The sequence below is a fragment of the Paenibacillus sp. VMFN-D1 genome, assembly GCF_003386155.1.
In the GTDB taxonomy this organism is placed as follows: domain Bacteria; phylum Bacillota; class Bacilli; order Paenibacillales; family Paenibacillaceae; genus Paenibacillus_AQ; species Paenibacillus_AQ favisporus.
The window spans coordinates 288,216-345,296 of record NZ_QRDU01000003.1; the positions used below are offsets into that span (position 1 = coordinate 288,216).

The following is a 57,081-nucleotide window of genomic DNA, read 5'->3' on the forward strand; positions in this document are numbered from 1 at the left end:
CAAGGGTCTGGAAGCCATGCGCGCGCTTCAGCAATGTTCCAATCCCGTCGAAGCACTCGGAGTCATGGTGAATCCGGAAACCTTTTTGAAAGCCTGGCAGGAGGGAGCAACACTCACGGAGTTACACGAACGTTCCTACGCGGGCGAATTTGCCGAAGGTGCACCTTCTATCCCAATATAAAGGCTGAGTTGTCGGAGAAAAAGTGCACTGTAAACACAGAGGAGGATAAAAGCAATGAGCAGCATTGAGAGTATTGTTGATCGCTTCGAGATCGAAGCACTGCGCGGCGAGTTCACCGACTCGGTGATGATGCGCGACCCCGACCGTCTAGCGTCATTGTTCACAGAGGATGGCGTGTGGCGGATTCCGGGTGCGGGCGTTGAACTCACCGGCCGGGAGCAGATTCGCGACGGAAGCAAGCGGCTGCAAAGCCAGTGGGATTTTTTCGTGCAAACCACACACCCGGGCACGATCCAGATCGATGGCGATGCCGCGGCCGGCCGTGCCTACATCTCTGAGCTCGCCCGCCTGCAAGACGGCAGGAGCGGACTGAACTACGCCGTGTACCATGACCGCTACCAGCGCACAGAGGACGGCTGGAAGTTCGCCGAGCGCGTCTACGAGGTCAGATACCTCGACACCACACCGCTTTCGGGATCGGCGCAAATCGAATCACATGAGTAGAAATCGATGTTCCCGGCGCCCCGCTGCGGGGCGCCAGCTTTTAAAGTGCAAGTATCCATTCGGGGCGGATTAACTGATCAAGGGTTGAAGGTGATGCCTCGTCTTAATACAGCTTCTGCTTGTTTTCAATCCGCTTGGTATCCAGATTCAGTTCCTGATAGTAGATCATGTTTTTGTCCACCTTGGTCACGTTGAAGATAACGCCGGTCTTCCGGGACGTTTCGGGACCCTTCACCACGGTGACGGTCTCAGCGAACACCTCGTCCGGTTCCGGCACGGCTTTCAAGGAATCCACACTGATCTGGCTTCGGTACGTATTCGGATGCTTATCGAAATACTCCGTAGACCGGATCAGCCTGCCATCCTCGTCCCATCTGGGCTCGCCAAAGGTGTTCAGCACCGCGTAGGGCTTCAAATCTCCGGTATAGTAAAGTTCCGATTTATAGCGGTCGGGATTGCGGCTCGTTACCCGGTTGACGATAAAGTAAGGCCCGGTGGGGCTTAGGGATACACTTGACTCCTTGGCGCTGTATGTATGCTTGATGACGAGCTTTTCCGTTTTCGCCTGATAGTCTCCGAAATAGACCTCAAAGCTGTTGCTGGCCGTCGATTTAATGTATACGTATTTTTGGGTGAGCCGGGAATAGCTCAAGCTTTTCACCGTCCCCGTGTTCGTCAGGGCCTTCATCTGATCGGCAAAAGAGGCGTTACTCCTCTGCGCACCCTGCTCCGTCACTCCGGCTGCCCCACCTGATGAATGCCCGTTCTCCACGCTGCCAGGCTTACCTGCCTCCTCGCCGGCGCTGATGGGAGCTGGAGTCCTTCCGAGGCCGTCATTCAAGCCGCCCGGTTCCGTGCAACCCGCCAAAGCCAGAAGCATACAGCATCCCGGCAGTACCATTTTGAATCTTGTCCGCATGTATGGCTGCTCCTTTTCCATAAAATGATCATTTCTATATCTTTCAATCTGGGATATGCGATTATAAGCATTATAGTGACCCCTGCTTGTCTATAAAAGGGCGGCTCCGTTACTTTTGGATGAAGGTTTTGTCACCATTCCTAAGTTATTTACCCAGGAAAAGGAAAATCGGCACAACAATCGCACAAAAAAAGAGACTTGCGTCCAAGGACGTAAGCCTCCTTTTCATCAGGATCGATTCGGGAGATATATCATCAGGTTTGTTGAAAAATAAAGGACCCGTCTGTTGCTCCTTTTAAGCGGATCGATACTTTCGTCGAAAAACCACCACTTAGCGTACCGATTCGGGCAATGCTAAAAGGCTTGACGGCAATGGTCACGGTATCGTTCAAAAGCAGCACGAATGATTTGGCGCTGTTGTTGGATATCGCCAACGTGCCGTCCACGCCTTTCGGGACCGTGAACAGCGTCTTCGTGCCCGAAGTTGTATAGTGAAACGAGCCGGAGCGGGCGTATTTTGCCATGATCCAACCACCTCCATTCTACTTTTCTACTTTGTTATATGCAGAATCGTAGAAGGCGTGTGGGTTGAAGAAAAAACCTATGGAATCGATCGAATTCCATCGGAGTGTGCCCTCACCGGATGTCCCGAAAATGAAGGTTTAACGCTGTATGCCGCTATTTTCCCATAAAGCCTTTGCCGCTCAAAAACTCCCGCATATGCAGCCGGATCGGCTCGGCCAAACGATCGGCCATAATCTGCGACCATGGCGTATCCCGCTTGCCGCCGGTACGCTCGGACAGGTAGCGCTGCATCGTTTGGTCATATGCCTGCACCGGCTCCTGAATCCGCTCCTCGTTGTAACCGTTGCGGTGCAGAACCGCCTCCACCGGCAGCCGCGGACGAATGCCCGGCTCCTGATCCGGCACACCCAGGCACATGCCGAATACCGGGTAGACAAGCTCCGGCAGGTTCAGCAGCTTGGACAATTCGGCGATCCGGTTACGGACGCCGCCGATATAGACGATGCCAAGCCCGAGCGATTCCGCGGCGACCGCCGCCGTCTGTGCCGCCAAGGCCGCATCGACCGTGGCCACGATAAAGTTCTCCGTCGAATCCACGTACGACTCCCGGCCGGCCATGTGCCCGGCGGTGACCTGATCCAAACGGTGCAAATCCGCGCACCAGATCAGAAACACCGGGCATTCCTCGATATAGGCCTGATTGCCGGCTAATTCAGCCAGCTGCTTCTTTAGGGCCGGGTCTGTGGCAGCGATAACGCTGTAGGCCTGAACATTGCTGGAAGTGGAAGCGCACTGTGCCGCAGAAATGATCTCGTTCAGCTGCTCCTCCGTGACCGGTTCATTCTTGAACTTGCGGATGGAGCGGTGGTTTTTTATTAAGGATATAACCTCGTTCATCAGTCATACATCTCCTAACGCGAGTGGTTATTGTCTAGCCGCCTCATGACTTGTATCGCACCTGCAATCGCGTGAATACAGGCAAACATGGACCCTTTTATTATAAACCAATCCTCGTCCTTTCAAAAAATGGATGCGCTGTAGCTTCCCCTGTTTCTATTTTTCATAGAAATCCATTAGAATTCATTTAGATGATTATCTAATTTCACTTACGTTAAATCAAATATTGTTTGTTAATCACGTTAACGATTGAAACGCAACACTAACGGTCTATGCCAAGGAGGTCCCTTCATGAATCCGATTGCCACCAGCACCACCTTTTATCTCGTCCGGCACGGCACCAAGGTCCGCGCCATAGGCGATGTCCCGCTATCCCCCGAGGGAGTACTGGAAGCCCGTCAGACCGCCCGGCATTTAGGCCGGCTGCCCCTGGCCGCGATTGTGTCCAGCCCGCTCCGGCGGGCGGCGGACACGGCCGGATATATCGCTGAAGCGTCCGGCCTTCCCGTGCACACCGATGTGCGCCTCAGGGAGCGCGCCAACTGGGGCGACCTTCCCGGCCAAACCTTCGAAGCGTTTGTGCGCATGTGGGAACGATGCACGAACGACCGGGATTACGTCCCACCCGTCGGCGACTCCGCGCGGCAGGCCGGCGACCGGCTGTCATCGCTGCTGTCGGAGCAGGCTTTGCAGCATCCGGGCCAACATCTCGCCTTGGTCACCCACGGCGGACTGATCACGGATTTTCTGCTCAATACCTTTCCCGAGAGCGAGCTGAACCGCTGGCACCCCTCCTTCGTCTCCAGGCAGAGCGAGCTGGTGCCGGAGTGCTCGATCACGACCGTCCTGTCCGGCGGGCACGGCGGGTTCGTTCTGGCCGGGTTCGCCTCCATCCAGCATCTTCAGAAGTAAGCGGCAGCACAAAACCCCGGCAGGGAATTGTGGCAAAGTCCCTGCCAGGGCTCGGATGGATCTGTCCATGAAGCACATGGCGATCCGTTATCTGTTGAGCGAGTTCCACATCGAAATATGGCTTCATTACAGTGTAGCCATATCAATGACGAACCGGTACCGCACGTCGCTGCGAAGGACGCGTTCATAAGCCTCGTCGACCTGGTCGGCGCGGATCACCTCAATTTTAGGGGCAATGCCGTGCTCCGCTGAGAATTCAAGCATCTCCTGCGTTTCCCGAATGCCGCCTACGAGCGATCCGGCAATGCTGCGGCGGCCCATAATTAAGGAGAACACGTTGTACTGATCCGGCGTGCCCGGTGCACCGACATTCACAAGCGTACCGTCGACGCGAAGGAGTGATAGATACGCGTCAACGTCAAGATTCGCGGATACGGTGTTCAGGATGAGATCGAAACGGCCGGCCAGCGTTTTGAACGTATCCGGATCGCTGGTGGAAAAGTAATCGTCTGCGCCGAAGCTCCGGGCTTCGTCTTTTTTACCCATGGAGCGGCTAAAAACCGTGACTTCCGCACCCAGGGCATGCGCATATTGGATCGCCAGGTGGCCGAGTCCGCCCATCCCCACAATGGCTACTTTTTTGCCGGGACCAGCGTTCCAATGCTTCAATGGGGAATAGGTGGTGATGCCGGCGCAGAGCAGCGGGCTTGCCTCGCTCAACTCCAGACCTTCCGGGATCCGGACTACGAATCTTTCCGTAACGACGATCTTTTGGCTGTACCCGCCATAGGTCGGATTGCCGTCATAATCCAGCGAATTATAGGTCTGAACGACGCCCTTCGTGCAATACTGTTCTTCCCCCATGAGGCAGTATTCGCACGCTCCGCACGAGTCTACAAAGCAGCCCACGCCAACGCGGTCACCTACCGCAAATCGGGTTACTTCCGAGCCTACGGCCGCTACGATGCCGGCAATTTCATGACCGGGAACCATAGGGAATATCCCCCCGCCCCACTCATCGTAGGCACTATGTATATCCGAATGGCAAATCCCGCTGTAATGAATATCGATTAAAACGTCGTCCGGCCGCAGCTCTCTCCGCTCAATCGTTGTTTTTTCAAAAGGCTTTTTGGCGCCTGGGGCGCTGAGCACGCGTGTTTTACACATGTTTTCTCACTACTCCTTTACTCATGGAATTGGATTGCCTTATTGGATTGCATGTTTAGCATAAATCTTAAAGTTCACTTTAAGTCAAGGGTATTTTTTCATCACTTCAGAGACCACGATCCTTTGGCATAAACACTTCCTATTCCTGAGTTCTTTACGCAGATTCCGCTTAATATCCTCTGTTTTTCATATTGTGTTTCCGTTTTCTCCAACAACCTGCTGCCTGCCCCATCGGCCTTCGATCTATCCAGCCGCTCATTTCAGTTACTTCCGAACATCACTTATGCTAAAGTTAACTTTAATAAAAAAATACAGAGGGGTGTATCCATGAACAGTATAAAAGAGGTCACGCAGATGACTGGAATATCGGCTTCCACGCTCCGGTACTATGAAAATGAAGGCTTGCTCCCTCATGTCAAACGTGATGAGAACGGAAAACGCCAATACGATGATGAGGACCTGGAATGGGTCCATTTCATTACCGCACTTCGGGCAACGGGCATGCCAATCGTGCAGATACAGAGATATGTCCAGTTGTATCAAGCGGGCGACTTCACCATTTCGGAACGTAAAGCGATGATGCTCCAGCATAAAAAAGATATTGAAAACAAAATAGCCGATCTCTACCGCAATTTGGATAAAATCAATTATAAATTGGCACTGTACGACGTGCTCGAAGCTCAAAGGAATCATGCGGACATTAAAATTTGACCGACCGGGCCATATTGCCAGGCATCAGTCCTGTTCTCAGGAGACGGGGGAGATGATTTACACGCAAAAAGCCCAAGGGGCCGGCTTTCATCCGGTTCCCTTGGGCGTATTTGATATGCGGCATATGCAGTTAAACTAGCGGCCGGCATAACCCTTGCCACCGCTGCCGTTTAAGTCTAATCGGCGGCAGAGTCACAGCTTCACCCGCTGCAGGCGCAGCGCGTTCAGCACGACCGACACGGAGCTGAACGCCATCGCGGCGCCGGCCAGCCATGGCGCCAGGAAGCCCGCTGCGGCAATCGGGATGCCGACCGTGTTGTAGGCGAGCGCCCAGAATAGGTTCTGCTTGATGTTGCCCATCGTCCGGCGGCTCATCAGAATCGCGTCGGCGATGGCGTTCAGGTCGCCCCGCATCAAGGTGACGTCGGCGGCCTCCATCGCCACGTCCGTCCCTGTGCCGATCGCCATGCCGATATCGGCTGTGGCCAGGGCAGGGGCGTCGTTGATGCCGTCCCCGACCATCGCGACCTTGCGGCCGGCCTGCTGCAGCTTCTTCACTTCCTCGGCCTTGCCTTCCGGCAGCACCTCCGCCAGCACGCGGCGGATACCGGCCTGGGCCGCAATCGCCTGCGCCGTCCGCTCGTTGTCGCCGGTGATCATGACGACCTCGATGCCCATCTCCTGCAGGCGGGACACCGCCTCTCGCGACGTCTCCTTGATCGTATCGGCGACGGCTACGAGCCCGGCATATCTGCCGTCCACCGCCACCAGCATCGCCGTCTTCCCGGCCTCCTCCAGCCGATTCATGACCGGAATGGCGCTGTCCAGCGCTACTCCTCGTTCGGCCATCAGCTTCCGGGTGCCGATCAGCACGAAGCGGCCGTCGACCCGGGCGGAGACGCCGTAGCCCGGCAGATTGGCAAAATCCTTCGCTTCCGGCAGCGGCAGCCCTTTGCTCCGCTCCTGCGCGCCCGTCACGATGGCTTCCGCCAGCGGATGCTCGGAATGCTTCTCGACCGCCGCGGTCATCCGCAGCAGCGACTGCTCGGTCATGAGCGGCGCAGGCACCACGTCCGTCAGCTGCGGCTTGCCGCTCGTCACGGTGCCGGTTTTGTCCAGCACCACCACCTGGACGTCCTGCGCCGACTCCAGATGCTCCCCGCCCTTGAACAGGATGCCGAACTCCGCGGCCCGGCCGGAGCCGGCCATGATGGAGGTCGGCGTCGCCAGCCCGAGCGCGCACGGGCAGGCGATGACGAGCACCGCGATGGCCTTCTCCAAGGCAGGGGCAAAGTGGCCCGGGTCCACAAGGAAGTACCAGGCCAGCCCGGTTACAATCGCTATGCCGACCACGATCGGTACAAAGATGCCGGAAATGACGTCGGCGATCCGCTGGATCGGTGCCTTGGAGCCCTGTGCCTCCTCCACTACTTTGATGATCTGGGCCAGCGCCGTTTCGCTGCCGACCTTCGTCGCCCGGATGCGCAGCACGCCGTTCTTGTTCAGCGTGGCGCCCACGACGTTGTCCCCGGCCCGTTTCTCGACCGGGAGGCTTTCGCCGGTAAGCATCGACTCATCTACAGAGGACGATCCTTCGAGTACACGCCCGTCCACCGGGATCTTCTCCCCGGGACGGACGATCACGGTATCGCCGGCGGCCACGTCCGCGACCGGGATGCTGACCTCCTTCCCGTCCCTCAGAACGAGCGCCGTTTTGGCCTGCAGCCCCATCAAGCTTTTGATCGCCTCCGAGGACCGGCCTTTGGCCAGCGCCTCAAACCACTTGCCCACCAGAATCAGCGTGATCAGAATGCTGCTCGTCTCATAATACATTTCCACCGAATGGTTCATTCCCATCGCGGCGGAGGCAATCGTCAGATACAGACTGTAAAAATAAGCGGCCGATGTACCCAGAGCGACCAGCACGTCCATGTTGGCGCTCCAATTGCGCAGCGCTTTATAGGCGCCGACATAGAACTGCCCTCCGATGATGAACTGTACCGGCGTAGCCACAATCAGCTGGAACCAAGGGTTCATGAACAGCGAAGGCACAGGGATCCATGCCGTAAAGGAAAAGTGGCCAACCATCGCCCATAGAAGCGGCAGGGAGAGAATGGCTGACATCATCCATTTCCATCGTTTGTGCTGGATCTCCTGACGGCGGAGCTCGGCGGTATCCTTGGCTTCCTGCTTCGGAATCGCCTTGTACCCGAGCTGCTCGACCTTATGCATCATGTCTTGCACGGTCACTGTTCCCGGCATATATTCCACCCGGGCCGTTTCCAGCGCCAGATTGACATTCGCCTCCGTCACGCCGGACAGCCGGCTGAGCCCCTTCTCGATCCGGGTCGCGCAGGCCGCGCAGGTCATTCCCGTAATGTCAAAATCCATCGTTTCCTTCATCGTGCCGTAACCGAGCGATACGATTTTGTCTTCCAGCTGCTTCAGATTTGTCTGCTTCGGATCATAGGTAACGGAGGCCTTCTCCAATGCCAGGTTCACGTTCGCCCGGCTGACGCCCTCCAACCGGCCTAGCCCCTTCTCGATCCGGGCTGCGCATGCCGCACAGGTCATTCCCGTAATGGGCAGGGTCGTATGCTTCTCCGATTGATCCGGCGTATGCTGTTCCATAGCCGCGTCCTCTCCTTTCCCTAAGTCTATGGCATACCCCAGCGGGGTATAAACTAGAGTCAAAAAAGGCAGCGCCCGCAAATCACGTAAATTCGCATCGCTGCCTGGTATAAGCGGAGGATCCTCGCCTCCGCTATCTTCTGAAACTCGTATTCAAGGCGTAACATCCGCCTGATCTAGTGTTTAAACAACATCGTAGCCTTGATCCTCAATCGCTGCCTTAATGGTGTCCAGGCTTACTTTGTTCTCGTCGTAGTCCACAGTCACCGTATTGGACGGCAAGTCAACCTTGCCTGCGGCGCCGGCATTCTTCACCGCACCTTCTACCGCATTGACGCAGTGGTTGCACGACATGCCTTCAACGTTAAGCGTAACCTGTTTCATCATATATTCCTCCTTAAGTTGGATAATCCCTGCTCTCATGCAGGTATTATTTCATTAATTTCTTCACCGTAACCAGCAGTTCGTCAATCACTTCATGGTCCCCGGCTTCGATCCGCTCGACCACGCAGCTCTTCATATGACCCTCCAGGAGCAGCTTGCCTACGCCGTTCAGGGCCGATTGGATCGCCGCGATCTGGTTCAGCACATCATCGCAATAGGTATCCTTCTCGATCAGGCCTTTCACGCCGCGGATCTGTCCTTCAATCCGGTTCAAACGGGTAATCAAATTGTTCTTGGTTTGTTCCGAATGGTGGCTGTGCCGCTCGCTGCATCCCCCTTCGCAGGAGCTGTCAGGACCGGCAGCGGAGAGCAGGGCATCGCCCGTCATTCCTTCGACCTTCATTTCGACCTTCGCCATAAGGACACCTCCTATGCCGCTTTGATACCATTATTATACGATACCCCCCAATAGTATGCAAGCACAGAACCGTCAGATGGTGATTCGTTTTCCATTCCGCCTTGAAAATTAAAGGAATTAAGATTTAACGAGGCGAAATAAACATCTGATTCGAATATCCATTTTTTTGCTGCAGGGAGATAAATCTTATGTTCAAAAAACGTCTAATTACGCAGCAGCAAATTCCCGGGTTGGTCGGCACGATGGTGTTCTGCCTGCTTGGCACCCTTCTGTTCCTGCTCCACATGCGCAGCCTGTCCCTCGCATATACTTCGGCGGACTGGATTCTTCTCGGCTCCATGCTTGCCGCGTCACTGGTCCTGTATATGTATACCTTCCAGGTTCCCCCGGACGGGAGCAAGCAGTCGATGGACTCGGTCGTGTATCTGGCGTGCATCTTTACTTACGGGAGCGCGGCTTCTCTGGTCATGCTGCTGGTCAGCGCGGTCATCTTCGCCTGCATCGAACGGAAATTGGCATGGTGGAAGCACCTTCTCAACTTCTCCATCTATTCCATTATGATTTCCGGTGCAGGCGGCATGTTTCATCTGATGGGCGGCCGTCAGGGCTACCTTCAGAACGTTCATTTGCCGGCATACTTCGGCGCCCTTGTTGCTTATTTTATACTGAACCTGATATGTATCGGCTTGTACTACTGCTTGATGTACCGCAACCGGGACAACCTGTACGCCCTGCTGAAGGGGTTGCTGCGGGAATCCATGCTTGTCTACTTATGCATCCTGATCCTCTCTCTCGTGCTCACGATCATGGTCGTTCATAACGGCGTGACGGGACTGGGGCTGTTTCTCGGCATCAGCCTGCTGCTGTCCCACCTGTTCCGGATGCAGTTCGGCATGTATCAGCAGGTGCAGGAGCGCGCCAATACGGATCAGCGGACGGGGTTGTACAATCACACCTACTTCGAGCAAATACTTGACGTGCAGCTGCAGCAGGCGAGAAATACCGGCAAGCCGCTCTCCCTGGCCATGGTCGATATCGACGATTTCAAAAAGTACAACGACCACTTCGGTCATCTGAAGGGCGACCGGCTGCTGGGCCTCATGGGCCAAATTTTAAAAGAAGAATCGGAAACGGCCGGCATTTCTGCCTCCAGGTACGGCGGCGAGGAGTTTTCCCTGCTGATGCCCGGTTACGATACGCAGCAAGCCCTCGAGTTTATCAACCGTCTGCGCAAACGGATCAACGACACCCCTTACGAAGGCGTAGAAATTTTTCCGCATGGGTGCTTGTCCTTCTCAGCCGGCATTTCCGGATACAAGCCCGACATTCATGACAAATCGCTATTGGTGGATCAGGCGGACCAGGCCCTCTACGGTGCCAAAAAACAGGGTAAAAACACCGTACAAATTTTCGGGGAATCCCAGCCTGTTCAGGATGAGCAGGACATCGCCCAGGACGTCAAAAACATCGAGCAGCTGCTCAGCCTGTTTCTGTACAAGGATATCGATACGTTCAAGCATTCCAAGCGGGTGTTTCGCTACGCCATGGATATGAGCAAAGTACTCGGACTGGACCCGGTCAGCCGGAAGCAGTTCGTGCTCGGGGCACTCATCCACGATATCGGCAAGCTCGAAATACCGCGTGACATTATCCGGAAGCAGGGCAAACTGAGCCCTTCGGAATGGGAAACGGTGAAAAAGCATGTCGTTTGGGGCAAGGAAATCGCGCTCATTCAGGAGCCGTTCAAAGCGCTGGTGCCTTATATCGAGCTGCATCATGAACGGTACGACGGCAAGGGGTATCCGCACGGGTATCAGAGGGAGGAAATCCCACTGCTGTGCCGGATGCTCACCGTGATCGATTCCTTTGACGCCATGACCTCGGAGCGCCCATATCAGAACACCAAATCGGTCGAAGATGCAATCCGCGAGCTGCGCGCCTGTGCCGGAACCCAGTTTGACCCGGACCTGACCGAGCTGTTCATCCGGTATATCGAAGCCAGACAGAAGGGCAAAGCCCTCCCTGCTGCGGATGTGAACCTTCTCTATGCGGGTTCGCCAACAACGTCTTGATCTCACACGTATTCTATTTATATGAACGAAAAACCCGGCGCATGTCTGCGAGCATGATCCGGGTTTCTTCAACTTGATTTAATTGCTTCTTTAAATAAAAAGATACCCTTCCGGGTACCTTTTTTCTGTCCGTCCGGATCAGCCCAGCCGGCTTACCCGCGCTCCGTGTTTAACTCGTATGATGTTTGGTGTAATTCCTTAATCATGTGCTGCAGGAACATGTTCTGTTGACGGCTGATTCCGTACTGGTTATCCTTGATGATCAATTGTTGAATCCGTTTCTTCAGCAGCTCACTCCGACGTTCCAATACAGCCAAACTCATGAATAACATCACTCCTGATTTCAATTTTTTCGTTCATTGGGAACTCCCTTTTTATTATATCGAGACCTGAAACTTATTGAAAATGTGCTGAAAATGGCTGATCCCGGCCCTCGCGGGCTGAACCGCGATGACCGGGGCTCAGGGCCCCCAGCCGGAGAAATCCTGCCGTATCCTCCGGTATCCGGCAAGTCAGCCGCCAAATATCCCATTTCATGGAAAAATTTAGCTTCCGAAAAAGAAGAATCGCCTAGATCCATCCAGCTTCATGGCGAAAGTTCACGAAATCGATGAATCCTGCGGTCGGCTATAGCCCATTAGGGTCATTTTCATCTCGGAACGATGGCTATACAATTACCAATGTGCCGGCCGCAAGCGGCGGTAACGGCACCGAAATCAAAGTAGGTGAATCCTTGATATGTTCAAACGTAATATGAAACCGCTATGGGTGTGGATGCTGGTGATCTTCATCGGCGTGCTCATTCATCCTGCCGCCAGTTCGGCCCATGCTTATCTGACCAAGTCCAGCCCGTCCGATAATGAAGTGATGACACAGGCGCCAGCCAAAGTGACGCTTCAGTTCAACGAGGCGCTGCAGCCGGCCTTTCACTCCATCATCGTGATGGATTCGTCCGGAGCAGAGGTTAACCAGGGCAACAGCAGAGTTCCGGCCGGACAGCCGGCCGTCCTGGAAGTGGACCTGAAGACCGGTCTTCCGGACGGCATTTATACAGTGCAGTGGAAAGCCGTGTCCGGCGACGGCCATCCGGTGAACGGAACGTTTCCGTTCCAAATCGGCACAGGCAGCCAGGGTGCGGCCAGCCACATTGTGTACGCTGGTTATACGCCGGGCGCCGATCTAATCCTGATCCGCTGGGTCTTTTATGTAAGCTTGGCTTTTCTGCTTGGCGTTTTATGCTTTTATCTATATTTGCTGCCTGCGGGCGGAGGATCCCGGCATCCGGAGTTATCTCCTCGGAGCCGTAAGCTTCTGGGCATATCCTATGCCGCTCTGATCCTCGGTGTGCTCCTGAGCCTGCCGATGCAAACGGCGATCGAAGCCGGAGTCGGCTGGGGCGAGGTGTGGAACGCCGAGCTCCTCGGCAAAATGCTGCGCATTACGAGCTTCGGCCATATTTGGCTGGTGCAGGTGATCCTTGTACTGCTTCTGGGTGCGCTACTCTACGCTGCAACCCAGAGCACCGAGCAAAAAGGGCTCCGTGCGTTGTATGCGGGCACGCTGCTCACCGGCGTGGGGCTGCTGCTGTCCAAGGCATTCATTGGGCACGCCGCTTCGGCTGAGTCGATATGGATGCCTGTATTTATGGATTTCCTTCATCTCGTGTCGGTTTCCATCTGGCTCGGCTGTCTGCTCGCACTCGGCTTGATTCTGCCTAGGGAGGCATCGCTGCCAGACGAACCGGATCTTCGCAAAAAGAGCTACTTCGCGGTCATCGAGCGCTTCTCTCTTTGGGGTACCACCTTGGTGGCGGCTGTGCTGATCAGCGGCGTATACGCCTCGCTGACGTATGTACCGACCTGGTATTCGCTCCTTCACACCGCCTACGGACGCATCCTGCTGCTGAAATGCGTGCTGCTGCTGGTGATGCTCGGCTTCGCTGCCGTGCACCTTATCCGCGGGCAGCGCCGCAGCAAGCCGCTCGGCGCCGGCGTATGGATCGAATTCGCGGCCGGTATTGCGGCCCTGGTGCTCGCCGCCGCCCTCTCGAACCTGCCCCCGGCATCCTCCAATCCGGGGCCGGTGAATGTGCAGCAGACGCTGGATAACCGCACCGTCGTCACGCTGCAGATCAGCCCGAATATCGCGGGCGAGAATACCTTCGAGGTAGGCGTGAAGGATGCCAGCGGCAAGCCGGTGCAGGGCATTCAGCAGATCAAGCTGACGCTGACCTCGCTGGACATGGAGATGGGCAAATACGAAATCGAGATTCCCGGCGCCGGCAAGACGTATAAAGCCCAGGACCTGATCAGCATGGCAGGCCGCTGGAACGTCCATGTCCATATTTTGACCGAGTCCCTCGACGCCTGGGATACCGACTTCCAGATTACCGTCGGAAGCAGCTGAAGCATGCGGGGCAAGTGATATCGGCCTCGTCACCAAATACAATATAAAGGGGTATTGAGCATGAAAAAATTGTTGAGCAAACGCATCCCGTTCTTGATCACGGCAGCCGCCGGCCTGCTTCTGTTTTCCGGCATCGCCAGCGCCCATGTGACGGTCAAGCCGGCCACATCGGCTCCGGGAGCCTGGGAAACGTACACGATCAAGATTCCGTCTGAGAAAGAAGTCGCCACTACCAAGGTAACGTTAAAAGTGCCGGAGAACGTGGACCTTAAACAGTACCAGCCGGTGCCGGAGTGGAAAGTCACGACCGAAAAGGATGCCTCGGGTAAAATCAAAACCATTACATGGAGCGCTACCGGGGCCGGCATTAATGCCGGAGAATTCCAGCAGTTCAACTTCGTTGCGCAGAACCCGGACCAGGATGCCGATGTCGCCTGGGACGCCTACCAATATTACAAAGACGGCAGCATCGTGGAATGGACGGGTGACGAAGGCGCGGATTCGCCTCACTCCATCACCAAAATCACCACCGCGGAATCCACGGAGCCTGCCGATCACGGCCATGACGACACAGCCTCCACGGATAACGGAGCCGGGGCTGACACGTCCGCTCAGGACCAGGCTGCCGCATCGACTCCTGTCCCGGCCACGACGGATTCCGGAAGCAGCGGCGTTCAGACCGCGACACTGGTCGCCTCGATTGCCGCCCTGCTGCTGGCCATCGTGTCCTTGATCACTTCGTTTACGAAAAGACGGCAATAAACGACCGGTAAAAAAGGTTGATCAGAGGAGCTGCCCATGACAGCTCGACAAAGCGATGTTTAAGACAAAAGAAGCTGCCCCGCATCAAAGCGGAGCAGCTTCTTTTTCGTTACCGGCGGGCGGGTATCAAGCGTTGCCGCCTGGGCACCCTATATGCTAATTCCTATTTCTTACCACTGTGTTCGAGGATCATATCCACGAACAAATCGATTTGGCCCATAATAGCAATCGGATCATAGCGGTAGAACGTGTCAAAGTCGTTATAGAAGATGCGGTCGTTCTTCGCGGCCGCCAGGCTGTTCCATACCGGGGAAGCCTTCAGTTCCTTCAGCTTGTCGCCTTTCTTCTCCGGATCGTAGGTCGTCAGGAACATGTAATCTGCCGCATACTCCGGCAGAAGTTCCATGGACAGCTGCAGCGTCTGGTTTTCCTTGCTGTTCTTCGCAGGGCGTTTCAGCTGAAGCGCATTGTACAGCACCTGGCCGCCGCGGCCGGCATTGTCGCCGAACGTCCACAGCTCGCCCTTGTCCGTCAACTCATAGATGCCGAAGGTGGCGTTCTCGTCCACGACGCCTTTGAGCTTCTCACGGGCAGCTGCTGCTTTTTCGTCGAACGCTTTGATGAATTCCTCCGCCTTTTCCTTTTCGCCGGCAATGTCGCCGAACAGGCGCACCGTATCGTCAACGTTAGTTGCTGTGCCGTAAGGAATGTAGATGGTTGGTGCGATTTTGGACAACGCCTCATAATTGTCGTCATACATGACGACGATCAGGTCGGGCTTGAGTGAGAGCGCCTTCTCGGTATTGATTGGATAGCCTACATCCTCTACTCCGTTCAGCTTATCCTTCAGGAACGGGTTTTGGAAAATGCTCGGTTCCGCGCCCACCACAGGGGCGCCAACGGACAGCAGCTCGCCGCCATAATAATCGGTTACGATGCGCTTCGGCTTTACGGGAATCTCCACGTCGCCTTTTTCTGTCTTGTACGTACGCGTTCCTCCGTCCGAAGCCGTTTCCTTCGAATCCGATGCGGCTGTCTCCTTGCCTGAAGTTTCGGCTGCCGTCCCGCCGGATGCCGCTGACCCGCTGCCGCCGCTATTGCCGCCGCAGGCCGTCACCAGCATGGAGAGCATGACCACCAGGATCATGACCGTAAACGATGATTTGGACCTTGTAAACATAATAACCCCCCATAGGTATGTAATTCATCAGTAATGATAATGATTATCAATTGAAAACCTATCAGCTCGCCGGCCCCTTGTCAATCTTTATTTTCTTGCCGGGAATTCGGCACCGTCCACAGATTTATCCGATACCTGTAGGGTTTCACCTGCGCACTTCCTTATGGAGAATGGCCTTCTTCCAGTGCATTGCAGAACCAACGCTCAATTGTGCCAGATTTATGCCGATTTCATATTTCTCATTGCCAAGAGGCCTGCTGTTCATATAAAATGAGTAATTGAGAATGAAGTGAGAATGAGAATCAATTTCATGGAAATAGGTGACAATATATGAATCAGCAGGCAGCAGCGAATACGACCCCGGACTCCAAGGAACGCCTCCGTTCCCGTCCGAAGACCGCCAGCCTGATCCTAATCGGCGGCCTTGCCGCGCTTGTTCTGAGCATGGGATTATCGATCTCCTTCGGAGCGGCCAATATCCGGCTGTCTGAAGTATGGTCGGCCGTATTTAATTTCCATGCGGATGTGGTCAATCATCAAATTATTCGGGATTTGCGCCTGCCGCGGGTCCTTGCCAGCGCGATGATTGGTGCAGGCTTTGCGGTAGCCGGAGCCCTGATGCAGGGGATGACCCGCAATCCGCTCGCTGACTCGGGACTCCTTGGCATTAATGCGGGTGCAGGCTTCGCCCTTGCGCTGTGCTTTGCCTTCTTCCCCGGTCTGTCCTTTATGTACCTGATCCTGTACGCCTTTCTCGGCGCGGGGGTCGGTGCCGGACTCGTCTACGGCGTCGGATCGCTCGCTCCGGGAGGGCTTACCCCGGTACGTCTCGTTCTGGCCGGTGCGGCGCTCAGCTTGCTGCTGACCGCGCTCAGCGAAGGCGTGGCGCTGTACTTTCACATCGGCCAGGATCTGGCCTTCTGGTATGCCGGCGGCGTAGCCGGCACGAAGTGGGTGCAGCTCAAGATCATGTTCCCATGGATCGCCGGCGCCCTGATCGGCTCGCTGTTCATTTCGCGGTCGATCACGATGCTGAGTCTCGGCGATGAAGTCGCCAAGGGGCTCGGGCAGCGCACCGCCCTAATCAAGCTGGCCGCCGTACTCATCGTGCTCGTCCTGGCGGGTTCCTCGGTAGCCGTGGTCGGATCGGTGGGCTTCATCGGGCTCATTATCCCACATGTCACCCGCTATCTCGTCGGCGTCGATTACCGCTGGATCGTCCCTTGCTCGGCGGTGCTGGGCAGCCTGCTGGCGGTCCTCGCCGACTTGGCGGCAAGAATGATCAATCCGCCGCATGAAACCCCGATCGGGGCGATCATCTCGCTGATCGGCGTTCCGTTCTTCCTCTATCTTGCACGAAGAGAGGTAGGGGATCTGTAATGTCCGAACGACAAGCGGTTTCTACTTACGAACAGCGAAGAAAGCTTCGCGGCATGACCGTCATGCTGATTCTCGCCATGCTCATTGTTGCGGTCTTTATTATCAGCATGAACACCGGCTACATACGGTTAAGCCCGCTCGACCTGATCCGGACGCTGTTCGGTCAGGGATCGGATCAGGAGAACCTGATTCTCTTCGAATTCCGGCTCCCGCGGATCGTCATTTCGGTGCTGATCGGCGCGGGACTGGCGGTGTCCGGAGCGGTCATGCAGGGGATTTTCCGCAATCCGCTGGCCGACCCCGGCATCCTCGGCATTAACTCGGGGGCGGGGCTGATGGTCATGCTGCTCGTCTCGTTCTATCCGACGACGCAGGCGATGCCGGTATTCCTGCTCCCTCTCTTAGCCTTTGTAGGCGCGGGATTGACGGCTGCACTGATTTACTCCCTGTCCTACACGCGGAACAAGGGAATCCGCCCGATCCGGCTGATGCTGACAGGCATTGCCGTCGCCGCCGGCATTCAGGCGGCCATGATCGTGCTGACGCTCCGGCTGAAGCCCGAGCAGTATCAATTCGTCGCGACATGGCTCGCGGGAAGCATCTGGGGAACGAACTGGAAGTTTGTCCTCTCCCTTCTCCCCTGGATCGTCGTCCTGGTGCCGTACATTATTTATCGGGCACGGGTGATGAACGTGCTGCAGATGGGAGAGCAGATGGCGACCAGCCTTGGTGAAAATGTACGCAAAGAGCAGTTCCGCCTGCTCGCCGCTGCCGTCGCCCTGGCTGCGGCAAGCGTAGCCGTCAGCGGCGGGATCGCCTTCGTCGGGCTCGTCGGTCCGCATTTGGCCAGGCGCCTCGTCGGTCCGAAGCATCAGATGCTGCTTCCGGTCTCGGCGCTCATCGGGGCGCTGCTCGTTATCGCGGCCGACACGATCGGCCGCTGGATTCTGCAGCCTTCCGGCGTACCGACGGGCATCGTGGTCGCCGTCATCGGCGCACCTTATTTTCTGTATCTGCTCGCCAGAGCGAAAAGTTAAACGCCAGTGCTTGATATAGATCGTATTTTCCGACTTTTGGATCGGATCATACCTGAATGGACTTGGAGGGAAAACCATGAGTGAATCATTGGAGCTGTACGACGTAACCATCATCGGGGGGGGCCCTGCCGGCATGTATGCGGCTTTTTACAGCGGGATGCGCGACCTGAAGACCAAGCTGATCGAAGCGAAGGACGAACTGGGCGGACGGATGCTGATTTATCCGGAGAAGATGATCTGGGACGTCGGCGGCACGGGACCGATTCTATGCCGCAACCTGATCGAGCAGTTGAAGCAGCAGGCGCTGACCTTTGACCCAACCGTCGTGCTGGGCCAGCAGATCGTCGGCCAGGAGCGCCTGGAAGACGGCACCATTTTGCTTACTTCCTCAACCGGAGAAAAGCACTGGACCCGCACGGTCATCATGGCGATCGGTTACGGCATCCTGGAGATGGCGAAGCTCGACATCGAAGGTGCCGACAGGTTCGAAGTGAGCAACCTTCACTATACGGTGCAGGAGCTCGAGCCCTTCCGCGGCAAGCGCGTGCTCATCTCCGGCGGCGGCGATTCCGCCGTGGACTGGGCCAATGAGCTCGAGCCGATCGCAGCCAGCGTCTGCGTGGTACACCGGCGCGAACAGTTTGGCGGCCACGAGCGCAACGTGGTTCGCATGAAGCAGTCTTCCGTCCAGATCCATGTTCCCTATACCGTCCGCCAGCTGCACAGCAGCGACGGGTGCGCGATCAACCAGGTTTCGATCTGCCATGAAGAGAGCGGCGATACCCTTCGCGTGGACGTTGATGCGGTCATCGTCAACCACGGCATGCGGTATAACTTTGGGGCAATCCGCGACTGGGGCATCGATATGGGCGAATGGACTGCGAACGTCAGCGACAAGCTGGAAACGAATGTGCCGGGAATTTTTGCCGCAGGAGACTTTGTGGACTACAGCAGCAAAGTGAGACTGATTGCAGGCACATTCACCGATGCCGTGCTTGCCACGAACAGCGCCAAGCTCTACATGGATCCCGAAGCACCCAAGGTTGCTTATGTTTCTTCGCACAATGAGCGGTTCAAAGAGAAAAACCGGGCGCTTGGCGTCATCGACGAAGACCACTAACACCGGATACCGGCCGGGAAAGACTCTCTAGGGTTCAGGACATGAACCATTAACAAGATAAATTAACCGAACCAGAACCTTCAATGGGGATAACTTCGATCCGAATCCCATAGAAAAAAGGCCTGCATGATCGTGCAGACCTTTTTGCCGTTTATATCGGATTATTCTATGATTTCACACGGGTTCATTGCTTAGGAGTCGATCTTGACGCCCTTCTTGGCCGATTTCTGATCGGCACTCGAATTGTTCAGAACAGGAAGCATTTTCGTATCCCGCACCATCGGGGAATTACACAACCTGCAGGTCGGCTCATGCTCAAAGGCGAAATTATCGCGCATCCACCCTTTGCACCCTTCCTTCGTACAGGACCAGATCGCTGTATTTTCCTCAGGTATTTCCTCCATCGACTTTTTGCGGTAGTTCATGCTCAAGTCCCCCTTTTATGAAGTATAAAACCAAACTGTATAAACGGACGCCCTGCAGCAGTCAACCTCCGCCAAGAACGGATCTTGGACAAGCCTGCTTGGTCTATATGAAAAAACTGCCCTTAACGAATCTGTTAAGGGCAGCCGCTTGTTGATGTTACAGTTTCACTACGTTCTCAGCTTGTGGTCCACGGTTGCCTTCAACCACGTTGAATTGGACGCGTTGTCCTTCGTCCAACGTTTTGAAACCATCGCCAGTGATTGCACTGTAGTGTACGAAAACATCGTTTCCGCCTTCAACTTCGATGAATCCGAAGCCTTTATCGGCGTTAAACCATTTAACTGTACCTGTTTGCATGGGGCTGTACCTCCAAAATTGAAATTTAATATGATCCTTCTTTTAAATAATGCTAAAAAAAATTCACACATTGAAAAAAGTTCCATCGTAAACATGATACCCTTTTCAATATGTGAATTGGTTTCAAATTTTAGAACTGAATACAGTGTACCACGAAAATCACCAAAATGCAAGGATTTGGGAAATGTTGATATGCCATGCCAAGATATGACTTCGAGGTGACGGCATTTGGGCAGGTTAATCATTTTATCGGACTTACAGCAATATAGTGTTACGAGCACGTCGGGCCGACATGCTCCTTAAAGAGGTTGTTCAAAAAGTCCGCTTTTGATCACGAAATAAATCGGGAAGCTGATTCGGCATCGAATCTTGAATTCAGCCGGGCCTAAGTGGATGCTTGCGTAGTATGTTTCCTTCGGAAACATTTCAGGTGCTCACGTACCCACTACGTACGCTCTGCTCCTCAGTCCCTTGCTTCATTCAATCTTCTCGGTGCTGAAAACCGAACTTTTTGAACACGCACTTAGAGGTTACATAGGAAGGGAGGTATATTTCTGATCGAATTCAAGAACGTCAGTAAATTTTACGGCAGCTTCCATGTCCTCCAGAATATCGACCTTCGGATCGAAGAGGGCGAAGTGGTCGTGATTATCGGACCGTCCGGTTCCGGCAAGAGCACTCTGCTCCGCTGTATCAATCGGCTGGAAAAAATCTCGTCGGGCGAGCTCTACGTAAACGGAACGGCGCTGCATGACAAAAAGATCGACATTAACCGGTTCCGCCGCGAGATCGGCATCGTCTTTCAGCATTTTAATCTGTATCCCCATAAAACGGTGATCGACAACATTGTGCTTGCACCGGTTAAGGTGCTTGGCCTCTCCAAAGAAGAAGCGGCCGAGCGTGCGACCTCCTATCTGTCCCGCGTCGGCATTGCGGATAAGGCATCCAGCTACCCTTCCCAGCTCTCGGGGGGACAGCAGCAGCGGGTCGCGATCGCCCGGGGCCTGGCCATGCATCCGAAGATCATGCTGTTCGACGAACCCACATCGGCTCTCGATCCCGAAATGATCGGCGAAGTGCTGGACGTAATGCGCTCTCTCGCCTACGACGGGATGACGATGGTCATCGTTACGCATGAGATGGGATTCGCCCGCGAGGTTGCCGACCGTGTCGTTTTTATGGACAACGGTCAGATCATCGAGGAAGGCCCGGCGGCAAGCTTCTTTGACCATCCGCAGGAAGAGCGCGCGCGGACGTTTCTCAGCCGGCTGATTCATCATTAAATTCAGCGGAAAGCATATGGAAAGGGGTTATTGAATTCATGAAAAAACCTTTGAGGTGGAGTGTTGCGTTTGTCCTGTTGGCGATGTGCCTGGTGTTCACGGCCTGCGGAGGCTCGAAGAGCGAGCCCACGGCTGCGACTGGCGGCGGTTCGACCGACACGACCGCAAGCGGAAACAAGGACGAAGGCGGGGACACGGCCGCCAAGGGTGGTACGCTGGAAGCGATCAAGGCCCGTGGCAAGCTTATCGCCGGCGTGAAATACGACACCAAGCTGTTCGGGCTGAAGGACCCGACTTCCGGAAAGGTAGAGGGCTTTGACATCGACATCGCCAAGGCGCTGGCCAAAAAAATACTCGGTGATGAAACCAAGATCGAGCTGAAGGAAGTAACGTCCAAAACCCGCATTCCGCTGCTGCAGAACGGGGACATCGACCTCATCGTCGCCACGATGACCATCACCGAGGAGCGCAAGCAGCAGGTCGATTTCAGCGACGTCTATTTTAAAGCGGGTCAATCCCTGCTTGTGAAGAAAGGCAGCGCCATCCAAGGCCTGGAGGACTTGAAGAAAGGCGTGAAGGTGCTGACCGTCAAAGGCTCCACCTCGGCTAAAAACATCCGCGAAAAGGCGCCGGACGCCACCGTGCTGGAGTTTGAAAACTATCAGGACGCATTTACCGCGCTGAAAGCCGGCCAAGGGGAAGCCCTGACGACCGACAACGCCATCCTGCTCGGCATGCAAAAACAGGATCCGAACTACGTGCTGGTCGGCGGCACCTTCACCGACGAGCCTTACGGAATCGCCATCAAAAAAGGCGACGCCGAGTTCGTGAAGACCGTCAACGATCTGCTCAAGGAAATGAAGGACAGCGGCGAATACGACAAGCTGTATGAGCAGTGGATGGGTGTCAAACCCGAGTAGGGCCTTGGCTTTCGCTGCCTTTCCCGGCACGCTGCGGGGAGCCCTGAAAACCTTTAAGAAAGGACGAAGGCCATGCCGGGCAAATTTGACATTCACGTCTTGTTTAACCACTGGGACCGTTTTGCCGAAGGCTTTATCCACACGATCGAAGCCAGCGTCCTGGCCTTGATCGGGAGCTTCGTGCTCGGCGTTATCATCGCCGTGATGCGGATCTCCCCGATCCGGGCCCTGAATGTGATCGGAACGGTGTATGTTGAGTTTATCCGCAACATTCCGCTCCTGCTCGTCGTGTTTTTCTTTTTCCTGGGAATCCCGTCGCTCGGACTGCCGCTGGACGGCTTTACCTCGGGGACGCTCGGGCTGATGGTCTACACCGCCTCTTTTATCGCGGAAGCCATCCGTGCCGGCATCCAGTCCGTACCGGCCGGTCAGACCGAGGCCGCCCGCGCAACGGGACTGTCGTACATCCAGACGATGCTTCACATCGTGCTGCCCCAGGCGATCAAGATCGTGCTTCCAGCCATCGGCAACCAGTTTATTAATCTCGTTAAAAATTCGTCCATTCTGGCCGTCGTGACCGGGATGGACCTGATGTATTACGCCGACCTGATCAACTCCGACACCTTCCTGCCCCTGACCGTGTATACGATCGTCGCCGTCTTTTACCTGGTGCTTACGCTTCCGCTCAGCTTTGCGGTCCATTACATGGAACGCCGGTTCCGCTCGGCTGACCGATAAAGGGGCTTTATTCTGGCAAGAGGAGAAGATGCCGCCATGGATTTTATAGGTGCCTATTCCCTACCCAACGTCAAGTTTCTGCTTGAGGGGTTTCTCGTTACGATCGAGGTCGCAGTGTTGTCCATTGTGTTCAGCTTCGTGCTGGGAACCGTTCTCGGGACGCTGCGTTACGCCAAAATCCCCGTATTGTCCCGGATTGTCGCAGCCATCGTCGATATTATCCGGAACCTGCCGCTGCTGCTGATCATCTTCTTCATGTACATCGTGCTTCCCCAGCTCGGCATCAAGATGTCCCCCTTCTGGGCGACGGTCGTCGGCCTGACCTTGTTTGAGGGGGCCATGATTTCGGAGATCGTCCGCGGCGGGCTCAATTCCGTTGACCGGGGACAGATCGAGGCGGCCCGCTCTTCGGGGCTGAGCTACATGCAGACGCTCCGGCATATCATTCTGCCGCAGGCGCTGCGCCGCATGGTTCCGCCCTTGGTCAGCCAGTTTATTTCGCTCCTCAAGGATACGTCGCTCGCCGTCATCATTTCGCTTCCCGAGCTCATGCACAACGTGCAGATCCTGCAGGGACACAGCCCGAACTACGTCATCCCGGCCCTCATCTTCGCCGCCGCCCTGTACTTCATCGTGAACTACATTCTCTCGATCATCGCCCGGCGGCTGGAGGCCAAGACGCTCTGACACGGCTGCTCGGCCCGGACAAAGAAAACAAGCCCAGCTCTCCCCCTTCATGGGTGAGGCTGGGCTTGCTTAGGTTTGAGGCGTATAGACTCAAGTAGCAAGCAGCTTGCTCCGCCCCCGACTCCATTGCTTCAGGAAGCCGGGTTTGCCGCCAATGCAAACAAAGCGATGGTGATCACATCTTCGAGATCTTCACGGCTGGCCCCGTTCACAGCTTGAATCGACATGCCGGCTACAAGGGTTGCGACATACCGGGCCAGGGCGGCAGGATCGGCATGCTCGGACAAATCCCCATCCTGCTTGGCTTGTTCCAACCGGGTGCTTAGCGCTTTTTCGATTTGAACACGTAGATTGGTCAACAATTGTTTGATTGGATCAGATTCCTCGCTGCAAGCAAGGGCTCCTTTGACCGTTAAACAGCCCGGAGAATAATCGGGATTGACAACCGAATCCGCCGTTGCACGAAGAAGTTTCTCGATGACTAATCGAGCTGTCGGTTCGTTCAGTGCAGCCAATGAGGCTTGAATCGGCCCTTCTTTCATATATAAATCAAACGCCATGTGAAACAGTTTCTCTTTGCTGCCGAAGGTCGCATAAAAGCTTGATCGGTTGATCTTCATGGCTTCGGTCAGGTCGGACAACGAAGTCCCTTCATATCCCTTTTGCCGAAAAATCTCCAGAGCACTCTCAAGCGCTCGTTTAATATCAAAAGCCCGAGGACGTCCGACTGCCATAACCATCCCACCTTTTTCTTAAATCAGATAAGTGATATTTTACTACACGGCTTGGAATTTGCAATGTCTCGGAAAATATAAAAAAGATCCAAACTGCCCGGGAAGATCGACGGCAACTCCATCTTCAGACAGTTTGAATCTATTTGCTCACATAACTAATTCCACGTTCATCCGGCCACTTTTGGGAAACCGCTGGTGGTTAGACGCTTCCGCCTCCGTCGACATTCAGGCTTGCCCCGGTAATATAACCCGCTTCAGGCGAAGAAATATAAGCCACCATGCTTGCAATTTCTGATGCCCTTCCGTGTCTTCCCAGCGGAATCTCTTTTACGGCTGAGGCATAGGGGCCGTTTGCAGGATTCATATCCGTATCGATCATCCCCGGTTGAATGTTATTGACTGTAACGCCTTGTGGCGCCAGATCGCGCGCCAGCCCCCGTGTCAATCCGGCTATCGCGGCTTTTGTCGAGACATACAGGCTGTTTCCAGGGAATGGATTGCGTTCGGCGGCAACACTACCAATGTTGATGACGCGGCCACCTTCTTTCATTTGCGGAGCGGCCGCTTGAACGGCAGCGAATACTGCCTTCAGATTAACCGCCACCATTTGATCAAACTCTTCAAAGGTAAACTGGTCGTAAGGCTTTAACATTGTAACGCCGGCATTATTTACAAGAATATCAATACCATCGAATGCTTGGATCGCCTCTTCGACCGCTCCTTTTACTGCCCTGACATCGGCGCTGTCCGCGTGAATCGCCAAAGCTTGACCACCAGCGCTTTTAATTTCTTGTACCAGTTCCTCTGCCTTGCTTTGCGCACTGACATAAGTAAAAGCAACCGATGCACCGTCTCCTGCGAGCCTTTTCACGATTGCTGCGCCAATACCGCGAGCTCCTCCGGTAACCAATGCCTTTTTGCCGGCCAAGGGTTTATTCATTGTGCTTGTCGTATTCAAATATAAAACTCCTCTCATTTTTATTTTGAACCTTTCGGTCCATAATTAAGTATGAGGTGATTTTAAACCATTCGGTTCAAAATTACAAGCAGCAATTTTATATGCATTAGCGGTGAGCAGGAATGCCTTTTGAGCGGATGATCCTGGATCATTTTGCGGTTAGACTAAAAAGGGGGCCCCACCGGGTCCCCCTCTTTCATTAACGCGCCAGCGATACCACCAGCGTTTTGATTTCGTACGGCTTGAAGCGCAGCTCCGTACCGTTGCCCGATACGCTCAACGGCTCGCCGCCTTCTTCCATTAAATTTGTCTCGGCCGCCGCGCTGACCGCACCGGCCTGCGGGTCCAGCTCGACCCGGGCGCGGGTGCGGATGCCGCCGTATTCGTACATGCGGATGACGATATCGTCGCTGTCTTCGGCCTTTTTGACCGTGTCGATCATAATATTCGGCTGATTCACCTTGACCAGGCCAAGCGCCTCCGGCAGAATGCCTTCCTGTACCGGTACGGCCAGCAGTGGCGTGTTCAGGCCGCAGGCCGCCTGGTGGGTTCCGCCTTCATACCAGCCGCCGCGGTGCGGATACAGCGAATACGTAAATTCATGCTCACCCTGATCGGCGGTTCCGTCCGGATAGACAGCGGATTTGATCAGGCTGAGGCGGATGACATGGTTGCGGATGTCATGCCCGTATTTGCAGTCGTTCAGCAGGCTGACACCGTAACCGCCCTCGGAGAGGTCCACCCAGCGCTGTGCCACGGATTCGAACCGGGCGTAATCCCAGCTCGTGTTCCAGTGAGTCGGACGCTCCACGTTGCCGAACTGGATCTCGTAGGTGGCTTTGGTAGAGCGGATGTCGACCGGAAAGGCGGCCTTGAGCAGCTGCTGGTGCTCGTGCCAATCCACTTTGGTCACAAAATCGATCCGCGGGTCGTCCCGGTACACCGTGAACCGCTGCTCGATGGTGGAGTTGTGATACGCATACACCAGCTTGATCACGCCGCGCAGGGGTCCTTCCTCCAGGACCGTCAGTTCCTTCAGGTCCTCGACCGTCCGCATTTTTTCCTGGTAGAAAATATCGATGTCCCAGGCGTCGTGTGCCATCGGCTTATCCTCGAACACCTGCAGCACGTTCGCCGGCTCGCCCGGCTTCAGCACTTCGCGGTCCGCCTGCTTGTCGTACAGCGATACCAGCTGACCGGCTTCGTTCAGGCGGATGCTGTAGAACGGCGTTTCCACGACGTCTCCCGTGATCTGCCAATCGGCTGCTGCGACTGCAGCGGAAGCTGAACCTTGGGTGCCCGCCCCCTCGCTGCGGCCGTAAATGGTCGTGTAGCCGTAGGCCGGCACATCCTTCACGGTGACCAGCACGCGGGCGGTTTCACCCTCCTGCGCTGGAATGATCTGGGCCGACAGCGCTTCTCCGGCTGCGGAATACCATGCCATCTCTGCAGCTCCTGCCGCGGAAACTTCGCTGACGAAAGTGCGTTCCCAGCCAAGCGGATTGAAAATCCGGACAGGGAAGCCTTTGCTTTCCGCCTTGGCGGAGTCCGGCTGTGCGCCCGCTTCTCCGCGGCCCTCGGCGGTAAACTGCGACAGCCCCTGTTCCAGCACCTGCACGGCCAGCTGCTCGGCTTCGGCGTACTCGACCCGGCTGTCCTCATACACTTCGTGAATAGACGAGCCCGGGATGATGTCGTGGAACTGGTTGCGCAGCACGATTTCCCAGCTGTCCGCGAGACCCGCGGCCGGATAGGCATAGCCCGGATTCAGCATCAGCGCCAGCGCGTTCACGAATTCCGCGTTGTGAAGCAGCTGCTCCATCCGGCGGTTCATCCGCTTGTTATAAGCCTGGGACGTATAGGTACCGCGATGGTATTCTAGATACAGTTCCCCGTCCCACAAGTGAAGCTGCGGATCATCCTTGACCCGCTCCTCCAGCTGTTCGAAGAATGCTTCGGCTCCGCCCTGCTTCACCTGCGGCGCCGCCGGCATGTCTTCATAACGGCGGGCCGCTTCGAGCATATCCCGGGTCGGACCGCCGCCGCCGTCGCCCCAGCCGTAGGCGAGCAGCAGGTTCTCGTTGATGTCCTTCTGCCGGTAGTTATCCCACAGTCCCTGAATCGAGGAACCGGTGATGTTGCCGTTGTACGTATAAAACCAGCTGCCGTCGTTGTCCGGGGTCGTGATGTAATGCGTCAGCATTTCGGTTCCGTCGATGCCGCGCCACATGAACGTGTCATACGGGAAGCGGTTGTACTGGCTCCAGCTGATTTTGGTCGTCATGAAGTAGTCGATGCCGCTCTTCTTCAAAATTTGCGGCAGTGCCCAGCTGTATCCGAACACGTCCGGCAGCCATAAGACACGGTTGTCGACGCCGAATTCCCTCTTGAAGAAGCGCTTGCCCGTCAGCAGCTGCCGGACCAGCGACTCCCCGGAAGGAATGTTGCAGTCCGACTCCAGCCACATCGCCCCGGTCGCTTCCCAGTTGCCTTCCTTCACGCGATCCTTGATTTTCTCGTACAGCGTCGGAAAATCCTTCTTCAAATAAGCGTACAGCTGCGGCTGAGACTGAAGGAAGACATACTCCGGAAAGCGGTCCATGAGCGTCAGCACCGTCGAGAACGAGCGCCCGGACTTCTCACGGGTATGCTTCAGCCTCCACAGCCAGGCGACGTCGATATGGCAGTGGCCGACCGCGGTGATCTGCGGCCGCGGGCCGCGCGGAATCGCCTCAAGCCGCTCCTTCAGCACGTACAGCGCCTGCTCGGTGGAGGCGTAGAAGCGGTCCGATCCCGGCGCGCTCCAGTCCAGCAGCCGGAACGCCTCCTCCAGCGCAGACGTCATCGCCTGCTTCTCCAAGGCGCGTTCGTCCAGCAGCTTCACCGTCTGCAGCATGTGCAGCGCCGTGTAGTACAGGTCATCGGTTGCCGCGTCCAGTACTGCAAGTTCCAGCACATCAACCCGATGATCAAACGGCATATGGCTGCCGTTCGGGGGCGTCAGCCCGCTCCATGCGCGGATGGCCAGCTCCACGCGGCCTTCGTCCACAGCCTGCGCCGGGAAGAACAGCTCGGCATGGTTGCGGTCCACGGCCTGCGCCGGCTCCCCGTTCAGATACACCTGGCCTTCATACCCGCTGCAGTTGCCCCCGCCGGTTTCCCCAAGCTTGATCAGTCCTATGACGTCCTGCGCCCGCCACGATGCGGGAAACGTCACGTCGGCGATGAACCAGGCGTAGCGGTCCCTTCCTCCCCAGCGGTCCCCTACCTTCACGACCGGCTGGCTGCCTGCGGCGGCCTTCGCTTCCGCCAAACTCTCCACATCCGGTACGATATGCATGTTCTCCAGCGGCTTGCGGTTCCGGTATCTCAGCCCGGCCAGCTCCTGAATGCGCCGCTCCAGCTTTTCAATCATAAATCTCATGGATGATCACCTTTTCCCCTTCTGCATCCTTCCGTCTCCGGCCATGCATGCTCCCGGAATTTCCGGAGTAATAAATTGCTGCTTCGTCGGTTACAGCACATCAGCAATAAGTTTTGCTCGTATTAATATATATAATATAGCATTTATGTTTAATATAAAACAAAAAAAACAGCATCTCTTGTTTCAAGAAATGCCGTTTCTCGATTCCTCTGGTTATACCGGGCCTGTCGTATGGTGAATGACGAGACGGGGTTTAAAAATCCGCTTCGTGTACTTGACGTCCTTGATGTTCCCTTCCAAAATGTCCAGCAGCAGGCTAGCCGCCTCGCGCCCCATTTCTTCCTCGCTTTGATCGATATACGTAAATACGCTGAGCTCTTCGAGCATGGGACTCGGGTTATCGAAGGTGACGATAGACAGGTCACCCGGGACATCCAGCCCCAATTCCTTGGCCATGGACCACAGGTTGACCCCAAGCTTGCAGTTCAGCGCGATAAACGCCGTCGCCATCCGGCTTTTGAGGAAGCGGTACAGCGGGTGATCCGTACGGGAACGCCCCGTTGGGATGCTGAAGTCGGTAAGAATCAAAGCAGGATTGATCATCGCGCCCTTGTTCTTCAGCGCTTCGTTATATCCTTGAATCCGTTCATCGACCGTCACCGTCGGTATTGGAGAATCCGAGCATATCGCAATGTTCCGGTGTCCCAGCTCCCACAGATGATCCACCGCCAGAATGGAACCCAGAGCCGGATCGGACAGGACCACGTTCGTCTCTACGCCGGGCAGATGCCGATCCAGGAGGACGAACGGGTAATTCTGCATCTTCAGCGCGATAATTTCTTCACTGTACACCTCGGCATCCACCGGAAAAATAATCAGCCCGTCCGTCGTGCTGCGGAGCTCGCGGATCGCTTCCTTCTCCAGTTCCTTGGAATTGTAAGTGAACATGACGACCAGCGAGTATTTGCTCCCCGACAGCGCGCTGCGGATCCCCCGTACCATTTGGATGGCAAAATAATCTTCAATGGAAGGAAACACGAGCCCGATCTTGGGAGCCGACGACGATTTGGCCTCAGAGACGAGGGAGACCGGATTACCCGATATGTACTTCTCAGGCACGCCCTTGACGTAACTTCCCCGGCCCGGAATCCGGTAGATCCAGCCTTCGCCCGCCAGCTCGGCCAGCGCATTGGCCACGGTGATCCGGCTCACCTGAAACTGGTCGATCAGCTCCTTCTCCGTCGGAATCCGGTCGTCTTCCTTCAGCTGCCTGGAAGCAATCAACTGCTTGAAATGGTTTTGTATTTGAATGTACAGCGGCTCCCTGTCCTGGCTCATGACAATAATCCTCCAATACCTGATCTTTCGGTCATCTTCCTTTTAGCATTATATCCCATGGGACATACATGTCAACGCCGCTGCCCAGCCGCGGGCTCATCCGGACCGCTGAATATCGTACCGGATATCCAGGAAACGGAGTCCGAAAATCCACATCCGATGGCGGGCCGTCAGCCGCTGACCGGACTCCCCTTCCCGGATCCAGAAGGTTTCCTTCAGGGGCAAACGCATCGTGAACCATGAGGCATGCAGGTAAATGCCCTCATCGCCCCGGTGAGCCGGGCTGTGGGCGCTGGTCAAGACGAGCCCGGAGCCTTCATTATACAGGCGCAGCATCCCGGTCATATTGGCGCCCGGCAGCGGCAGGGCGATATTCATGTAGGGCTCGTCTCCGAACCAATGCAGGGAATAGAGCGCAATGAAAATCGCCTCCCCCTGCCCGTTCAAACGCTGCCAGGCGCGAACCCGCTGCCTGCCGTCCCTTCCCGACGCCACCGGAAGAACCCGGCCGTACATCCCCTGCCACCCTTTATATGTGCCAAGATGGATCTGCCCGATCCGGCGGCTGATGACTTGATAGACCACAGCCAGCGGCCTAAACCACCCGGCCCAGCGGATGTCGGCCCGCATCGCGTACTGATCGGTATGCTCGTAAAAATCCCGAATGACGGGCGACAGCCTCCGGGCGCGAAACGAGGCGGAGTCAAACCCGTCGATCCGGTCGACCAGCCCTGAATAGGATGCCGTTTCGTCAAGGAGTCCTTCCCTGCTTAAGAAGTGGCGCCCGATATGCCTTCCGCCGGTAATGGAGCTTACCGGTTTGCCATAATAGCTCTCCTTCGGGAAGTTTCCCTCCAGCAGCCAGCCCGCAAGCGACGGAAGAGCTACGCCTACCGCATTCGTGAAGCCGTGGATCCAGATCATCCGGTTGATCGAGAGACTCCCGAACTCCATCGCCCTTCCGGCTGCGTAAATCAGGGAGAACAGAATTGTCACCATCAATACGAGCGCCGAAAAAGATATGAGGTATTTGGCCTCCCGCCGGGTAAAGGAAGCTTTGAAAACAAGCAGTCCGTAGCTGTACAGGGCAGCAAGGTACGCCGCCACCAGAATGAACTCAAGGGCGGTGGAAAAAGCAATGCCCAGCGCAATGCCGGCCGGGGCCAGCATGATGATGACGGTCGAGGTTAAGTACAGCTTACGTCCAACCGTTATTTTTCGCCCCAGCAGCCCGGCCAGGATCGGGATAATAAATGAAGAGTAATGAAAATGAACGGCTGTCAGCATGATGAGCACGTCCGAAAAATCCATTATACGCCAATGCAGCGACGCAGCCAGGAACCAGAAACCGCCCCCGGCCAAGTACATCAGTCCGAAATCCACCGCGGTTTCAGCAAGCGGATGCAGCCCCCTCTCCAGCAGCCGTCTCAGCCCATACAGCGCCGTAATCACCGTAAAAGCCACCCAGGGAAGGCATAACAGCGGGATATCTCCCATGAAGGAAAGTGCCGCACAGACAGCAGCCGGAGGGTAAAGGATCGTCATGATTTTGTACAAAGCCATCGTTTTCCCGTTTCGCAGACGGGCATCGACGAGCATCAGGAAACCCGGTACCAGCACCAGCACCGCCAGCATCAGCACCGCTTCAAGCACTTGAAGCTGCCGCCCGCTGACGCCGAGAAACATCACATACAGCAGCAATCCGAACCATGCGTTACGCTTCATTCCGGCTTCCTCCGCTCCCGTCTTTCCTTGTTCCCGTAAAGCTCCCCTTATAGGCGAAAAGGGTGCCGAACAGCGGATTGCGCACATGCACCCGAATCCGGAAGCACTGCCGCTCCTCGTCGTAGGACTCCACGATCTGGGCCGCCCCGTGAAAAACCCGGGGAAGCGGGATCCGCATGCCGAACAGGGGCAGCCACTGGCTTCTGGAGGAGATGTGCATAGCTCCTTTGTCGTCCACGTGGAGGGACAGGGAGGAGCCGAGCAGCGCCGGCTTGCCGAACAAGTCCAGGATCTGCTCCTCCTCACTGTCCCATTTCATCACGGCATCGAAATGGCGCTTTTTGCCCCGGAAATCAAACGTCCGATCCCAATGTACCGTCTCCTGGCCCTTTGCATCCCGGGATACTTTGTTGTGGATAACAAAAGGGATGTTCCGGCCCCGCTCGGGAAAGAACAGACGGGCCCGAATGCCCAGCACCATCATGGCCCGTACGGCGAACGAACCGCCGCTGATTTCCTCCATCCGGCCGGCCCCGTTAAACACCGCATCTCCCGTCAGCCGGTAACGCTCCTGCAGCTTGGGATGCAGCAGCTGATAGGTATCGCCGAGCGCCTGTTCATAGATCGATTTCATAGGTCACCTGCCTTCTTTCGGCGGCAGCGGGCGGCGCTGGGCAGATGTCGGCTGTTCCCGTAGCCGATCAGCGACAGGACGATCAGCATACCGTTTAGCGTCACGGGATTAAACGGGGCAACAAAACTGTCGATGTCCCCGATCCCCGCAGAGGCGGTCAGACCGCAGATGGCAACGATCTGGAGAATAAACAGCGGGCGCTTCAGCTTATACAGCGGCAGCAGCCACACGAGTCCAAAGAGTATCTCCAGTATGCCGACCATCCGGATCATCGCCACGCCGCTGCCCATGCTCCCGGTTACGGCTTCCATCATGCGAATTTCGTCCGGATGGGCCATGATTAGCTTGGGAACGAGGCCGTGGTACAGCCATACAAAGGCGATCACCCCGCACACGGTCCAGTACGTGAGAAAGCGCTGGAGCAGCAGCTTCGGATGAAATCCCTGCTCCAGCCACATTTTTAACGCGTCAAAGCTCCAAGCCGTCGCCCATCCGAGCAGCGGCCTGAACAGGTAGGCATCGGCAAGACGCCCCGCCGCGCCGAAAGCCGACTCATATTGGTACAGCGTCTCGAAGCCGATACCGCCGTCTTTCTTCGTATACTTCCAATACCCGCTGCCCTTTCGGATGAGCGACAGTCGGTCATGCGTCCAAAACTTCAGCGAGGAGACCCGGTCCCCGGATTCCTTCTCCACTTGTCCCGCCGATTCTCCCTCGCCTGCAATATCGATGCCCATGCCGATCCGGGTTCGGTACCGAAAACGTTGAGGCTCATCCTGTGCCCGCGGCAAATACGAAATTTCCGTAAACCGGGCATCCCATGCGGTATGCAAATCCGGGTTCTGGGTATATTCCCATAGCTTATCCATCGTTGTGTCGATATCGGTTTGCACATAGATGGGCCGTTGCTTTTTCATGGCGTCTCCCCCTTGCTTTGCTCCCTTCCTAATTCGCGGAAAAAGCCCGATGTCCTTCTAAATTCCTTCCTGTTTAGACAAGATCATACACCGATGGCATTTGTTCGGAGGCCTCCGGCGGCGCGAAATCTGGAAGGAACTGGCGAAGAAAGGGCGAATCCTTAATAGATTGTTATAATCTGCCGATGTTGGGGAGGAAAAAGTCCATGAGTTTTTTAGACCGTTTGGAAAAATACGCCGAGCTCGCCGTCCATGTTGCGGTTCATATTCAGCCGGGGCAGTCCTTGTGGATCAGCGCTCCGATCCATGTGCCGGAATTCGTGCGCATGATCGCCAAGCAAGCGTATCAAGCCGGGGCAAAGCTGGTTCATATTGAGTGGCAGGACGAGATCAGCACACAGCTGAAGTATCATCTCGCTCCTGACGAGGCTTTTGAGGAGTACCCGGTGTGGAGAGCAAAGTGGGTTCAGGAATTCGCCGAGAACGACGGGGCATTTCTTTTTATCGAATCGGCCAATCCCGAGCTGCTGAAGGGCGTGGACCCCAAGCGGATCTCAGCCCATTCCAAAGCGGCCAGCGCCGCACTCTCCAAATGGCGGGAGTATATGTCCGCAAGCAAAATGACCTGGTCCATTATCGGCGTCCCGTCCGAGGCCTGGGCGAAGCTGGTCTTCCCGGACCTGACACCGGAAGCCGCGGTCGAGGCGCTGTGGGAGGCGATTTTCCAAACCGCCCGCGTGAGCGGCGGCGATCCCATCCAGGCTTGGAACGAGCATAATGCGAATTTGCGCAGTAAGCGCGAATATTTGAACCGTAAGCAGTACAAGCAGCTTCATTATAAAGCTCCAGGCACCGACCTGCTTATCGAGCTTCCGGAGCATCATGTCTGGAACGGCGGTACCGCCCGAAATGAAGCGGGCAATGAGTTCAACCCGAACGTTCCGACGGAAGAAGTGTTCACTTCGCCCCGCAGGGAAGGGACCCGGGGAACTGTCCGCAGCACCAAACCGCTCAGCTACCAGGGAAACTTGATCGAGAATTTCAGCCTGACGTTTGAGGACGGAAAAGTCGTCGATTTTACGGCAGAGAAAGGTTACGAATTTTTAAAAGGCATGCTCGACATGGACGCGTCAGCCCGCTATTTAGGCGAAGCCGCGCTTGTTCCGCACCACTCGCCCATTTCGGAGACCGGGCTCATTTTCTTCAATACGCTATTTGACGAAAATGCATCGAACCATCTGGCCCTGGGCGAAGCCTTCCCGACCTGCATCGAGAACGGAACCTCGCTCACCCGGGAAGAGCTCGACCGTGCCGGGCTGAATCACAGCATGATCCACGTGGATTTCATGATCGGCTCTGCGGACATGGACATCGACGGCATCACGGCGGACGGCCAAAGGGAACCTGTATTCCGTAAGGGCAACTGGGCGTTCTGATCCACCATACTAGCTAAGCAAAGCCCTCCACCCGCCTCACATGCAGGCCGGATGGAGGGTTTTATCTTGCCATCGATTCGGCCGTGCCGCGAGAGCAGCCTTTACGACTGATTCGATCCAATCCGAAACGAGATGCTCCGAAGGTCCAACCGCTGCATCCAGCGCTCAAAAGCCTGCACGGCGGCCTCCGCCACCTGAATATCCTGCTCGCTCGTCCCTCCGCTGACCCCGATGCCCCAAATGATGACATCGCCTGCTTTTAACGGGATTCCTCCCCCCAGGATGACCACCCTGCCCTGATTCGTCGTATTGATCCCGAAGGATGGCTGCCCGGGCTGAGCCGTTCTGGTCAGATTCGAGGTCGGCATCTGCAGGGCCACGCTGGTCCAGGCTTTGTTCTGGGCGATATCGATGCCCCCGATCCGGGCGTGGTCCATCCGGTGAAAGGCGACCAGGTTCGCGCCGTCGTCTACGATGGCGATGTCCTCTGCAAGCCCCATTTCCTTAGCTTTTTTCTCGGCTGCTTCGAGCAGCATTTTGGCAAGATCCAGCGTCATTTTCATGATCAGGCTACCTCCAGCTTCAATGTTCTTTCCCCATTGTATGGCCGCCAGCCCATAAGCGTGTTATTGGACGGAGAACGCTGTGAATTTGCCTGCAATGTGCAACATTTGGCATGACCGCCTCGTCAGGAACTATGAAGAGCAAGCATCATTTACCAATTGCATGCACGGTGAAACATTCCGATCCGCACTCGCAAGAACGCCATATAGAGGAGGAAAATGACAGATGAACAAAATTTACAAAGTATTGGCAACCGCATCAATTTTCGCTCTGGCAGCCGTTCCGGTTGCGGCCAGCGCCCAGGAAGTTCCGCCCGCAGCCGCTCAAAGCGGACAAGGCCAGGTTCAAAATGAGGCCAAAGTGGTTCCTGCCACCTGGGGACAAATCACGAACTTCGTGAACGACAAGACCGGCAAATCCGTTACGGTTACGGGACGGGGGCTGGCTCCAAGCGATCAAAGCCAGATCGTCCTGGCCATCACGCCGGAGACCAAGATCGTCGACGCCCGCGGGAAAAGCGTTCCTCTAAAAACCGTGATCGATGAGAAAAAAGTCGTGAAGGCGTTCTATGGACCGAATATTACGAAAAGCCTTCCGGCCCGCGGCACGGCGCTGACGCTTGTCGTTCAGGACAAGAGCTTTACCGCCATTGACGGTACTGTATCCGAAGTGAGAGAGAACGGCATCCTGGTCAAAGGAACCGATATTTACACCTCTAATGAGGACACGATTCTTCTGCACCTGGCCGATAAAGCCACCATCCTCAGCCAGGACGGCAAGGCGCTGACCAGCGGCGACATTAAAGAGGGCACGAGCATCCGAGCTTTCTATGGTCCTGAAGTGGCCATGAGCCTGCCGCCTCAAGCCGGAACGAATTATGTGATCGTGAACACGGAAGACACCGGAAGCGGTGAAACCGGCAATACGGATCAGGAACTCAAAGCCGGCACAGACGGCATCGTCACTAATACGGCGGACGGCAAAGTGACGGTCGTCGGCAAGGCGCATGACAAGGGCGGCGTCAACTACGTCATCCTCTCCGTCGATGACAAAACCCAAATCGTCGACGAAGACGGCAAGGCGCTGACCAAGGATGCCCTGAAGGCGGATATCCGCGTGGACGCATACTACAGCGATATCATGACGATGATTTATCCGGCCCAAACGCATGCCGGCAAAATCGTGGTGAAGAAGGCGGAATCGGTCAAAATTGAAGGTACTGTTAAAGCATCGGACCGGGCTTCGGCCGATCAGGTCTATGTAAACGTAGGTTCCGATGATTCCACCGACAACGACGTCATTCTGAACATCTCGAAAGATACGCCGGTCATCCCTACGATGGGCGGCGATACCAAGCTTCGCCCTGGCACCAAAATTATCGCCTATCATTCTCCGATCATGACCAAATCGATTCCCGGCATCACGAGTGCCGAAGCGATCATTGTGACGTCGGACGCCGATACGGTACAGCCTAAGTAATATCAACGTATACGCAGCTTGCATAAAAGCGCCCAAACCCTGCCGATTCTCCTGAAGAATCGGCAGGGTTTTTTGGGAGATAAGAATGTTATACCTTAGGGCTGCCGGATTCACGGGCGGGACCCGTTCATCCGATAATTGGCGAGCCTCGGACGATCTTGAAGCCCTTGCCGGATCGTCCACTGCGCCTTCATCTCTTTCGCTTTCTCCCGGCTAGCGCGACCGTCATCGGAATGATCAGCATCGTGTAGAATCCGAGCACCGTCATGCTGAGGATAAAAGCGCTCGTGTAGCTGCGCGCATTCGACTGCGATACGCCGTCCGCCACCAGCCTCTCGGCACCCCCGGCAGCGGAAGCGGTAACCTTGCATGCGCCGGGAGCCGCCTGTGCCTGACCGGCCGCTGCCGGGAAGCAATCGCGCAGCCTGGCCAGCGCCGTCTGCCCCTGCTCCTCCGACAAGGCGTAGGATGTCAGATGCTGCCGCAGCTCAAGCTCGGTCCGCGCCTCCGCCTGATTGGCATAATGGCTTAATGAGCTCATCCAGACAATGCCGATGAGGCCGATACCGATGGCAGAGGCGAGCTGCATCCCCGTCGTCAAAATGCCGGAGCCCGACCCGATATCCTGCTTCTCTACCTTGGACAGCACCACATTGGTCAGCGGCGCGGCGATAAAGCCTTGGCCTATGCCCAGCAGGACCAGAGCCGGCAGCCAGAACCATACGTTCGGCGACCATCCGGTGGCCCAGATCGTCAGCGCGACCGCGAAATAGCCGACGGAGGTCAGCACCGAACCGACCGTAAGGACGTGGGCTCCGATTTTGCCCGCCAGCTTCGGGGACAACAGCGAGGCCAGAAAATACCCGATGCCCATGGGCAGGATGATCAATCCGGATTTCAGGGCACTGAATCCATGCCCCATCTGCAGCAAATAGGCCGTGATCAGAAAGAAGGCGGCTTGAGCGGTCATCATGAGAAAGATCACGGCCAGGCCCAAGCTGAATGCTTTCTGGCCGAACAGCCTTACGTTCATAAACGGCCGGCGCCCTTTGGCAAGCAGCCTACGCTGCATCCATACGAATACGGCGAGGACAGGGCCGGACAGAATCAGGCTGATGACGAGCAGCGCCGGCCACCCCTCCTTCTGCCCCTGGACCAGCGGATACACGAGGAGGAGCAGTCCTGCCGCCGCCACGGCCGCACCGAACCAGTCCATCCGCGAGCGGTCCGAATCCCTCGATTCCGGAACGAACGGAGCCATCGCCAGGATGATCAATCCGATCGGGACGCTGAAGAAAAAGACCAGCCGCCAGTCGAGATGCCACGGATTCCAGCCGAGCAGCAAACCACCGATCAGCTGGCCGGTCGAAGCGGCCAGTCCCTGGGCTGCACCATACAGCCCGAAGATCATTCCCCTCTTCTCCGGCGGGTACTGCGCCTGAATGAGGGACAGCACCTGCGGCGATATCAGCGCCGCACTAAAGCCTTGAAGCACGCGGATGGCCGTAAGCACACCGACACTGCCCGAAATGCCGCATAACAAGGATGTTAATGTAAAGCCGGCCACGCCGATCAGGAGCATCTTCCGCCGTCCGTACCGGTCGCCCAGCCGCCCGCCGATAATCAAGGCCACGGCATAGGACAAGGTGTAGGCCGAAACGACGAACTGTACGCCGTAGAAATCGGCGTGAAGCCCCCGCTGAATCGAAGGGGTTGCCACATTGATGATAAAAATGTTCGCTACGGCCATAAATACGGACAGCAGCATCACCGCCAGCATTAAACGCGGCCTCTGGCGCGGCTCAGCCGCCGCCTGCGCAAGAGGCGCGGGAATGGAATTGACCGGTTGGTTCATCGCTTGCTTCATCCTCCTCTGGCGGATCCGGATATTTGACAGCAGCCGGAATCAGCCATTAAAATAAATGAGACAGATCTGTCTCGTTTGATAATCGTATGATACAGACAGATCTGTCTCATGTCAACAGCGAATTTACCTTATTTTAGGAACAGGTGATTAGAATGACCAAGAAGGAATCCGCCAAAGAACGGATACTGAAGGTGGCGTCCGATTTATTTTATAGCGAAGGCGTGCGTGCCGTGGGGATCGACCGGATCATTGAGGAATCGGGGGTCGCAAAGGCCAGCTTTTACCGCAACTTTCCGACCAAGGACCATCTGGTCGTGGCCTATTTGGAGCTGCATTCCAAGACCAGGATGGAAGCATATGAAGAAATAAAGCGGCAGTTCTCCGATTCGCCAAAGGAACAGCTCTACGCCCTCCTGGAGGAATTGGTTGAACGAATGAAGAGTTCCAAGTTCCGCGGCTGTCCTTTTATGAACGCCATCGTCGAGTTTCCGGATGAGGACCATCCCGGACACCAGGCAGCCATGACACACCGCTCCTCCCTTTGGAAAAATGTTGAGGATATTGCCCGCCGGGCCGGCGCCCGCGACCCGGTTCAGCTCACTTACCAGCTTCAGCTGCTGAAGGAAGGCGCCATGATGAGTGCCTACATGGATAAGGGGTATTACCATGCCGAGTATTTTCTGAACGCCTGCCAAGTGCTGATCGACCGGCAGTTTGATGAGCCCACTCCGTCCCGCCGGATAACCGAATAACATGGCGCCGCGGGCAGCAAACATGCGGGCAAGACCGAGGGCACTCTTCGTGCTTATTCCCGGCCTTGCCCGTTTTCATGCCTTACGACTTCGCTATCGCAAGCAGGTGGGAAGTGACGCCCACATACTCCCGGAAGGAGCGGATCCGTTCCTGCTCGAAACGGAACACGATTACCAGCTCATTCGTGTACGGCATTTCGTTAAAGATCCCCTCCGCTTGAAAGATAACGATCCCGGTATCCTCCTGCTCTACGCAGATGACCGGCGTTAGTTTGGCACTCATGCTTGCCCGTTCAAGCTCAACCAATTCCCGGAACCTCCCGGTTCCCCTCTGCTCTCCCTGCCATTCCTCAAAAGGGATCGGGACGATAAAACCAAAATCAGAGGTCACCAGCGCTTCAAACGCCCCCGTGTCCCCTTCCTCAATCGCCCGGCGAAATGCATGAAACGCCTGCAGACTGCGCTCGTTTCCCTTTTCCATTGGTTCCATACAGCATCCTCCTCTATTGGGGTTGATTATGCCTTTCGAAATCTTATGAACTCATCATATCGTTTAAACACGACAGGTGCTGTCTTGTTTTTGTGATACACTTGAGAAAAAAATGAAAGGACGGGACGCCGATGTATAAATCCCAGCGGTTGATCCGGCTTATCATGCTCGTCAATGCCAAGAAAAACTTCACTCTCCGCGAGCTTGCGGATGAGCTCGGCGTGTCCCAGCGGACGATATCCAGGGACCTCATCGAGCTTGGCGAGCTGGGCATCCCCGTGTACTCCGTCCAAGGACGGGGCGGCGGTTTCCGCCTGTTAAACGAGCGGCTGCTGCCCGCGATCGCTTTTACCGAAAGCGAAGCAACCGCCTTGTTCTTCGCCTCCCAATCGCTGGCTTATTTTGGCTCCGTCCCGTTCGGTAAAGCGGCCGCTTCCGCCCTCGACAAGTTCTATCACTATCTCCCGCCGGACCTGAAAGAGAGAATCAGCCGCTTAACCGGTAAAATGGCGATTTGGAGCCCCCGGCGCAGCATGTCTGCCGAGTGTCTGGAAGTGCTGCTGCAGGCGGTTATGAGTCGCAGCGCCGCAACCATTGTCTATCAATCCGGCACATCCGCGGACGAAAGAGTCATTCAGCCGATCGGCCTCTACTCGGACCAAGGATACTGGTACTGCCCTGCCTACTGCTTTACCCGTAAAGCTTATCGCCTGTTCCGGGCGGACCGCATCCGCTCGGCCGTGCTGAATGAAGAGGTCTGCTGCCTTGACGAGGTTGATGAGAAAACGGTGTTTAACTGGAATGAGGATGAGCTGAAGAAGGCGCCGAAGACCGACTTCATCGTCCGACTGACTCCGGAAGGCGTCCGAATGCTGGAGGGGAACGGCCGGCTTCAGCCTCATATCGAATGTTCGCCCGATGGCAGCGGCAGGATCGGCATATCCATTCCCCGGAAGGACGTGGCGTTCTTTGCCGATATGGTCTGGATGTTGGGGCCCGAAGCGGTCATTATAGAGCCTCCCGAAGCCCGGGAATGGGTTAACGGCCGGCTGGCCGCCATGCAGCGGCAGTACGCGGAGAGCATTCCGGAATCTGAATCCAGGCAGGTAACGGACATACCAAAAAGCCAGGCCCCTTAAGGACCTGGCTGTAGTTTATCCCATTAATTACTTTGGTACTGTAAAGTGGTGCCGTATAGGTATTTCTGGACCCACGTGCAAGTTATAATACTACGTCCGGAAGTATAAGTCTATATTTTTGGCGGATTTTTTCTATACTTAGACTTATTCTTTCACAGGGAGGGTCTAAGATGTTGAACCAAAGCGAAGCCGATGAAAGGCGTTATGCCGAATCGATGACAGACAAGCTGGGACGGGCGCTGGAAGACATCCGCGGGAAAATATCCGCTTCCTACCGCGACGTCATCGAGGCGAAAAAATATATGTGGGAAAACATTTCCCAGCTGGATCCCGCGGAGCGGGCCGCGAACAAGGTCGACATCTCGCTTCAGATCGACTCGGGGGAGAAAGCGATCGACAAGGAGCGGAAGCTGCATAAGCTGTACCAGTCTCCTTATTTCGGCAGGGTAGACTTTCGGGAAAATGGCCTAAAAGAAGCCGATGCCTATTATATCGGGATTCATTCCTTTGCCGGGACGGACGGGCATACGAATCTGATTTATGACTGGCGCTCGCCGGTCGCCAGCATGTTTTACGATTTCGGCGTCGGGCCTGCCTATTTCCTAGCTCCGCTTGGGCGGATCGAGGGCGAGCTGACGGTGAAGCGGCAGTACAAAATCAGGGACGGCCGCATGGAATATATGATCGAAAGCTCGATCAACATCGACGACGACGTCCTTCAGAAGGAGCTCAGCAGCACCTCGGACGAAAAGATGAAAAACATCGTCGCCACGATTCAAAAGGAGCAGAACGTCATCATCCGCAATGAAACCTCCGATGTTCTCATCATTCAGGGCGTGGCCGGTTCCGGAAAAACGTCGGTCGCCCTGCACCGTATCGCCTTCCTGCTGTACCGCTACAAGGAGACGCTGACGTCAAGAAACGTGCTGATCATCTCGCCGAACAACGTGTTCTCCGATTATATTTCGAGCGTTCTGCCAGAGCTTGGTGAAGAAAATATGATGGAAATGCGCCTCGAGGAGCTGGCGGAAGTGGAGCTCAAAGGGATTGCCGGCTTCCAGACGTTCTACGAGCAGGTCACCGTGTTGATGGACCAAGAAGACCCGGGCATGGTCGAACGCATCCGGTTTAAGGCGACTGCTGACTTCATCCGGAAGCTGGATGAGTTTGTCGCTTATGCAGAGCAGCATTATTTTGCGCCGGAGGACGTGCAGGTCGACGGACTACGGATTTCTGCCGCGGAGCTGCGAGCCATTTATGACAGCACCCGCCGGATGCCCGTACTGTCCAGGCTAGAGCGGACCGCAAACCAGGCGGCAGCAAACCTCAGGGACGAGGATGGACAGAGGCTGTCCGTACCCCGGATTCGCAAAATCAAGGCGGCCGTTAAAAAAATGTTCCGTGCCTCCACCCTGCTGGCGCTGTACAAGGATTTTTACGACTGGCTGGGCAGACCGGATCTGCTTCGCATGGCAGGGCCGAAGAAGCTGGAATATTCGGATGTCTTTCCCCTCGTCTACCTGAAAATGTACTGGGAAGGAACGGCGCCGTTTGATTTTGTAAAGCATCTGATCGTTGACGAAATGCAGGACTACACGCCCATCCAGTACGCTGTCCTTTCCAGGCTGTTCAACTGCCGCAAGACGATCCTCGGCGATGCCGGCCAATCCGTCAATCCCTACTCCTCCTCTTCGCTTGCCGAGATCAAAAAGGTGTTCCCGAACGCGGATACGGTAGAGCTGTTAAAGAGCTACCGCTCCACCTATGAAATAACGACCTTTGCCCGGCAGCTCAAAGACAACAGCAGCGTCGTACCCATTGAGCGGCACGGCGAACTGCCGCGGATGGTCGCCTGCGAAGACAAGGAGGAGGAAATGGAGCGGATCCGGTCTGTCCTCCGGGAATTTGTGCATTCCGAGTCGCGTTCCATGGGGATCGTCTGCAAAACAAAGGCCCAGGCGGACGAGGTCTATCAACGCCTGAGGGACGCGTTTGACAACCTGTATCTGCTGGACTTCGACAGCGAGGAGTTCCGCGAGGGCATCATCATCACGTCCGCCCATCTGGCGAAAGGCCTGGAGTTCGATGAGGTGATCGTTCCTTTCGTGAACAGCGAAGTCTACCGGAACGAGATGGACCGATCGCTGCTCTATATCGCCTGCACCCGGGCGATGCATAAGCTGACGCTGACGCACAGCGGGGCACGGACGCCGTTATTAAAAGAGCCCGGGGAGCATTAGCCCCCGGGCTCTTCTTTTTTATCCAAGATAAGATTCCAGCATCCAGACGTGCTTGTCGAGGTCCGCCTGAATCCCGATCAGCATATCTGCCGTCGGATGGTCGCCGGCGTCTTCCGCCAAACGGATCCCGTCCTGCAGCTCCTTGCTGACTACAGAGAAGTCATGGATAAGCGACTGCACCATACCGCGCGCGTCCTCTTTTCCCGTGGCTTCCGCTACCGTGCCGATTTCCAGATATTCTTTGATCGTCGCGGCCGGTCTTCCCTTAATCGTCAGGAGGCGTTCGGCGATGTCGTCCGCTTTTTGCGTAATGTCGTTGTACAGCTCTTCGAACTTCGCATGGAGCGTGAAGAACTGTTCCCCTTTTACGTACCAATGGTAGTTATGGATTTTAACGTAAAGAATGCTGAAGTTCGCCACCTGCTGATTCAATACCTGTTCCAGCGTAATTGTCGTGTTTGCCATTTGTCATCCATCCCTTCTTTATATATAATGGACCGCCTTAGGCGATCCGGCTGACTAAGAAGCTTTTGCGGCGGCCGTTCGTTACGGCTGCTTGGCGTCTTCTACGGGGACAACGGTAATGTCATCCACGTTCGATTCGCAGTGCGGGCAATAATGGCGCAGTTCGACTTCGTGGCCGCAGGCGGTATGCTTCAGGCTTTTATAGCATTTATCCAGGTGCTTCTCTCCCCACAGGATAAAAGCATGAAAAATCATTTCCATATCCCGTCCGCTTTCCGTCAATTCATACTCATACCGCGGAGGATGCGCGGAGTACAGGTTGGATACGATCAGCCCGTCCTCCTCCAGCTGTCTGAGCCGCTCGGATAACACATTCGCAGAGATCGTCGCCAGCCCCTGTTTGATCTCGTTGAACGTTTTTTTACCGACCAAAATTTCATGTATGATCATCAAAGACCATCGATCGCCAACGATGTTCAATGTCTGCGCAATGTTGCAATCCAGGTTGTAAATATTCTTCGGCATATCCATGACCCCCCGTGTATCTTTGCCTCAAATGTGGTACTGCCTTCTAATCCTACAGTGCCACAAATGACCGCTTCACGCAAATCGGCCCCCGCGCGGCTCCCGTCAGAATCCTTCCAATACGACCTTGCCCACCGTACGGCCGGTCTCCAGCAGAGCATGGGCCTTACGAAGATTGGCGGCATTGATCGGTGTCAGCGTCTCGCTTGTGGTGGTCCGGATGACGCCCTCATCCACGAGGCGTGCGACTTCGTCCAGCAGCTTGTGCTGCTCGATCATATCCGGCGTTTGGTACGTGGAACGGGTAAACATGAGCTCCCATACGAACGTGACGCTTTTATTCTTGAGCAGGGTCAGGTTGAGCAGTTCATCCGTCTCTACGATCGAGCAGATCTTGCCTTGCGGCGCGATCGCTTCCGCCATGTTCGCCCAGTGCTTCTCCGTGCTGTTCAAGCAGAGGATGTAATCGACCTGCTCGATGCCGACGGCCTTAAGCTGCGGCAGGAACGCTTCAAAATGGTTGATGACGTAGTCCGCCCCCAGCCCTTTCACCCAATCGGCCGATTCCGGCCGGGAAGCCGTGCCGATGACCGTCAGGCCGGAATATTTGGAGAGCTGTGTCGCAATCGATCCGACCCCGCCGGCTGCTCCGATAATCAGGATGGTTTTGCCGTTGTTGTCCGCCTGGTTATTGGAGACTCCAAGCCGGTCGTACAAGCTCTCCCAGGCTGTAATAGTCGTTAACGGCAGCGCCGCCGCCTGTGCAAAATCCAGCGTGGATGGCTTCTTGCCTACAATGCGTTCGTCCACCAGATGAAATTCGCTGTTACCGCCAGGACGCGTTATGCTGCCGGCATAGTACACTTCATCGCCCGGCTTAAACAACGTCACATCCGGACCTACCTGCTCAACGACACCCGCGACGTCCCATCCCAGCACTTTCGGTACGCTCTCCACGCGGTCTTTAGGCGAACGGACTTTATAATCGACAGGATTCACCGAGATGGCATGGACTTTCACCAGCAAATCCTTGCCTGTCGGCACCGGCTTTTCCAGCTCGACGTCAATCAGGCTTTCTTGATGATCAATCGGTAAATACTTATACAGGCCTACGGCTTTCATCGTCTCTTTTACTTTCGTCATGGTTGTTCTCTCCCTTATACATGTGATTTATGGTGTTAAGCTGAATGGCATTGTGTCCGTCAATATGTAAACGATGAGCTCGTAGAGGAGCTCATTGGATCGCACCGAGCAAGTCGTTAATCGTCTCCGCCATCGACGGATGCGTAAAAATGGTATCGCGGAGGACAGTGTACGGCTGCTCGGACTGCATGAACACGGACACGATGTTCACAACCTCGCTGGACTCCGCACCGAACATGGTGAACCCGAGCAGACGGTCCGTTTCGGCGTCGACGACCGCCTTCAGCAGACCTTCCGTCTGTTTCAGCTGGCGTGCCCTCGTCGATGCGGTAACAGGTAATTTTGCCGTTTTCACGGTGTGCCCCCGCTTCCGCGCCTCCTGTTCCGTATACCCAACTTGGGCCAGCGGGGGATCGATAAACACGGAGTAAGGAACGAATCGCCGGTCGCCGGTCGTACGCGTACGGTCGCCGAACAATTGATTTTTTAGGATCCGGTAGTCGTCCAGCGAAATATACGTAAACTGCGGGCCGCCGTTCACGTCGCCGATCGCCCAAATATGCGGCACATTGGTCTGAAGCGTCTCGTCGACCCGGACGAAACCTCGCTCCGTCACTTCAACGCCTGCGGCTTCAAGATTCAGTCCTTCCGTATTCGCTTGTCTGCCGGTGGCGACCAGTACGGCATCCGCTTGAAGCGTGTCCTCACCGTCAGACGTGGACAGCAGCAGCTGAACGGATTCCCCTTGTTCCGTAATCCGGGACACCTTGGTCTGCAGCCGGAAGCGGATGCCCTTGGCCTCCAGCACCTTTTTGACCTCTTCGGCAATCTCCCGGTCCTCTCTCGGCATCAATACGCCGCCATTCTCAAGAACGGTCACCTCTGAGCCGAAGCCTGCATAGATGGAGGCGAATTCCAGGCCGATATAGCCGCCGCCGATGATGGCCAACTGGGAAGGCAGCTTCGCCAAATCCAGCATTTCCGTGCTCGTGTAGACATGAGCTCCGTCAATCCCGGGAATGTCGGGAAGGACAGGCTTTGCCCCCGTGTTGATGAAAATTCGCTCGGCCTCGGCGAGGATGGTCCCGGCTTCCGTTTCCACCCGAACTTCGTGCGGGGATTGGAACGAAGCCGTCCCGGTCAATACCGTGATCCCCGAATGGCTGTTCAGGTTATTGAAGTTCTTGCCGCGCAGCAGGGTAACCAGCTCATCTTTCTCCTGAAGGGCGCGTGCATACTTCGCCTGCCGGGACTCCGGACCGTTCCCTTTCTCCTGCGAAACGATATGCGACTGATAGGCCAGCGCCTTTGTGGGAATGCAGCCGATATTGATGCACGTTCCGCCATACATCAGAGGTGACTTTTCCACGACGGCGACTTTCAATCCCTGCTCGGCCAGAAAGGGGGCCAACGTTTTTCCGCCTTTGCCAAAGCCGATAATTAACGCATCGAACGTTTCCTTGATCATCGGATGATCCATCCCTTCTCGAATGAAGCTCTTACTCAAATTTTTCTCGTTATGATCTGCTTTGCTGAGCGCTCACCTGTTGTGCTCGTTTCCATGTAAGTCATAATACAATACTTAGTTAGTTTTTACAACCCAATAATTTAAAAAAACTTTCTTTTGGCTTTTTGGAACCAATCCGTTCCCTTAACGAAGGGGGAAAAGGTAAGTTTGACGCCGGTTGATCAACGGTTCCCCGCTCTTCACTGCAGCAAAAAGACAGCCGATTCTCATGGCGGCTGCCTTCCTTGAGCTGTTTTATCTGCTGCTTCATATCGTTACATTTGCCGGGTTTCGTTCCCGCCATTACATTTTCGTGATCATCCACGTTACCCCGAACCGGTCAATGGCCTCACCATAATAAGCGCCCCATGGCTGAAGGGCAAAAGGATATTTGCTTTCTCCGCCCTCACTCAGCTTGGCATAGGCCGCTCTGGCTTCCGCCTCATCGTTGTACGTTAAAGAAAGACTGACGCTGCGGTTATACGAAACCGGTTCAAACGCATCGGACAGCATCAGCGGATTCGCTCCCGCCACCGTTACTGCCAAGTGCATCACTTTATCCTTCATCTCCTCAGGCGCTCCGGGCGCGTCTCCGTATGTACTGACAAACTGGATTTCCCCGCCGAGGGCCTCGATATAGTAATTCGCCTGGCTTCTTGCATCCACCGACATCAGATAAGCGTTCATTTGTGCTCCCATATTGTTCAACAACCTTTCACCTGTTTTTTGTCTTTACATCCATACGACGAATGCATGTCGGCGAAATCGACACGGAAGCAAAAAAATTTCTATAAAGTTTTTTAATACAAAAAAAGAGCTGCTTTCACGGTCATCTTCGCCCCGTTCGAGCAGCCCTTCAATTATAGTTATCCATCTGTTTTATTGTTAAGGTTGAATGGATACACCCGTCGCATACCATTTTCCGGATTTGAGTTGGAGTGTCAGCCGGACCGGCTCCCTGAACCCGAATTGCTCACCGGAGTACTGCTGGGTCACATAAGCCAGAGATACTCCGAAGAAATGCAGCGGAAATACGAAGCCGATGTCGTGAATGGCGGGATCATACGCATAGTCGTTGGTCGTCATGCCTCGCTGGACCGGATGGATGTCATGATAGACAGCCTCCTCCATGTATTCGGTATAGCCCGGATCCCCGCTCATAGCTGCCACCAATATCCGTTTCGTATCATGGGAGATCCAAGCCCCAAACCCGATGTACGCAGCCACAAAAACGATGATCAGCGATAACGCTAACCTTTTTCCCTTCATGCCGGTCCCCCTTTGGTTATTCCAGGTTCCGCAGAAAACAGCCTAATTACCTCATCCCCATGAAATAAAACCCAAAAAAACATAAAATTTACTGAGAAAGGCATAACCTTTTTGTCGTGTGTACGTCTATCACTATTATAAGAATAAAAAGGTGATGAATTAGAAATATGAAACTTAAGAAACACCTAGCAAGTGGACTTGTAGCTACGGCGGTTTTTTGTTTAGGTAGTATAACCGCCTTTGCAGGTTATGAAAGCAACTTTATAGCCCCAAAATCAACGTATGAATCCATGGTTAAAACGTCGGGTAATTATAATTATTTGGCTGCAGCAACACCTAACTATAATTGTTTAGCGTATGCGCTTGGTGACACAAGCCAGTGGGTCTGGCCATGGGGAGGAAGTAACCCAACGCTACAGCAAGCTAATAACTATATGACATCCAAAATGTATAATCCTTACCCATATAGTCCTGGTACTGCTAATGTAAAAATTATTGCATATGGTACATCAACCAGCAATATTACTCATTTTTCCAAGGCGGAAGGAACCAACTATTCAAATGCTAAGTGGGGAAAACTGGAAAGACTTCAATCGAGTGGATGGGATCCTTACACATCTTTAGTATATGGATCTGCCTTGCAAGTATATAAATAATAAATACACTAATAACTGAGGGGATAAATATGAACAAAAAAATGATTGTCGGTATTTTTGCTCTGGGCTTTGCTGTTACGAGTATGTTGTATGCCGTACGTGCAGATGCATCTGTTGAAAAAAAAATTGATGAGAACCTGAGTGGTTTATCAAAACAGCTCGAAACTGAAGTTGCAAATAAAACAGAGCTCGCCATGAGCAGCAATCCTTATGATTATATTAAAAATAGTGAAGAGTATCAAAATATCGTAAATCTAGGACCTGAGGCTATTCCAGTCTTAGAAAAGAAAATCGATGAAAGCCAAGGCAGCGGCCTGTTTGATTACATTTTTGCAGCTGCTATTGAGGAAATCTCAAAGGTTGACTTAAAAGAAGATCAAAGTACCGCTTGGGATACCGGTGAGAAGTTTTCTGAGAAGTGGAAGGTAAAGCTGAGCACCCTTCCTGAAGAGGTTGAAAAGATCTCAAATTCGGACCAATCCAGCGATGAAAAAATTACTTCTTTGAAGAAATTAGGCGTACCTGCAGTACCATTTATTATTGATCAGGTTGAAGCTGGGAAAACGGAACTTTTTCCTGTTGTTCAGTCTCTGGTTTCTACCACTAGCCAAGCCAAGTCCTTTACTGCTACGGATGTAGTGCAGTGGGCAAAAGATAACAAAGACGAGTTCAAGGAACTGAAAGAGTATGTATTATCAAAAAAATGAATCTTGGAAAAGTTCGGCGGATTAAGCTGGACTGCATAATTGGAGAATAAAAAAGCCCCTTGAAAAAGGGGCTTTGCCATTTTTTCCTTTCTCAAACTCTACCAGTGTGCTATAAGTAATCTTGAAAGTTTTACATATTCGGCCTAAAAATGAACAAAAAAATAAAGCTTGTTTCAAGGCGGTTGATGGGAGCCTAGGAAACCCCCACCACTGTCTCGACCGAATCGCACTCGGCAGAAACAGGCCTCTGAAAACTAAGCTTTGTACAGTCATTGTAACAAGAAAATTATTCAAGTAATTTTCCTAAGCTGGCCCTGATCTTCTCGTCGAGAAGGTCAGGGCTTTTTTGATTTCCTACATATTTATTTCGGGTTCTTTGCCGGTGGATCCTCGGGGATCCAGAACCGGCGTTGCAATCATAAATCGCATGAATCCATTCCGAACTGCTAGTGAACGAGCCGTGTAATCTGCTTCTTTTTCCATGAGAAGCGGTAGTAGCTGTAGACCAGAATGAAGCTGGCGATGAACGCGGCCGGATATCCGATCCAAATGCCTTCGATGCCAAGGCTTGTGTGGTACGAGAGCACATAAGCCACAGGGACCTCTACGCACCAGATCGACACGATGTTGAACACCGTCGGCCACAGCACCGTGCCGCTGGACCGCATCGTCGCCCCGTAAATCTGCGTATGGCCGAAGATAAGGTAGCTCCACAGCGTAATCATGAGCAGCCGGTGGGCGATGTCCAGTGTATCGCCGCTCGTAATGAACCAGGACAAAATATGTTCCGAGAACAGGTACACCGGGATAATAATGATGGCCCCAATGATATAGTTGAGCATAATGCCCACGCGGATGACCTGTTTCAGCCGGTCCAACTGACCGGCCCCGATCGACTGGGCTCCCAGCACCGATACGGTCATGCCAAGGCTGATCGCCGGCATCTGTACGTAGCTCGCCACCTGGTTCCCCGCGCCGTAGGCGGCGGTTGCGTCCGAGCCGAACCGGTTGACGAATATGATCACCGCAATCTCGGACAGCGACACCAGAATCATGCTGATGCTGGACGGAATGCCCAGACGAAGCAGCAGCTTCAGCATTTCCCGGTCCATCCCCAGGTGCCTGCGCACCGAAGTGTCGAACTGCAGCGGGTGCTTCTTCCAGCGAAGATACCAGAGCATCACGATAAAGGTCACGATCGTGGAGACGAGATTCGCGTAAGCCGCACCGTACAAGCCGAGCTTGGGCAGCCCGATCCAGCCGAAGATCAGCACGGGCAGCAGAATCAGGTTCAGCGCCGTACTGACGATCAGAAAATAAAACGGCGTTTTCGAATCGCCTGTTCCGCGCATAAATGTCGTATAGACCGCATACAGGAACAAAAACGGCAGGCTCCAGAACATGATGCGGGCATAATGTACGGAAATGTCGATGATGTTGGACGGGGTTCCGATCAGAAGCAAAATGTCCTCGGTAAAGATGCCCCCCAGCACCGCCAGGACGATGCCGAGGATGACCGTGAAGGTCAGCGTCGTGCCGACGACCGCCTTAAGCTTCTCCTCGTTGCGGGCACCGTAAGCCTGGCCGATCAGAATGGCACTGCCGGAGCCGATCCCGATTACAAAGGATATGACCAGAAAAAATAACGGGAAAAACGCGGATATCGCCGCCAGTGCCTCAACCCCGATCCAGCGCCCCACGACGATGCTGCCGACCAGCTGGCCTACGGACTGCAGTGCGTTGCTCAGAATAAGGGGGATAAGGAAGGCGATCATGGCCCGCAGTACCGTATCCTTCTTGTCGGGAGCACCCGGCCCCGGCCTCTCGGATGGTACGGCACCGGAGGCACCTTTTAAACCTTGCTCGGTAGAACTCATGTAAAACCATCTCCTTTAATGATCATCCATTTGAAAGGTTTCCGCATGCTCATCAATAGCCCATATCCTTGAGCAGGCGGGACAAAATGCGGAACCGCTCACCCAGCAGCTCGCCGTCTTCGTTCAGCGCTTGGGCAAACAGTTTGATATCCTCGTCGATCATCGGATTGTCCGTGCATACTGCCACTTCCATGGCATCGCCCTGTACCCCTACACGGTCGATGGTCGCCTCTTCCGGGTCATACAGCTTGGGATAGCGGTACGCCTCGCTGAAGTAAGCGCTGCTGCGCAGGATCAGAATCGCCAGATCCAGCACCCGGTGCATCGGAAGCTCTTCGGATTGGCGCGACCATTTCTCGCCGGTATAACGCCATACCTTGGCGGAAATGTCCACCTTCCCGCGCTCGTTCCACTGGGCAAGGCCCAGGGACAATCCCTTGGCATCCGTGCTGTACGCCTTTCTGCCGTCGATGTTTTCGTAATTCTCGGAAACGATGACCGGTTTATGTTTTAACGTTGTTGGGATCCTCATGGTTAGATCATCTCCACATTTTCTAATTTATCTTTCCAGATGTCGCGCAGGAGCTCCAGGTCCTCCGTATAGTCGGTTTTGGACTCATCCTTGTCGTAGGCGAGCGTGTCCACAACCTTCACTTCAAACTGGCTCTCCCCGTATTCGTTCCATTCCCGCTGCAGCTCCTTGCATTTGTGCAGGCCGGATTTCAACATAAACTGATGCCGGTTCAGCATACTTTTCATATCCTGCGTGAAACCCAGATAGATGCGTCCGGAAGGGACACACTTGAGCATATATACGCCCATTTGGGGTTTCATTTCTTTGTATTGGGCGATCAGCTCTGCCCTGCGGCTTTTATCCATCCGATTCATCTCACTTTCCCGATTAATATTTAGTAATTTACTAAATCAGTAATTTACTAAATAACTAGATCATTTATATTACAGATATTGTATCCTGTCAAGGAATTTGGAAAACCTTTGGGATGGAAAAGTGGCATCCGCCCTTTTGTGATGGGGAAAACGCATTGCATTCAAATGCAGAAAAAAAGCACCCGGCCGTTAGCCAGGTGCCTCAGGGAATCGGCGCAGCCTCGCGCCTTCCTATTTATTTTCCAGCTTCGCCTGCTCCACCCGCTGCTGCGCCGCCGTATAGGTGTCGATCAGCTTTTGGACGCCGAGGCCGTTGATTTCCTCCACATATTTATCCCACTCGCTTAATTTCCGCGTGCCCAGGACGAACTTGGAGAAATTCTCTTCGCGGTATTTCTTCACAGCCTGCCCGGTCACCGACAGCACCTCGTTCTCCGCGTCGGTAAAGGCCGGTTTCGGCTGCATCGCCGGCGGATCGTACTTGGCCGCTTCCTCGTAGGCCTTCTTCAAATCGTCCGAGAACAGCGACAGATGCGCGTTAAAGTCGATCCACGTGTACGTGCCGCTCGTCTGCAGGCCGGTCTGCTTCCGCATTTCCGTCACGTCGGTATACTCTGGCTTAAATTTCTTCTCCCCGTTTTCCACCGTATAAGTCTCGCCTTCCTTGCCCCAGCTGCTTAAGTTTCGCCCATCCTCACTGTAGAAAAAGTCCATATATTTCATAATTTCGTCTTTATGCTTGGAGCTCGAGGCAACGGTCAGACCGCCCTCTAGATAGTGGAAATACGGGTTCAGCTGTTTCATGCCCGGCAGTCCTGCCGGCGGCGCCATGAACTGCAGGCTGTACTCCGGATTATCCTTGCGCATCGCGTTGTTGAAGAAGTCGACGCGGCTGATGTAATCGATTGTCACAAAGGATTGGCCCGTGGACATGACGTCCTGCCACTGCTTCGTCTGGATCGACAGGAAATCCGGCGGAATCAACCCTTCCTCGTAGAAGGTATGCCACATCTCCACCATTTTCTTGTAGTTGTCCTCAGTCGGTCCGAACTTCCACTTGTTGTCGTCAAAATCGTAATACACGTCCGTGCCCGTATCGAAGTTGGTCGTCAGGTTGGCGTACATCTCATCCGGAATTTGCCCGAAGCGCATCGACAGCGGATAGCTGTCCGGGTACAGCTGCTTCAGCTTTTTCAGTACCTGGTGCAACTCCTCATAAGTCTTAGGCGGCTGCAGTCCGTTTTTCTTGAACACATCCTCGCGGTACAGCCAGATCATCCGGTTCGTCTCCCCAAAGCCCTGGTTCGGGAACATATACATTTTACCGTCCGCGGACAGCGCGGCCTTGGCTTCCTCCGGATACTGCTCCATCCACTTTTTCAGGTTCGGCATTTGGTCGACATGGTCCAAAATATTTTCCAGCGCGCCCTGGTCCCCGTATTTGTTGGAGTCCCTGCGGCTCGACATATACATGAGGTCCGGGAGATTGGCCGAGGCCATGACGAGGTTCAGCGTGTCGCTCAGCTTGCCCGAAGGCGTCTGTACGTTCAGCGTGACCCCGGTTTTCTCCTGAATCCACTTCCAGATCGGCCAATCCTTGCTGTACGGGAAGGTCGCATTGTTGTCAAGGAGAGCCGTTAAGGTGACCGTCTCCTTCTGTCCCCCGGTTCCGGCATTTGGTGTCGTACTCGTCTCTTCCTTCTTCCCGCTGGTGCATCCGGCTGCGGCAATGACGATCAGCAGTGCGGCCAGCAGCGCTGAAGCGATCTTTCTTTTCTTCATTCGTTTCGCCCCTTTGATCAAAATTGGAACATCACAGTTATCCCTTCACCGCGCCGATCATCGACCCTTTCACAAAATATTTCTGGACGAACGGATATATGATCAGGATCGGAATGGTGGATACCATGATCGTTGCAAACTTCAGCGAATCCTCGACCACCATGTTGTCCCCGCCGATCTGCGTCACCTGCCCGGAGCTGACGCTTCCGGCGAGCACCAGATTGCGGAGAATGACCTGAAGCGGGAACAGGTCGGGATTGCGTAAATACAGCAGCGGATTCATGAAGTTGTTCCAGATGCCTACCGCATAGAACAATGAGATCGTAGCGAACACCGGCTTGGATAACGGCACGATGATGCGGAAGAAGATGCCGATGTCGTTCAGCCCGTCGATTCGTCCTGATTCCTCCAGCTCCTTCGGAATGCCGCTGAAGAACGTCCGCATCAGAATGAGATTCCACGTGCTGACCGCTCCCGGCAGCACCATGCCCCAGATCGTATCAACCAGCCCGAGCGAGCGGACCACCAGAAACGTCGGGATCATGCCCCCGCTGAAAAACATCGTAAACACGATCAATAGCGTAAAGCCCTTGTGAAACGTCATGTCGCTCCGAGACAGCGCATAAGCGCCCATGGACGTAATGATCATCGCAATCGCCGTGCCGAGCACGGTGTAGATGATCGTGTTCCGGTAGGCCGACCAAATTTTCGGGTCTCCCAGCACCAGATCGTACATCCGCAGATTAAAGCCTTTCGGCCACAGTGTGACTTCTCCCTTCATGACGTACACGTCCCCGCTGAGCGAAACCGCAAGCATGTAAACGAACGGATACAGCGTCACGGCGGCGACACCGAGCAGAATCAGCGTGTTGACGATGGTAAACAGGCTGATCCTGCGGCGGCCGCGAACCTCCCCTGCACTTACCATAGGCTGGTTCCCCCCAGTCTGCGGCTGATAAAGTTGGCCGAAAAAATAAAGATGAAGCTGATGACCCCCATGAACAGATCGATGGAAGAGGCGTAGCTGAAGTTCCCCTGCTCCATCCCGGCCCGGTACACATAAGTGCTGATAATGTCCGCCGTATCGTAAATGGCCGGGTTATACATCAGAAATACTTTCTCGAAGCCGATCTCGAGCACCTTCCCGATATCGAGGATCAGGATGATCATGATGGTCGGGGCAATGCCGGGCAGCGTTACATGCCACAGCTTCCGCCACCGGCTCGCGCCGTCGATGCTGGCCGCTTCATACAGCTGCGGATCGACCGCGGTCAGCGCCGCCAGGAAGATGATCGTCTCCCATCCGATGTGCTGCCAGATTTCTGACAGGACATAGACCGGCCGGAACCATCCCGGCTCCATCATGAAGTTGACCGGCTTGCCGCCAAGCGCAGTAATCAGTTCATTGATGATTCCCCCATTCGGGGACAGGAACATGATCACCATGCTGGCCACGATGACGTTGGAAATGAAATGCGGCAGGTAGCTGACGGTCTGCACCCATTTTTTGAACACGGCATTCCGGACTTCGTTCAGCAGCAGGGCCAGAATGATGGGCGCCGGGAAGCCGAAGACCAGCTTGTAAACGCCGAGCAGCACCGTGTTTTTCATCAGCACCCAGAAATCCGGGTTCTCGAAAAACATCCGGTAATACTTGAAGCCCACCCACTCGCTCGCCCAAATGCCCTTGAACACGTTGTAGTTTTTGAATGTAATGACGAGGCCGAACATCGGTGCATACTTAAAAATCGCGTAATACAGCAGGCACGGGAGAAACAGCAGCCATAAGTATTTGCTTCGTCTCCAGGCCCGCTTCAGCCTGCTCTGCATGGTCATGCCGCTGCGGCGCTTTACGTTCAGGCCCGGCAGGCCTGCTTCAACGATTCCCGACACTTCCGATTGTGCTTGTTTCACCCACATGCGCACCTCCCTCTTTGGTCATGGGCCGTGAAACCCTGTACCCGAATCATACTTGAACGCTTCTCCATAAATAAATCTGCACGTTTGTGAGGATATCCCCTTTTTCCGGGGTCAGCCGGAAGATTGTAGAGATACCCGAAAAGGTGAATATTGTTTGAATGCGAAAATAAATCTTATGATATACATAGATTGAACTAAAGAAAGGAATGTTCTAGGCCTCTATTGGGCCGTTATAACAGGAGTTTCAATGCAAACCTTTAGTTCAATCTATATAGGTAACAGAGCGCACATTGCCGGAGGTGTTCAAGAGATGTCACTCATGCTGACGAAAAAACTGGGGTATACGACGCTTTTCACGAAATTGCTGCTTGGATTTCTGGCCGTCATCTTGCTTCTTGCCGCCTTCAACCTGGTTTCCTTCTTCTATTTAAAACGCCAGATCCACCAGGAGATCGTCAAGTACAACGAGCTGAGCATTAATCACGCGGTGGAGGGCTATGAGGACCATTTTCGCCTGACCCGGGAAATGGTGCTCGGTCTGAACCAGAACAGCCTCTGGGCGACCCACATCAATTTGCTCCGGCATGCCCGAGTCAACAAGGCTTACGGTTACGTCAACGACGTCATTGCCGAGATGAAGCAACTGTACACGAATCCCTTCCTTTATATTGACAACCTCATCATTGACTTCCGCAGCGACACCTACGTCATCGAGAAGGACGGGACAAGCAGCGCAAAAGCGATGTTTGGCACGTATTACATTAGCCCTTCCTACCCGCCGGAGTTTTGGGACCGCCAATTTGACGAATCGTACGCCTACCGCGTATTTCCGGCTGCCGCCTTTACCGAGAACACGGCGGGCCATACGGTGTCCAAAGGCGTGCTGATGCCCATGATCATTAAAATGATGCCTTACCGCGACATGTACTTCATCGTCATGATCGATGCCCAAAAGCTGACGCAGGACCTTCACGTATCGATCAGCGACCAGTTTTATATTCTGAATGCTGACGGGCAGCCGCTCTACC

General features: G+C 54.8%; 55 protein-coding genes (2 of these 55 running past the window's edge). 22 read left to right on the forward strand and 33 right to left on the reverse strand.

Going from position 1 to position 57,081, the window contains the following annotated elements; all coding sequences use genetic code 11:
* Nucleotides 1-181, forward strand: the final stretch of a protein-coding gene (locus tag C7820_RS22375; RefSeq protein WP_258875352.1) for a VOC family protein. Its footprint begins 512 nt before the window's first position; the window shows 181 of its 693 coding nt (coding positions 513-693); the start codon falls outside the window, past its left edge; its stop codon occupies nt 179-181.
* 54 nt (nt 182-235) lie between these two features.
* Nucleotides 236-685: a nuclear transport factor 2 family protein gene (locus tag C7820_RS22380; protein WP_116232913.1), complete on the forward strand. Its 450-nt coding sequence runs from the start codon at nt 236-238 to the stop codon at nt 683-685.
* Between the two features lie 103 nt (nt 686-788).
* Here the strand turns inward: C7820_RS22380 and C7820_RS22385 are convergent, their stop codons facing one another.
* The 3 genes from C7820_RS22385 to nfsA all read right to left on the reverse strand — a co-directional run bounded on the left by C7820_RS22385 (nt 789) and on the right by nfsA (nt 3,026).
* Complete coding sequence (locus C7820_RS22385; protein WP_116232914.1) at nt 789-1,604, reverse strand: hypothetical protein; 816 nt, start codon at nt 1,602-1,604, stop codon at nt 789-791.
* Between the two features lie 254 nt (nt 1,605-1,858).
* Nucleotides 1,859-2,128, reverse strand: coding sequence for a hypothetical protein (locus C7820_RS22390; protein ID WP_116232915.1), 270 nt, complete (start codon nt 2,126-2,128; stop codon nt 1,859-1,861).
* A 154-nt stretch (nt 2,129-2,282) separates the two neighbouring features.
* Entirely contained in the window at nt 2,283-3,026 is a 744-nt protein-coding gene (gene nfsA, locus C7820_RS22395) for an oxygen-insensitive NADPH nitroreductase (protein ID WP_116232916.1), read from the reverse strand.
* A 249-nt stretch (nt 3,027-3,275) separates the two neighbouring features.
* On the opposite strand from nfsA, the gene C7820_RS22400 reads away from it, so the two are divergent.
* Nucleotides 3,276-3,938 (forward strand): histidine phosphatase family protein, encoded by a 663-nt coding sequence (locus C7820_RS22400; protein WP_258875353.1) that lies wholly within the window; start codon nt 3,276-3,278, stop codon nt 3,936-3,938.
* A 126-nt stretch (nt 3,939-4,064) separates the two neighbouring features.
* On the opposite strand, the gene C7820_RS22405 is transcribed toward C7820_RS22400, so the two are convergent.
* Nucleotides 4,065-5,105, reverse strand: a complete 1,041-nt coding sequence (locus tag C7820_RS22405; protein WP_116232918.1) for an NAD(P)-dependent alcohol dehydrogenase — start codon at nt 5,103-5,105, stop codon at nt 4,065-4,067.
* Between the two features lie 327 nt (nt 5,106-5,432).
* Between C7820_RS22405 and C7820_RS22410 the strand changes: the two genes are divergently transcribed.
* A complete protein-coding gene (locus tag C7820_RS22410) occupies nt 5,433-5,816 on the forward strand; it encodes a MerR family transcriptional regulator (protein WP_116232919.1) in 384 nt (127 codons plus the stop codon).
* Nucleotides 5,817-6,008: 192 nt separating this feature from the next.
* Here C7820_RS22410 and C7820_RS22415 read toward each other — a convergent pair whose 3' ends face one another.
* The 3 genes from C7820_RS22415 to C7820_RS22425 all read right to left on the reverse strand — a co-directional run bounded on the left by C7820_RS22415 (nt 6,009) and on the right by C7820_RS22425 (nt 9,219).
* Nucleotides 6,009-8,447 carry a heavy metal translocating P-type ATPase gene (locus tag C7820_RS22415; protein WP_116232920.1) on the reverse strand — a complete coding sequence of 813 codons (2,439 nt, stop codon included), beginning with the start codon at nt 8,445-8,447 and terminating at the stop codon, nt 6,009-6,011.
* Nucleotides 8,448-8,630: 183 nt separating this feature from the next.
* A complete protein-coding gene (locus C7820_RS22420; protein ID WP_105445797.1) occupies nt 8,631-8,831 on the reverse strand; it encodes a copper ion binding protein in 201 nt (66 codons plus the stop codon).
* 46 nt (nt 8,832-8,877) lie between these two features.
* Nucleotides 8,878-9,219 (reverse strand): metal-sensitive transcriptional regulator, encoded by a 342-nt coding sequence (locus C7820_RS22425; protein WP_116233140.1) that lies wholly within the window; start codon nt 9,217-9,219, stop codon nt 8,878-8,880.
* 218 nt (nt 9,220-9,437) lie between these two features.
* Here C7820_RS22425 and C7820_RS22430 point away from each other — a divergent pair, with 218 nt between their 5' ends.
* Nucleotides 9,438-11,321, forward strand: a complete 1,884-nt coding sequence (locus C7820_RS22430; protein WP_116232921.1) for a bifunctional diguanylate cyclase/phosphohydrolase — start codon at nt 9,438-9,440, stop codon at nt 11,319-11,321.
* Nucleotides 11,322-11,473: 152 nt separating this feature from the next.
* Here C7820_RS22430 and C7820_RS33535 read toward each other — a convergent pair whose 3' ends face one another.
* On the reverse strand, nt 11,474-11,644 hold the full coding sequence (locus C7820_RS33535; RefSeq protein ID WP_163880247.1) for a hypothetical protein: 171 nt from the start codon (nt 11,642-11,644) through the stop codon (nt 11,474-11,476).
* Nucleotides 11,645-12,059: 415 nt separating this feature from the next.
* Between C7820_RS33535 and C7820_RS22435 the strand changes: the two genes are divergently transcribed.
* Nucleotides 12,060-13,727 carry a copper resistance CopC/CopD family protein gene (locus tag C7820_RS22435; RefSeq protein WP_116232922.1) on the forward strand — a complete coding sequence of 556 codons (1,668 nt, stop codon included), beginning with the start codon at nt 12,060-12,062 and terminating at the stop codon, nt 13,725-13,727.
* A 60-nt stretch (nt 13,728-13,787) separates the two neighbouring features.
* Nucleotides 13,788-14,489 carry a YcnI family copper-binding membrane protein gene (locus C7820_RS22440; RefSeq protein WP_116232923.1) on the forward strand — a complete coding sequence of 234 codons (702 nt, stop codon included), beginning with the start codon at nt 13,788-13,790 and terminating at the stop codon, nt 14,487-14,489.
* 163 nt (nt 14,490-14,652) lie between these two features.
* Here the strand turns inward: C7820_RS22440 and C7820_RS22445 are convergent, their stop codons facing one another.
* Complete coding sequence (locus C7820_RS22445; protein WP_116232924.1) at nt 14,653-15,669, reverse strand: ABC transporter substrate-binding protein; 1,017 nt, start codon at nt 15,667-15,669, stop codon at nt 14,653-14,655.
* 330 nt (nt 15,670-15,999) lie between these two features.
* Between C7820_RS22445 and C7820_RS22450 the strand changes: the two genes are divergently transcribed.
* The 3 genes from C7820_RS22450 to C7820_RS22460 all read left to right on the forward strand — a co-directional run bounded on the left by C7820_RS22450 (nt 16,000) and on the right by C7820_RS22460 (nt 19,206).
* The gene (locus C7820_RS22450) at nt 16,000-17,049 is read left to right on the forward strand and encodes a FecCD family ABC transporter permease (RefSeq protein ID WP_116232925.1); all 1,050 of its coding nucleotides are present in this window, start codon (nt 16,000-16,002) and stop codon (nt 17,047-17,049) included.
* Nucleotides 17,049-18,086, forward strand: coding sequence for a FecCD family ABC transporter permease (locus C7820_RS22455; protein WP_116232926.1), 1,038 nt, complete (start codon nt 17,049-17,051; stop codon nt 18,084-18,086). Before C7820_RS22450 ends, C7820_RS22455 begins: the two co-directional genes overlap by 1 nt.
* A gap of 76 nt (nt 18,087-18,162) precedes the next feature.
* Complete coding sequence (locus C7820_RS22460) at nt 18,163-19,206, forward strand: NAD(P)/FAD-dependent oxidoreductase (RefSeq protein WP_076172681.1); 1,044 nt, start codon at nt 18,163-18,165, stop codon at nt 19,204-19,206.
* A gap of 191 nt (nt 19,207-19,397) precedes the next feature.
* Here the strand turns inward: C7820_RS22460 and C7820_RS22465 are convergent, their stop codons facing one another.
* On the reverse strand, nt 19,398-19,631 hold the full coding sequence (locus C7820_RS22465) for a cold-shock protein (protein WP_076172678.1): 234 nt from the start codon (nt 19,629-19,631) through the stop codon (nt 19,398-19,400).
* 157 nt (nt 19,632-19,788) lie between these two features.
* Nucleotides 19,789-19,989, reverse strand: a complete 201-nt coding sequence (locus C7820_RS22470; protein WP_076172675.1) for a cold-shock protein — start codon at nt 19,987-19,989, stop codon at nt 19,789-19,791.
* A gap of 554 nt (nt 19,990-20,543) precedes the next feature.
* On the opposite strand from C7820_RS22470, the gene C7820_RS22475 reads away from it, so the two are divergent.
* The 4 genes from C7820_RS22475 to C7820_RS22490 all read left to right on the forward strand — a co-directional run bounded on the left by C7820_RS22475 (nt 20,544) and on the right by C7820_RS22490 (nt 23,617).
* Complete coding sequence (locus C7820_RS22475; protein ID WP_116232927.1) at nt 20,544-21,272, forward strand: amino acid ABC transporter ATP-binding protein; 729 nt, start codon at nt 20,544-20,546, stop codon at nt 21,270-21,272.
* Between the two features lie 38 nt (nt 21,273-21,310).
* Nucleotides 21,311-22,192 (forward strand): ABC transporter substrate-binding protein, encoded by an 882-nt coding sequence (locus C7820_RS22480; protein WP_116232928.1) that lies wholly within the window; start codon nt 21,311-21,313, stop codon nt 22,190-22,192.
* 72 nt (nt 22,193-22,264) lie between these two features.
* Entirely contained in the window at nt 22,265-22,930 is a 666-nt protein-coding gene (locus C7820_RS22485; RefSeq protein WP_076172668.1) for an amino acid ABC transporter permease, read from the forward strand.
* 36 nt (nt 22,931-22,966) lie between these two features.
* Nucleotides 22,967-23,617: an amino acid ABC transporter permease gene (locus C7820_RS22490; RefSeq protein ID WP_076172665.1), complete on the forward strand. Its 651-nt coding sequence runs from the start codon at nt 22,967-22,969 to the stop codon at nt 23,615-23,617.
* Nucleotides 23,618-23,748: 131 nt separating this feature from the next.
* On the opposite strand, the gene C7820_RS22495 is transcribed toward C7820_RS22490, so the two are convergent.
* From C7820_RS22495 to C7820_RS22525, 7 genes are all read right to left on the reverse strand, one after another.
* Entirely contained in the window at nt 23,749-24,351 is a 603-nt protein-coding gene (locus C7820_RS22495; protein WP_116232929.1) for a TetR/AcrR family transcriptional regulator, read from the reverse strand.
* 199 nt (nt 24,352-24,550) lie between these two features.
* Nucleotides 24,551-25,309: a 3-oxoacyl-ACP reductase family protein gene (locus C7820_RS22500; RefSeq protein WP_220376666.1), complete on the reverse strand. Its 759-nt coding sequence runs from the start codon at nt 25,307-25,309 to the stop codon at nt 24,551-24,553.
* 199 nt (nt 25,310-25,508) lie between these two features.
* Nucleotides 25,509-28,733 (reverse strand): alpha-mannosidase, encoded by a 3,225-nt coding sequence (locus C7820_RS22505; RefSeq protein WP_116232930.1) that lies wholly within the window; start codon nt 28,731-28,733, stop codon nt 25,509-25,511.
* A gap of 213 nt (nt 28,734-28,946) precedes the next feature.
* The gene (locus C7820_RS22510; RefSeq protein WP_116232931.1) at nt 28,947-30,071 is read right to left on the reverse strand and encodes a GntR family transcriptional regulator; all 1,125 of its coding nucleotides are present in this window, start codon (nt 30,069-30,071) and stop codon (nt 28,947-28,949) included.
* 96 nt (nt 30,072-30,167) lie between these two features.
* Complete coding sequence (locus C7820_RS22515; RefSeq protein WP_181909160.1) at nt 30,168-31,796, reverse strand: YndJ family protein; 1,629 nt, start codon at nt 31,794-31,796, stop codon at nt 30,168-30,170.
* Nucleotides 31,786-32,430, reverse strand: coding sequence for a DUF4166 domain-containing protein (locus C7820_RS22520; RefSeq protein ID WP_116232933.1), 645 nt, complete (start codon nt 32,428-32,430; stop codon nt 31,786-31,788). Before C7820_RS22520 ends, C7820_RS22515 begins: the two co-directional genes overlap by 11 nt.
* Nucleotides 32,427-33,347: a DoxX-like family protein gene (locus C7820_RS22525; protein WP_116232934.1), complete on the reverse strand. Its 921-nt coding sequence runs from the start codon at nt 33,345-33,347 to the stop codon at nt 32,427-32,429. The genes C7820_RS22520 and C7820_RS22525 overlap by 4 nt, the downstream gene beginning before the upstream one ends.
* 206 nt (nt 33,348-33,553) lie before the next feature.
* Between C7820_RS22525 and C7820_RS22530 the strand changes: the two genes are divergently transcribed.
* Nucleotides 33,554-34,783, forward strand: coding sequence for an aminopeptidase (locus tag C7820_RS22530; RefSeq protein ID WP_076172652.1), 1,230 nt, complete (start codon nt 33,554-33,556; stop codon nt 34,781-34,783).
* Between the two features lie 101 nt (nt 34,784-34,884).
* Here C7820_RS22530 and C7820_RS22535 read toward each other — a convergent pair whose 3' ends face one another.
* The gene (locus C7820_RS22535; protein WP_397334210.1) at nt 34,885-35,346 is read right to left on the reverse strand and encodes a GlcG/HbpS family heme-binding protein; all 462 of its coding nucleotides are present in this window, start codon (nt 35,344-35,346) and stop codon (nt 34,885-34,887) included.
* 226 nt (nt 35,347-35,572) lie between these two features.
* On the opposite strand from C7820_RS22535, the gene C7820_RS22540 reads away from it, so the two are divergent.
* Complete coding sequence (locus tag C7820_RS22540) at nt 35,573-36,826, forward strand: peptidase (RefSeq protein ID WP_116232936.1); 1,254 nt, start codon at nt 35,573-35,575, stop codon at nt 36,824-36,826.
* A gap of 190 nt (nt 36,827-37,016) precedes the next feature.
* Here C7820_RS22540 and C7820_RS22545 read toward each other — a convergent pair whose 3' ends face one another.
* The gene (locus C7820_RS22545; protein ID WP_181909161.1) at nt 37,017-38,681 is read right to left on the reverse strand and encodes an MFS transporter; all 1,665 of its coding nucleotides are present in this window, start codon (nt 38,679-38,681) and stop codon (nt 37,017-37,019) included.
* Between the two features lie 164 nt (nt 38,682-38,845).
* Between C7820_RS22545 and C7820_RS22550 the strand changes: the two genes are divergently transcribed.
* Nucleotides 38,846-39,445 (forward strand): TetR/AcrR family transcriptional regulator, encoded by a 600-nt coding sequence (locus C7820_RS22550; protein ID WP_116232938.1) that lies wholly within the window; start codon nt 38,846-38,848, stop codon nt 39,443-39,445.
* Nucleotides 39,446-39,527: 82 nt separating this feature from the next.
* Here C7820_RS22550 and C7820_RS22555 read toward each other — a convergent pair whose 3' ends face one another.
* Entirely contained in the window at nt 39,528-39,935 is a 408-nt protein-coding gene (locus C7820_RS22555) for a nuclear transport factor 2 family protein (protein WP_244169320.1), read from the reverse strand.
* Between the two features lie 131 nt (nt 39,936-40,066).
* On the opposite strand from C7820_RS22555, the gene C7820_RS22560 reads away from it, so the two are divergent.
* Nucleotides 40,067-41,074: a helix-turn-helix transcriptional regulator gene (locus tag C7820_RS22560; RefSeq protein ID WP_116232939.1), complete on the forward strand. Its 1,008-nt coding sequence runs from the start codon at nt 40,067-40,069 to the stop codon at nt 41,072-41,074.
* Nucleotides 41,075-41,244: 170 nt separating this feature from the next.
* Nucleotides 41,245-43,314 (forward strand): HelD family protein, encoded by a 2,070-nt coding sequence (locus tag C7820_RS22565; protein ID WP_116232940.1) that lies wholly within the window; start codon nt 41,245-41,247, stop codon nt 43,312-43,314.
* A gap of 18 nt (nt 43,315-43,332) precedes the next feature.
* Here the strand turns inward: C7820_RS22565 and C7820_RS22570 are convergent, their stop codons facing one another.
* The 6 genes from C7820_RS22570 to C7820_RS22595 form a co-directional block, all read right to left on the reverse strand.
* Nucleotides 43,333-43,779 carry a Dps family protein gene (locus C7820_RS22570; RefSeq protein WP_116232941.1) on the reverse strand — a complete coding sequence of 149 codons (447 nt, stop codon included), beginning with the start codon at nt 43,777-43,779 and terminating at the stop codon, nt 43,333-43,335.
* An 81-nt stretch (nt 43,780-43,860) separates the two neighbouring features.
* Entirely contained in the window at nt 43,861-44,304 is a 444-nt protein-coding gene (locus C7820_RS22575) for a winged helix-turn-helix transcriptional regulator (protein WP_076172945.1), read from the reverse strand.
* Nucleotides 44,305-44,409: 105 nt separating this feature from the next.
* On the reverse strand, nt 44,410-45,447 hold the full coding sequence (locus tag C7820_RS22580; protein WP_116232942.1) for a zinc-binding alcohol dehydrogenase family protein: 1,038 nt from the start codon (nt 45,445-45,447) through the stop codon (nt 44,410-44,412).
* Nucleotides 45,448-45,538: 91 nt separating this feature from the next.
* The gene (locus C7820_RS22585; protein ID WP_116233142.1) at nt 45,539-46,915 is read right to left on the reverse strand and encodes an FAD-dependent oxidoreductase; all 1,377 of its coding nucleotides are present in this window, start codon (nt 46,913-46,915) and stop codon (nt 45,539-45,541) included.
* A 342-nt stretch (nt 46,916-47,257) separates the two neighbouring features.
* The gene (locus tag C7820_RS22590) at nt 47,258-47,653 is read right to left on the reverse strand and encodes a VOC family protein (RefSeq protein WP_116233143.1); all 396 of its coding nucleotides are present in this window, start codon (nt 47,651-47,653) and stop codon (nt 47,258-47,260) included.
* Between the two features lie 186 nt (nt 47,654-47,839).
* The gene (locus tag C7820_RS22595; RefSeq protein ID WP_116232943.1) at nt 47,840-48,223 is read right to left on the reverse strand and encodes a hypothetical protein; all 384 of its coding nucleotides are present in this window, start codon (nt 48,221-48,223) and stop codon (nt 47,840-47,842) included.
* Nucleotides 48,224-48,390: 167 nt separating this feature from the next.
* Between C7820_RS22595 and C7820_RS33335 the strand changes: the two genes are divergently transcribed.
* Both C7820_RS33335 and C7820_RS22600 read left to right on the forward strand, forming a co-directional pair.
* Complete coding sequence (locus C7820_RS33335; RefSeq protein ID WP_147306298.1) at nt 48,391-48,879, forward strand: DUF7689 domain-containing protein; 489 nt, start codon at nt 48,391-48,393, stop codon at nt 48,877-48,879.
* Nucleotides 48,880-48,908: 29 nt separating this feature from the next.
* Complete coding sequence (locus C7820_RS22600; protein WP_116232944.1) at nt 48,909-49,586, forward strand: hypothetical protein; 678 nt, start codon at nt 48,909-48,911, stop codon at nt 49,584-49,586.
* 446 nt (nt 49,587-50,032) lie between these two features.
* Here the strand turns inward: C7820_RS22600 and C7820_RS22605 are convergent, their stop codons facing one another.
* From C7820_RS22605 to C7820_RS22630, 6 genes are all read right to left on the reverse strand, one after another.
* Entirely contained in the window at nt 50,033-51,361 is a 1,329-nt protein-coding gene (locus tag C7820_RS22605; protein WP_258875373.1) for an MATE family efflux transporter, read from the reverse strand.
* 154 nt (nt 51,362-51,515) lie between these two features.
* Entirely contained in the window at nt 51,516-51,995 is a 480-nt protein-coding gene (locus tag C7820_RS22610; protein ID WP_076172624.1) for a DUF6530 family protein, read from the reverse strand.
* Nucleotides 51,996-51,997: 2 nt separating this feature from the next.
* A complete protein-coding gene (locus C7820_RS22615; RefSeq protein WP_076172621.1) occupies nt 51,998-52,342 on the reverse strand; it encodes a GIY-YIG nuclease family protein in 345 nt (114 codons plus the stop codon).
* Between the two features lie 240 nt (nt 52,343-52,582).
* A complete protein-coding gene (locus C7820_RS22620; protein WP_076172618.1) occupies nt 52,583-54,133 on the reverse strand; it encodes an extracellular solute-binding protein in 1,551 nt (516 codons plus the stop codon).
* A gap of 37 nt (nt 54,134-54,170) precedes the next feature.
* Complete coding sequence (locus C7820_RS22625) at nt 54,171-55,061, reverse strand: carbohydrate ABC transporter permease (RefSeq protein ID WP_076172615.1); 891 nt, start codon at nt 55,059-55,061, stop codon at nt 54,171-54,173.
* Nucleotides 55,055-55,969, reverse strand: a complete 915-nt coding sequence (locus C7820_RS22630) for an ABC transporter permease (protein ID WP_116233144.1) — start codon at nt 55,967-55,969, stop codon at nt 55,055-55,057. The genes C7820_RS22625 and C7820_RS22630 overlap by 7 nt, the downstream gene beginning before the upstream one ends.
* Nucleotides 55,970-56,372: 403 nt before the next feature.
* Here C7820_RS22630 and C7820_RS22635 point away from each other — a divergent pair, with 403 nt between their 5' ends.
* Nucleotides 56,373-57,081, forward strand: partial view of a helix-turn-helix transcriptional regulator gene (locus tag C7820_RS22635; protein WP_181909162.1) — the 5' end (the start) only. It continues 1,556 nt past the right edge of the window; the window shows 709 of its 2,265 coding nt (coding positions 1-709); it begins with the start codon at nt 56,373-56,375; the stop codon falls past the right edge of the window.

Coding starts and splice junctions, on each gene's coding strand:
- C7820_RS22380 (WP_116232913.1), top strand. CDS start 236: ATGAGCAGCATTGAGAGTATTGTTGATCGCTTCGAGATCGAAGCACTG.
- C7820_RS22385 (WP_116232914.1), bottom strand. CDS start 1,604: ATGCGGACAAGATTCAAAATGGTACTGCCGGGATGCTGTATGCTTCTG.
- C7820_RS22390 (WP_116232915.1), bottom strand. CDS start 2,128: ATGGCAAAATACGCCCGCTCCGGCTCGTTTCACTATACAACTTCGGGC.
- nfsA (WP_116232916.1), bottom strand. CDS start 3,026: ATGAACGAGGTTATATCCTTAATAAAAAACCACCGCTCCATCCGCAAG.
- C7820_RS22405 (WP_116232918.1), bottom strand. CDS start 5,105: ATGTGTAAAACACGCGTGCTCAGCGCCCCAGGCGCCAAAAAGCCTTTT.
- C7820_RS22410 (WP_116232919.1), top strand. CDS start 5,433: ATGAACAGTATAAAAGAGGTCACGCAGATGACTGGAATATCGGCTTCC.
- C7820_RS22415 (WP_116232920.1), bottom strand. CDS start 8,447: ATGGAACAGCATACGCCGGATCAATCGGAGAAGCATACGACCCTGCCC.
- C7820_RS22420 (WP_105445797.1), bottom strand. CDS start 8,831: ATGAAACAGGTTACGCTTAACGTTGAAGGCATGTCGTGCAACCACTGC.
- C7820_RS22425 (WP_116233140.1), bottom strand. CDS start 9,219: ATGACGGGCGATGCCCTGCTCTCCGCTGCCGGTCCTGACAGCTCCTGC.
- C7820_RS22430 (WP_116232921.1), top strand. CDS start 9,438: ATGTTCAAAAAACGTCTAATTACGCAGCAGCAAATTCCCGGGTTGGTC.
- C7820_RS33535 (WP_163880247.1), bottom strand. CDS start 11,644: ATGAGTTTGGCTGTATTGGAACGTCGGAGTGAGCTGCTGAAGAAACGG.
- C7820_RS22435 (WP_116232922.1), top strand. CDS start 12,060: ATGTTCAAACGTAATATGAAACCGCTATGGGTGTGGATGCTGGTGATC.
- C7820_RS22440 (WP_116232923.1), top strand. CDS start 13,788: ATGAAAAAATTGTTGAGCAAACGCATCCCGTTCTTGATCACGGCAGCC.
- C7820_RS22445 (WP_116232924.1), bottom strand. CDS start 15,669: ATGTTTACAAGGTCCAAATCATCGTTTACGGTCATGATCCTGGTGGTC.
- C7820_RS22450 (WP_116232925.1), top strand. CDS start 16,000: ATGAATCAGCAGGCAGCAGCGAATACGACCCCGGACTCCAAGGAACGC.
- C7820_RS22455 (WP_116232926.1), top strand. CDS start 17,049: ATGTCCGAACGACAAGCGGTTTCTACTTACGAACAGCGAAGAAAGCTT.
- C7820_RS22460 (WP_076172681.1), top strand. CDS start 18,163: ATGAGTGAATCATTGGAGCTGTACGACGTAACCATCATCGGGGGGGGC.
- C7820_RS22465 (WP_076172678.1), bottom strand. CDS start 19,631: ATGAACTACCGCAAAAAGTCGATGGAGGAAATACCTGAGGAAAATACA.
- C7820_RS22470 (WP_076172675.1), bottom strand. CDS start 19,989: ATGCAAACAGGTACAGTTAAATGGTTTAACGCCGATAAAGGCTTCGGA.
- C7820_RS22480 (WP_116232928.1), top strand. CDS start 21,311: ATGAAAAAACCTTTGAGGTGGAGTGTTGCGTTTGTCCTGTTGGCGATG.
- C7820_RS22485 (WP_076172668.1), top strand. CDS start 22,265: ATGCCGGGCAAATTTGACATTCACGTCTTGTTTAACCACTGGGACCGT.
- C7820_RS22490 (WP_076172665.1), top strand. CDS start 22,967: ATGGATTTTATAGGTGCCTATTCCCTACCCAACGTCAAGTTTCTGCTT.
- C7820_RS22495 (WP_116232929.1), bottom strand. CDS start 24,351: ATGGCAGTCGGACGTCCTCGGGCTTTTGATATTAAACGAGCGCTTGAG.
- C7820_RS22505 (WP_116232930.1), bottom strand. CDS start 28,733: ATGAGATTTATGATTGAAAAGCTGGAGCGGCGCATTCAGGAGCTGGCC.
- C7820_RS22510 (WP_116232931.1), bottom strand. CDS start 30,071: ATGAGCCAGGACAGGGAGCCGCTGTACATTCAAATACAAAACCATTTC.
- C7820_RS22515 (WP_181909160.1), bottom strand. CDS start 31,796: ATGAAGCGTAACGCATGGTTCGGATTGCTGCTGTATGTGATGTTTCTC.
- C7820_RS22520 (WP_116232933.1), bottom strand. CDS start 32,430: ATGAAATCGATCTATGAACAGGCGCTCGGCGATACCTATCAGCTGCTG.
- C7820_RS22525 (WP_116232934.1), bottom strand. CDS start 33,347: ATGAAAAAGCAACGGCCCATCTATGTGCAAACCGATATCGACACAACG.
- C7820_RS22530 (WP_076172652.1), top strand. CDS start 33,554: ATGAGTTTTTTAGACCGTTTGGAAAAATACGCCGAGCTCGCCGTCCAT.
- C7820_RS22535 (WP_397334210.1), bottom strand. CDS start 35,346: ATGAAAATGACGCTGGATCTTGCCAAAATGCTGCTCGAAGCAGCCGAG.
- C7820_RS22540 (WP_116232936.1), top strand. CDS start 35,573: ATGAACAAAATTTACAAAGTATTGGCAACCGCATCAATTTTCGCTCTG.
- C7820_RS22545 (WP_181909161.1), bottom strand. CDS start 38,681: ATGAACCAACCGGTCAATTCCATTCCCGCGCCTCTTGCGCAGGCGGCG.
- C7820_RS22550 (WP_116232938.1), top strand. CDS start 38,846: ATGACCAAGAAGGAATCCGCCAAAGAACGGATACTGAAGGTGGCGTCC.
- C7820_RS22555 (WP_244169320.1), bottom strand. CDS start 39,935: ATGGAACCAATGGAAAAGGGAAACGAGCGCAGTCTGCAGGCGTTTCAT.
- C7820_RS22560 (WP_116232939.1), top strand. CDS start 40,067: ATGTATAAATCCCAGCGGTTGATCCGGCTTATCATGCTCGTCAATGCC.
- C7820_RS22565 (WP_116232940.1), top strand. CDS start 41,245: ATGTTGAACCAAAGCGAAGCCGATGAAAGGCGTTATGCCGAATCGATG.
- C7820_RS22570 (WP_116232941.1), bottom strand. CDS start 43,779: ATGGCAAACACGACAATTACGCTGGAACAGGTATTGAATCAGCAGGTG.
- C7820_RS22575 (WP_076172945.1), bottom strand. CDS start 44,304: ATGCCGAAGAATATTTACAACCTGGATTGCAACATTGCGCAGACATTG.
- C7820_RS22580 (WP_116232942.1), bottom strand. CDS start 45,447: ATGACGAAAGTAAAAGAGACGATGAAAGCCGTAGGCCTGTATAAGTAT.
- C7820_RS22585 (WP_116233142.1), bottom strand. CDS start 46,915: ATGATCAAGGAAACGTTCGATGCGTTAATTATCGGCTTTGGCAAAGGC.
- C7820_RS22590 (WP_116233143.1), bottom strand. CDS start 47,653: ATGGGAGCACAAATGAACGCTTATCTGATGTCGGTGGATGCAAGAAGC.
- C7820_RS22595 (WP_116232943.1), bottom strand. CDS start 48,223: ATGAAGGGAAAAAGGTTAGCGTTATCGCTGATCATCGTTTTTGTGGCT.
- C7820_RS33335 (WP_147306298.1), top strand. CDS start 48,391: ATGAAACTTAAGAAACACCTAGCAAGTGGACTTGTAGCTACGGCGGTT.
- C7820_RS22600 (WP_116232944.1), top strand. CDS start 48,909: ATGAACAAAAAAATGATTGTCGGTATTTTTGCTCTGGGCTTTGCTGTT.
- C7820_RS22605 (WP_258875373.1), bottom strand. CDS start 51,361: ATGATCGCCTTCCTTATCCCCCTTATTCTGAGCAACGCACTGCAGTCC.
- C7820_RS22610 (WP_076172624.1), bottom strand. CDS start 51,995: ATGAGGATCCCAACAACGTTAAAACATAAACCGGTCATCGTTTCCGAG.
- C7820_RS22615 (WP_076172621.1), bottom strand. CDS start 52,342: ATGGATAAAAGCCGCAGGGCAGAGCTGATCGCCCAATACAAAGAAATG.
- C7820_RS22620 (WP_076172618.1), bottom strand. CDS start 54,133: ATGAAGAAAAGAAAGATCGCTTCAGCGCTGCTGGCCGCACTGCTGATC.
- C7820_RS22625 (WP_076172615.1), bottom strand. CDS start 55,061: ATGGTAAGTGCAGGGGAGGTTCGCGGCCGCCGCAGGATCAGCCTGTTT.
- C7820_RS22630 (WP_116233144.1), bottom strand. CDS start 55,969: ATGACCATGCAGAGCAGGCTGAAGCGGGCCTGGAGACGAAGCAAATAC.